This is a genomic window from Streptomyces telluris (assembly GCF_024519335.1).
Lineage (GTDB): Bacteria > Actinomycetota > Actinomycetes > Streptomycetales > Streptomycetaceae > Streptomyces > Streptomyces telluris.
Genome location: NZ_JANIID010000023.1, coordinates 1 through 57,387, shown reverse-complemented (window position 1 = coordinate 57,387; position 57,387 = coordinate 1). Strand labels below are relative to the sequence as shown.

Below are 57,387 nucleotides of genomic sequence, written 5' to 3'. Positions count from 1 at the left end.
GTGTTCGTGTGCACCAACGGCAAGCGGGACCGCTGCTGCGCCCTGCTGGGCCGCCCCCTGGCCGCCGAGCTGGCCGCCTCCGGCGCGGAGGCCTGGGAGGTCACACACATCGGCGGCCACCGCTTCTCGCCCACGCTCTTCGTCCTCCCGTACGGCTACGCCTACGGCCGCGTCACCGCCCACGGCGTCAAGGAGGTGCTGGAGGCGGTGCGCGACCGCCGGATCGTCACCGGCGACTGCCGGGGCCGCTCCATGTGGGAGCGCCCGGCCCAGGCCGCGGAGCTGGCGGTGCGCGAACTGACCGGCGAGGAGGGCGCGGACGCCCTCGACGTGACGCGCACCGAGGGCGCGGCGCCGCACTGGTCGGTGACCGTCGCCCACGCCGACGGCCGCTCCTGGCGGGTGGCCGTCGAGCAGGGCGCCGCGGAGCCCGCCCGCCCGGAGAGCTGCGGACGGGCGCCGGGCATGCCGGCGCGGATGGACGTCGGGTCCGTCGTCCCGCTCCCCTGAGGCGTCCCCGAGGCGCCCTCCCGAGGCGCCCTCCTGAGGCGCTCTGCCGGGGCTCCCGGCAGAGTCACCCGGCAGGGGTCACCCGGCCTTCTTCACGAACTCCGTGGTGTAGGTCTTCTCCAGGTCCACCTTGGCGTCCTTGAGCGCCGGGTTGAAGGACTTCAGGACCTGGTGGACGGTCTTCGGACCGTCCTCGGGCATCACCCCGTCCTTGGTGAACATCGGCAGCGTGTTCTTGATCGCCTCGACGTAGAGGTCCTTGCCGCCCTTGGCGTAGTCCTCCGGCATCTTGGCCGCGATCTCCTCCGGCGTGTGCTCGGACATCCACCCGAGGGTCTTCACGAAGGCGTTGGCGAGCTTCTGCACGACGTCCTTGTGGCCGTTGACCCAACTGGTGTTCATGTAGAGGCTGGAGGCCGGGTAGAGGCCGCCGAGCGCCGCCCGGGACCCCTCGGGCGTCCGCATGTCGACGAGGACCTTGCCCGCGTCCTTGGCGAGGATCTGCGCGACGGTCGGGTCGGTCGTCATCCCGCCGTCGATGGCGCCCTGCTGGAGCGCGGAGATGAAGGTCTGCCCGGCGCCGACGGCCACGGGCGTGAAGTCGCTGACCTTCACCCCGTTCTTGACGGCCAGGTACTTCGTCAGGAAGTCGGTGGAGGAGCCGAGCCCGGTCACGCCGAGCTTCTTGCCCTTGAAGTCCTTGGGCGAGGTCAGGCTGCCCACGGCCTTCTTGGAGACGATCTCCACCTCCCCCGGCGTCTGCGCGAGCTGCACCACGGACTCCACCTGCTTGCCCTTCACCTGCAGGTCGAGCGTGTGGTCGTAGAAGCCCACGACGCCCTGGACGTCACCGGCGACCAGGGACGTGGTGGCCTGCACGCCCGCGGGCTCGGAGAGCAGGTCGACGGTCAGCCCCTCCTCCTGGAAGTAGCCGAGCCGCTGGGTGAGGACCGCGGGCATGTAGATGACCTTGTCCAGGCCGCCCACCATGATCCTGACGATGTCGCCCTTCGCCGCCTCGATCGCCGAATTCCGCTTGTTCGTCGAGGAGTCGTCGGCACACCCGGCCAGGGTCAGGCACATCACCGCCGCGACGGCGCCCGCACGGGCTCCGGCGGTCTTGCTGAACGTACGCATCGCTGTTCCTTACGGTCGGAGGTTCGCAGGAGGCAAAAACAGGACGTGCAGGGGGGTGGGGATGTGCAGGTGGGGTGAGGGTGATGCAGGGGTGGGGTGGTGCGGGGGGCCGCCGTGCCGTCACTCCCCCGCGCCGGAGCCGCCCGGCTTCCAGCGGAAGAGCTTCCTCTCGGCGAAGGTCAGCAGGCCCTCCGTGAGCAGTGCGACGACGGCGAGGATGGCCATCGCGGCGTAGACGCCCGCCGTGTTGAAGGTGCCCTGCGAGGCGGAGATCAGCAGCCCGATCCCCTTCGCCGCACCGAGGTACTCGCCGACGATCGCGCCGATGAGCGCGAAGCCGAAGCTGACGTGCAGGCTGGTGAAGATCCAGGAGGTCGCGGAGGGGATGACGACCTGCAGCGTCACCCGGCGGTTGCTCGCGCCCAGGATGCGGGCGTTGGCCACCAGGTTGCGGTCGACCTCGCGGGCGCCCTGGAAGGCGTTGAAGAACACGGGGAAGAAGACCAGGACCACCGCCGACGCGACCTTGGACGCCGGGCCCAGCCCGAACAGGATCAGGAAGATCGGCACGAGGGCGATCCTCGGCAGCGCGTTGAGCACCTTGATGTACGGGCTGAACACGTCGGCCAGGAAGCGCACCCGGCCGAGCGAGATCCCGAGCACCACGCCGCCGGCCACGCCGAACACCCAGCCGAGCAGGGCCTCGTAGAGCGTGTACCAGATCTGCTCGCCCAGCGAGCCCTGCGGCGTACCGTGCAGCGTCCACTGGACGATCTGGTCCCAGATCCTCGACGGCATCGAGAAGTTGAACGGATCAATGATGCCGTTGCGGGCCGTCAACTCCCATGCACCCAGCACGAGGGCGAGCACCAGCAGCCGCGCCGCGTACACCGTCACCCTGCGCCGGCGGACGGCCTTGACGCGGGCGGCGGTCCGGTCGCCGGCCGGGTGAGGGCGAGCAGGGATCTTGAAGGACTCGTCCATTTCAAGCACCCCGCCCGAATCAACTGAATTGACCGAATCAACGGACTCAAGCGACACGGGAGGCACCCCTCTCACGGGTGATGCGGACCTCTTCACCGAGGGACGACCAGATCTCGCGGTAGATCTCCACGAACTCCGCCTCCAGGCGGACGGATTCGACCTTGCGCGGCCGGGGCAGCCGGATGGGGAAGACCTCCTTGACGGTCGCCGGCCCGGCGGTCATCACGACGACCTTGTCGGCGAGGGCGATCGCCTCTTCCAGGTCGTGGGTGACGAAGATGACGGAGGCGGCCCGCCCGCCGGGGCGCGAACCGCCCCACAGCTCCAGGAGCTCGTCCGACATCAGGGCCCGGGTCTGTACGTCGAGCGCCGAGAAGGGCTCGTCCATCAGCAGGATCTCCGGGTCGCCCACGAAGGTCTGGGCGAGCGCGACGCGCTTGCGCTGGCCGCCGGAGAGCTGGTGCGGATAGCGGTCGGTGAAGGCCGCGAGCCCCACGCGGCCGAGCCACTCGCGCGCCCGCTCCCGCGCCTCGGCCTTGGGCACCCCGCGGAAGCGCGGGCCCGCCATGACGTTGGACAGCACGGTGCGCCAGGGGAAGACGGCGTCCTGCTGGAAGACGAAGCCGACTTCCGGCCGGATCCCGGTCACGGGGTGGCCGCCGATCAGCACCTCGCCCTCGGTCGGCTCCTCCAGGCCGCTGACCAGCGTGAGCGTGGTGGACTTCCCACAGCCCGTGGGGCCGACGACGGCCACGAACTCGCCTTGTTCCACGGTCAGGTCGAGATCCCGTACGGCCGTGTGCGAGGCGCCCGAGGGCGTACGGAACGCCTTGCTCGCTCCGCGCAGCTCGATCGCCGGGGCGTGGCCCGGCGGGGTGCCGCTGATCATCGTTGCCGCCTCCTCTGTGCAGGTTTCCGGCCATGGGGGTGGCCGGTGGTGGAGGCTAGATGTGACGGGTGGCGCACAGACAGCCTTGTGAGCGCTGTGCGGCTTCAGCGCACGAACCCTGTTCTGCTCGTTTTGCTCGCGGTAGAACAACGAAAGCGCCACGGAACCGGCGGCGGGGGGCAGGACCGGCTACGTTCGGTCCACAGTGCGGAAACGGAACGCCGCTGAAACGGATCTGGGTATTCCGGTTCAGCGCCCGAACGGTCGCCCGGCCGGAGGACGACATCAGGACGAAAGAGAGGGGGACACGCATGCGCCCCCGCTGGCCCCGCCGCGTCTTCGCCCAGGTCCTGCTGGTCCAGCTGCTGATCATCACCGGGGTCGCCGGGCTCGCCGCCGGGCTCTTCCTCGCGCCCCTCGCGGCCCAGCTCGACGACCAGGCCGAGCACCGCGCGCTGGCCATCGCCCAGGCCACCGCCGCCCAACCCGGCATCGCCCACAGCCTGCTGGCCGGACCGCCCTCCCCCGACGGGCCGGTGCAGGCCGACGCCGAACGCATCCGGCTGGCCACCGGCGCGAGTTACGTCGTGGTCGTCGACACCCGCGGCATCCGCTACTCCCACACCGTCCCCGGGCGGATCGGCGAGCGCGTCAGCACCGACCCCGGCCGGGCCCTCGGCGGGCAGGAGTGGACGGGCATCGGGCGCGGCACCCTCGGCCGCTCCGCGCGCGGCAAGGTGCCCCTGCGCGACGGCGAGGGCGCCATCGTGGGCGCCGTCTCCGTCGGCATCGCCTACGACAACGTGCACGCACTGCTGTTGCGCGCCGTGCCGGGCATCCTCATGTACGCGGGTGCGGCCCTCGGCGTCGGGGCGCTCGCCGCGCTCGTCGTCTCCCGCCGGCTGCGCAAGCGCACCCACGGCATCGAACTCACCGAGATCTCCGCCCTCCTGGGCGAGCGCGAGGCCATGCTGCACGGCATCCGCGAGGGCGTGGTCGCCCTCGACCGGCACGGGCGCGTCCGCCTGCTCAACGACGCGGCCGCGCGCCTGCTGGGCATCGGCCGGGACGCCATCGGCCACCCCCTCGACCGCGTCCTGCCGCCGGGGCGCACCACGGACGTGCTGGCGGGCCGCGTGACCGGCACCGACCTGCTGACCGTACGGGACGGGCGGGTGCTGGTCGTCAACCGCAGGGACACCGCCGCGGGCGGCACCGTGGCGACGCTGCGCGACCGCACCGAGCTGGAACAGCTCCGCCGCGAACTCGACGGCACCCGCGGCCTGACCGACGCGCTGCGCGCCCAGGACCACGAGCACGCCAACCGCCTGCACACCATCGTCGGGCTGCTGGAACTGGGCCTGTACGAGGAGGCCGCCGACTTCGTCGCGGAGGTGACCGGGGCCCACCGGGCGACGGCCGAGCAGGTCACCGAGCGCGTCCGCGACCCGCTGGTGAGCGCCCTGCTCGTGGGCAAGAGCGCGGTCGCCGCGGAGCGCGGGGTGGCCCTGCGGGTGAGCCCGGCGACCCGGCTGCCCGACCGGGTCGTGGACCCGCGCGACCTCGTCACCGTGCTCGGCAACCTCGTGGACAACGCCTTGGACGCCACGGCGGGCGCCGCGGCGGCAGCGCCCGCAGCTGCGGAAGGTGCGGAAGGTGCGGAGGGGGACGTGCCGCACGACGCGCCGTTCGTGGAAGTGGAGCTGCGGGCCGTCGGGGAGACGCTCGTCGTCCGGGTGGCGGACAACGGGCCCGGGGTGCCGTCCGCGGCCCGCGAACTGGTCTTCACCGACGGCTGGTCCACCAAGGAGGCCGCCCCGCACCGCCGCCGGGGCCTCGGCCTCTCGCTCGTACGGCGGCTGGCCGAGCGGTACGGCGGCTCGGTGCGGGCCGGCGAACGCGACGGCGGCGGCGCCGTGTTCACCGTGGAACTTCCCGAAGCGCTGCGCTTACCCGCCCACTCGGCCCACCCGGCCCACTCAGCTCGCTCGAAGGGGTGAACGATGATCGAGGTCCTGGTCGTGGACGACGACTTCCGCGTCGCCGAGATCAACGCCGCGTACGTGGCGCGGGTTCCCGGCTTCCGCGTCGGCGCCAAGGCCCACAACGCGGCACAGGCCATGGCCGTGCTGGAGAAGGGCGGCATCGACCTGGTGCTGCTGGACCACTTCCTCCCGGACGAGACCGGCCTGGGGCTGGTCCGCCGGCTGCGGCAGCTCGGCGACCTCACCGACGTGATCATGGTCACGGCCTCGCGCGACGTCGCGACCGTGCAGGCCGCCATGCGCTACGGGGCCCTGCAGTACCTGGTCAAGCCGTTCACCTTCCCCGGCCTGCGGGTGAAGCTGGAGGCGTACGCACAGCTGCGCCGGACCCTCGACGACGCACAGGAGGCCGGACAGGACCAGGTCGACCGCATCTTCGGCACCCTGCGCACGGCGGCCACCAGCACGCCGCTGCCCAAGGGCCACTCGGCGCCCACGGCCGAGCTGATACGCCAGGTCCTCTCCGACGCCGCGTCCCCGCTGTCGGCGCACGAGGTCGCGGCACGCTCGGGGCTGAGCCGCTCGACGGCGCAGCGCTATCTGAAGCGGCTGGAGGAGTCCGGGCGGCTGAGCCTGACCCTCAAGTACGGCGAGACGGGGCGCCCGGAGCACCGTTACGCGTGGACGGGCCGCTGAGGCGGGCCCCTGCGCGCTGCGGTGAGGCCGGGCCGCTACGCCGCTCCGGCTCCCGTCAGCGAGCGCACTTCCGTCTCGGCGTGGCCGCCCGCGTCGGCCGGTTCGGTCGAGGTCACGGTGCCCAGCCAGCCGGCGAGGAAGCCCAGCGGCACGGAGACCAGGCCGGGGTTCTCCAGCGGGAAGAGCGCGAAGTCCGCGCCGGGGAAGATCGCGCCCGGCCCGCCGGAGACGACCGGCGAGAGGACGACGAGCACGACGGCCGGGACGAGACCGCCGTAGACGGACCAGACCGCCCCGCGGGTGGTGAACCGCCGCCAGAAGAGCGTGTACAGGAGCACCGGCAGGTTCGCGGAGGCGGCGACGGCGAAGGCGAGCCCGACCAGGAACGCGACGTTGAGGTCCTGGGCGAGCAGCCCCAGCCCGATGGCCACCGCTCCGGTGCCGGCGGCCGCGAGGCGCGCGACCGCCACTTCGCTGCGGGGCGTGCGGGCGCGGCGGCTCAGCGTCCGGTACAGGTCGTGGGCGACCGAGGCGGAGGAGGCCAGGGTGATCCCGGCGACGACGGCGAGGATCGTGGCGAAGGCGACGGCGGCGACCACGGCGAAGAGGACCGTGCCGCCGGTGGACCCGGCGCCGCCGCCCAGGTCGAGGGCGAGCAGCGGCACGGCGTTGTTCCCGGAGGGGCCGGCGGCCCGTACGGCGTCCGAGCCGAGGAGCGCGGCGGCGCCGAAGCCGAGCACGATGGTCATCAGGTAGAAGCCGCCGATGAGCCCGATGGCCCAGACGACCGAGCGGCGGGCGGCGCGGGCGGTGGGCACCGTGTAGAAGCGCGAGAGGATGTGCGGGAGCCCGGCGGTGCCGAGGACGAGCGCGAGGCCGAGGCTCACGAAGTCCAGCCGGTCCGTCCAGCCGCCGCCGTACTTCAGGCCGGGGGCGAGGAAGGCCTGCCCGTGGCCGCTGCGGCCGGCCGCCGTGGTGAGCAGGGCGGAGAGGTCGCCGTGGAAGCGCAGGAGGACCAGGACGGTGAGCGCGACCGTGCCGCCCAGCAGCAGGACGGCCTTGACGATCTGGATCCAGGTGGCGGCCCGCATGCCGCCCAGGGTGATGTAGACGACCATCAGCACGCCGACGCCGACGACGGTCCAGGCGCGGGCGCGCTCGCCGGTCCCGCCCAGCAGCAGCGTCATCAGACCGCCGGCGCCGACCATCTGGGCGACGAGGTAGAGGACGGAGACGGTGACGGAGGAGGCTCCGGTCGCGATCCGGACCGGGCGCTCGCGCAGCCGGGTGACCAGGACGTCCGCGAGGGTGAACCGGCCGCAGTTGCGGACGAGTTCGGCGACGAGGAACAGCACGACGAGCCAGGCGACCAGGAAGCCGACGGTGTAGAGGATGCCGTCGTAGCCGTAGAGGGCGATGAGGCCGGTGACGCCGAGGAAGGAGGCGGCGGACATGTAGTCGCCCGCGATGGCGAAACCGTTCTCCATGGGGCTGAAGAGCCGCCCGCCCGCGTAGAACTCCTCCGGCGAGCCGCGGCGCTCGCGGCCCACCCAGGTGGTGATGGCCAGCGTGACGAGGACGAAGACGCAGAACAGCGCGAGCGCGAGGGTGTGGTGATTGCCCGTCATGCGCCCTCGCCCCGGGCGCGGACCGGCCGGGCCCCGCAGCGCGGCCCCGGCTCCGGCCCCGGCTCCGGCCCCGGCTCCCTGGCGGCCGGGAGGAGGCGGGCCTGCTCCTGGCGGGTCTCCAGGGTGACCGCCCAGCGCAGCTCCAGCGCCGCGGGGTCGCGGTGCAGCCGTGCGTGGCGGGCGTAGGCCCAGGTCAGCAGGAACGTCGTGACGAACTGGGCGAGCCCGGCGAGCATGGCGACGTTCAGCGCGCCCGCCACCTGCCGGGCCATCAGGCCGGGGGCCGCGGTGGCCGTCACCACATACGCCAGATACCACAGCAGGAAGGCGGCGGCCGCCGGGAAGGCGAACCGGCGGTACCGGCTGCGTACTTCCCGGAACGCCGCACCGCGCTGGACCTCGCTGTAGACGTCCGGCGCGGAGAGGGCGCCGACCGGCTGAATCGTTCCGGCATCGGTGCTTCCGGTACTGCCTCTGTCGTGTTTCTCCACCGCACTCTCCTCGGATCCCGAGCCCGGTCGACGACTGCCGGGTTGACAGCCGTCACCCGCAGCCGGGGAACCCAAGGATGGACAGAACGCCGGGTTGCGGACCCGGCCGTCGCCCCGACGTTCACCCCATCAGGTGATGGATGCCTCCGGGGGCCGTGCGATGCCGTGCCGGAAGGCATAACGCATGGCCGGGGCCCGGCCGGGCCGGACCCCGCAGGAGGGGAAACGGGTTCAGGCGTCGATGCGGGAGCGGTCCAGGGTGGCCGCGGAGTTCGTGATGAACTCCTTGCGGGGTGCCACCTCGTTGCCCATCAGCAGGTCGAAGGCGCGCTCCGCCGCCTCCAGGTCGCTGATGTTGATCCGGCGCAGGGTGCGGTGGCGCGGGTCCATCGTGGTCTCCGCCAGCTGGTCGGCGTCCATCTCACCGAGACCCTTGTAGCGCTGGATGGAGTCCTTGTAGCGCACGTTCTTGCGCTCGAGCTCCAGCAGCGTCTGCCGCAGCTCGGCGTCCGAGTACGTGTAGATGTACTTGTCCTGCCCCTTCTTGGGGTGGGTGAGCTCCACGCGGTGCAGCGGGGGCACCGCGGAGAAGACCCGCCCCTCCTCGACCATCGGGCGCATGTAGCGCTGGAAGAGGGTGAGCAGCAGACAGCGGATGTGCGCGCCGTCGACATCGGCGTCGGCGAGGAAGATGACCTTGCCGTAGCGGGCCGCGTCGATGTCGAAGGTCCGGCCGGACCCCGCTCCTATGACCTGGATGATCGCGCCGCACTCGGCGTTCTTGAGCATGTCCGAGACCGACGACTTCTGGACGTTGAGGATCTTGCCGCGGATCGGCAGCAGCGCCTGGAACTCGGAGTTCCGCGCGAGCTTGGCCGTGCCGAGCGCCGAGTCGCCCTCAACGATGAACAGCTCGCTGCGCTCGACGTCGTCGCTGCGGCAGTCGGCGAGCTTGGCCGGCAGCGACGAGGACTCCAGGGCGGTCTTCCGCCGCTGGGCCTCCTTGTGCTGGCGCGCCGCGATACGGGTGCGGGCCGCGGCGACGACCTTCTCCAGGACGGCCCGCGCCTGCTGCTTGGCGTCGCGCTTGGTGGAGGTCAGGAACGCCTTGAGCTCCTTCGCGACCACGTTCGCCACGATCCGGGAGGCGGCGGAGGTGCCCAGGACCTCCTTGGTCTGCCCCTCGAACTGCGGCTCGGCCAGGCGTACGGTCACGACCGCCGTGAGCCCCTCCATGGCGTCGTCCTTGACGACGTCGTCCTCGGCGACGCGCAGCAGCTTCGACGAGCGCAGGACCTCGTTGACGGTCTTGGTGATCGAGCGCTCGAAGCCCGTCACATGGGTGCCGCCCTTGGGCGTGGCGATGATGTTGACGAACGACTTGACCGTGCTGTCGTAGCCCGTGCCCCAGCGCAGGGCGATGTCCACGCCCAGCTCGCGGGTGACCTCGGTGGGGGTCATGTGGCCGCGGTCGTCCAGGACCGGCACGGTCTCCTTGAAGGTGCCCTGCCCGCTCAGCCGCAGGATGTCGCAGACGGCCTTGTCCTGCGCCAGGTACTCGCAGAACTCGCTGATGCCGCCGTCGTAGTGGAAGACCTCCTCGGTGGCCTGCTCGCCGTCGATGCCGCGCTCGTCGCGGACGACGATCGTCAGGCCCGGCACCAGGAAGGCGGTCTGGCGGGCCCGCCCGTAGAGGGTCTCCAGCGAGAGCTTGGCGTCCTTGAGGAAGATCTGCCGGTCCGCCCAGTAGCGGACGCGGGTGCCGGTGCGGGCCTTGGGGATCTTCTTCCCCTTGAGCAGGCCGTTGGCCGGGTCGAACGGGGCGTCCGGGCCGGACTCGGTGAAGATGCCGGGGACGCCGCGGCGGAAGCTGATCGCGTGGGTCCTGCTGTTGCGGTCGACCTCGACGTCCAGGCGCGCGGAGAGCGCGTTGACCACCGAGGCGCCGACGCCGTGCAGACCGCCGGACGCCGCGTAGGAGCCGCCGCCGAACTTGCCGCCCGCGTGCAGCTTGGTCATGACGACCTCGACGCCCGACAGCCCGGTCTTGGGCTCGACGTCGACGGGGATGCCGCGGCCGTTGTCGCGCACCTCCACGGAGCCGTCCTCGTGGAGGATCACGTCGATGCGGTCGCAGTAGCCGCCCAGGGCCTCGTCGACGGAGTTGTCGATGATCTCCCAGAGGCAGTGCATGAGGCCGCGGCTGTCCGTCGAGCCGATGTACATGCCGGGCCGCTTGCGGACGGCTTCCAGGCCTTCGAGGACGAGCAGGTGCCGCGCGGTGTAGTTGGACCCGTCCCGGTCTGCCCCGGTCAGCAGCGCAGTGGACGGCACGGACGTTTCGGCGGTCACGCGGGTTCGCTCCTCGCTGAATTTCTTTTCGGCCCCGGTCGGGCGGGCCGGCGGCCCGGTTGCCGTTCAGAGGGTACCGATGCCTGGTAGAGCCTTTGTGCAGCCACCCGTGGGAACGCCCATGCTAGTCCAGCGATCGATCACACGTTCGATGACACGATGGAGTGACGTGCACATCACGTTCCCTTGGAGGCATGAACCATTTAGGCTCCGGGCACGTCCTCAAGAACACCGGCAAGCCGGCCGGGAGGACGAAAGCCCCCAGCGATGTGAAACCGTAGGCCCACGCAATACGGCTCATTCGCCGCCAACCGTCAAGATCTGGCCGACTCGGAAGCGACTCGGAAGGAACTTTCGAGGAAAAGCCGCGAGCGGGAACGTTTTCGGCCTGGTTGGATGTTGACCCTGGTACGACAGCTCGTCGAGCTAGAGAAGAGGCGACGTGACTACTGTTCTGACCCCCGCGAGCCCGCTGACGGCCGCTGACCGCTGCGACCGGTGCGGCGCTCAGGCCTACCTGCGCGTCGTTCTCATGAGCGGCGGTGAACTGCTCTTCTGCGCCCACCACGGGCGTAAGTTCGAGCCAGAACTCAAGAAGATCGCCGCGGAAATACAGGACGAGACGGAGCGGCTCACCGCCTCCCCGGCGTCTGCGCCCGAAGAGGACCGCTGAGTCCGTAGCGGAACGCTGACACATCGCATCCGACGACGAGCGAGGTCCGGTCCCTCATAGCCGGACAGCCGCGGGCGGCTGCCCCCACCACGGGGGAAGCCGCCCGCTCTCGTACGCTCCTGCGCACCTTCGCGGTGTGGTGCTGCTGCCGCCGGTGCTTCTGCGGCTGCGGTGCCGCTGCCGCCGCTGCCCCCTGCTGAGCGGCGGGAGCGGCCGGCTGGGCGACCGGAGGCCGGCCCTGACCCGCGGGCGTCTGCGCCGACGCGGCGCCCTCGCCGCTGTGCGCCGCCACCAGCGCCGTGTAGGCCGACATCCGCGTATAGACCCCCGGGTACTGCGGCTGCCCGCAGCCCGCCCCCCAGGAGACCAGGCCAACGAGCTTGCCCTGCGCCACGAGCGGCCCGCCGCTGTCCCCCTGGCAGGCGTCCCGCCCGCCGAGCGGCGCCCCGGCGCACAGCATGGAGGCCCGCCGGAAGACGCCGTCGGCACTCCCCGGGTACGCCCGCTCGCACGCCGCGTCCTGCAGGACCCGCACCCTCGCCCCGCGCAGGATCTCCGAGTACGTGCCGTTGCCGATCACGTCGCCCCAGCCGTAGACCGTGGCCTTGGCGCCCACCCGGTAGGCGGCGTCGCCCTGCTGCGCCACCGGGATCACATAGCTCTCCGGCACCGGATTGCGCAGGGTGAGCACGGCCAGGTCTCCCGCGTTGGTCGCCGGGTCGAACCCCGGGTTGACCCAGGTCTCCCGCGGCTCCACCTCGGCTCCGACCGCACCCCGCAGATCGTCGCGGCCCACGATGACCCGCAGGTCCCTCGCCTCGCTCACGTCGACGCCGAGCACCTCACGGCTCAGGCAGTGCGCCGCCGTGACGACCGTCCTGCGGCCCACCAGGACCCCGCCGCAGAACTGCCCGGCCCTGGCAGCCCCGAACCGCTGCCGGCTGCCCAGAGCCACCACCCAGGGCGCCTCCGAGGCCCTCACGGCCTGCCCTCCGACGACCGCACGGTCCGCCACCGCCGGGGCCGGGACCGCGAAGACCAGGGCGATCGATCCGGCCAGCAGACAGCTCAGCGAACGCATACGATCTCCTGACTCCACGGGGTTCCTTGCACACCCAGAGTCAACCCGCACGGCGATCGGCGCATCCGGAACCTGGACGGCATGCCTCCGGATCGGCCGCACTGTCACCCGTACAGCCCGCAGGGCCCGGCTCCTCGGGGAGAGGTGCCGGGCCCTGCGGGGTCGTCGTCCGTCCGGTCCTAGTCCAGGTAGTCGCGCAGGACCTGGGAACGGGACGGGTGGCGCAGCTTGGACATCGTCTTCGACTCGATCTGACGGATGCGCTCACGCGTCACCCCGTAGACCTTGCCGATCTCGTCGAGGGTCTTCGGCTGGCCGTCGGTCAGGCCGAAGCGCATGGAGACCACGCCCGCCTCGCGCTCGCTGAGCGTGTCCAGGACGGAGTGCAGCTGCTCCTGGAGCAGGGTGAAGCTAACGGCATCGGCCGGCACGACCGCCTCGGAGTCCTCGATGAGGTCACCGAACTCGCTGTCGCCGTCCTCACCCAGGGGGGTGTGGAGGGAGATCGGCTCACGGCCGTACTTCTGGACCTCGATGACCTTCTCGGGGGTCATGTCGAGCTCCTTGGCCAGCTCCTCCGGGGTGGGCTCGCGGCCCAGGTCCTGGAGCATCTGGCGCTGGACGCGCGCGAGCTTGTTGATGACCTCGACCATGTGCACCGGGATACGGATGGTGCGGGCCTGGTCGGCCATGGCGCGCGTGATGGCCTGGCGGATCCACCAGGTCGCATACGTGGAGAACTTGTAGCCCTTGGTGTAGTCGAACTTCTCGACCGCGCGGATCAGACCGAGGTTGCCCTCCTGGATCAGGTCCAGGAAGAGCATGCCGCGGCCGGTGTAGCGCTTGGCCAGGGAGACCACAAGGCGGAGGTTGGCTTCCAGGAGGTGGTTCTTGGCGCGGCGCCCGTCCTCGGCGATGATCTCCAGCTCGCGCTTGAGCTTGGGGGCGAGCTTGTCGGAGTTCGCCAGCTTGTCCTCGGCGAACAGGCCCGCCTCGATGCGCTTGGCGAGCTCGACCTCCTGCTCGGCGTTGAGGAGGGGAACCTTGCCGATCTGCTTCAGGTAGTCCTTGACCGGGTCGGCGGTGGCGCCGGCGACGGCGACCTGCTGCGCGGGAGCGTCGTCCTCGTCGTCGTCGGAGAGGACGAAGCCCTTGTTCTCGCCGGTCTCGTCCTCCTCCTCGCCCTTGCCCGGGGTCGGGGTCTCGTCGACGAGGTCCTCGTCGAGGAGCTCGTCGGCGTCCTTCTTCGCGGCGGTCTTCTTGGCCGCCGTCTTCTTGACGGCGGTCTTCTTCGCCGCCGTCTTCTTCGCCGCCGCCTTCTTGGTGGCGGCCTTCTTGGCGGGCGCCTCCGCGCTCTCGTCGTCGCCGTACGCCGCCGAGGCGGACGTGGCGGACGCCGAGGACGCGGTCTGCCTGGCCGTGACCGTCTTGGAGGCGACGGCCTTGGTGGCGGTGCGCTTCGCCGGGCTCTTCGCTGCGACGCTCTTGCGGGTGCGCTTGGGCGCCTCGGCGGCACTGACCATCAGCGTCACACCCTCCTCGTCGAGGACCTGGTTGAGGCTGCGCAGAACATTCTTCCACTGGGTTGGCGGAATCTGGTCAGCCTCGAAGGCCCGACGCACGTCGTCGCCGGCGATCTGCCCCTCGGCCTTTCCCTGCTCGATGAGCGCCATCAGAGACTCGGATTCGGCGATCTCCGGCGGGAGCGTACGGGATGTGCTGGCCGACACGAACAACCTCTCGGAACGATGGAAACGGCTTCCGGCCCCGGTCCGCCCTGGGCGGGGAACCGGTTCCGACGACCGCCGGCATGGATGAACCGACGGCGCGCGGGTGATGAGATGCAGACGGACACAGCGCCCCGGACGAGGCCTGTATTCCCTCCGCGTCCACCACCTCTTTAGTCATCGCACTGCCTCAAGGAGCGTTACGCCCAATCCTCGTGGCCCGAGTCACACCCCAAAACGGAGCGAATGCCCGCCCAACTGGACAGAACACTCCACTTCCTGGCGTCCCGGTCCGAGTTCCGGGAGGGGCGCCGGCGCCACCGGACGGCTCACGGGTGCGGTCGCGCATCCGGCCGCACGCGTGAGCCCTGTCCCGGCCCGGCGCGTGCGGCCCTTCCGTACGAACCCACCCGTACCGTCCCGCTCCTCTGCGCGGTCAGTGCTCGCGGGGCGCGGGCACCACGCGCTCGACGTCCGGGTGGGCGATGAGCAGCTGCCTCATCGCGGCCTCGGCCCCGGACCCGTCGCCCGCGCCGACGGCGTCGACGATGCGGAGGTGGTGCCCGACGCCGGCCTCGGTGGGGCGGTCGCAGCCGCCGGAGGGCGCGCCCGAGACGTGCAGGGCGGAGGAGACGATGCCCGCGAGGTGCTCGAGCATGCGGTTGCCGGCGACCTGCAGGAGCAGGGAGTGGAACTCGGCGTCGGCGCGCGTGAAGGTGAGGGAGTCGCCCTGGGCCAGCGCGTGGCCCATGATCTCGGCCATGTCGGCCAGGCGCTGCTGGACGTCCTCGCGGCCGTGGCCGGCGGCGAGGCGGGCGGCGAGGGGCTCGATGGTCCAGCGCAGCTCGCACAGCTCGCGGCGCTGGTCCTCCCGCTGGGGGCCGAAGGCCCGCCACTCGATGATGTCGGGGTCGAGGAGGTTCCAGTCGCTGACGGGGCGGACGCGGGTGCCCACGTTGGGGCGCGCGCTGACGAGGCCCTTGGCCTCGAGGACGCGCAGGGATTCGCGGACGACGGTCCTGGAGACCTCGAAGCGCTGCCCGATCTCCTCGGGGACGAGCGGGCGGTCGGCGCCCAGGTCCCCGGAGACGATCATCTGGCCGAGCTGCTGCACGAGCTGGCCGTGCAGGCCACGGCCCCGGCTGCCGGCGGCCCGGCGGCCGGCGCGGCTGAGCTCGGCCTCGCCGTCCCAGGCCGGCGGGGCCCCGCGGTCGTGCCCGGAGGCCTCCGCGTAGGAGTAACGGTCAAGCTCGCCCGGGCCTGCGAGGCCGGAGTCGGCGGGGCGAGCCGCGGTCATCATGGTGTGCGCAAGGGTACTCACGCCTCCTTTGTCGGCGACACCTCGAAGTCCCTTGAGGTCTTTGGTGAAAAGCACACGAAAGGGTGATCGCCCATTACCTCACAATTGACGGCCAAACGGACAGAATCGGGCACTCTCCGAGACGACTCATATGCGGAGCGTGATGATGGCGGCCTGCCAACTCCGCACGTGGGAAGGGGCGTCGGGGGTCCGCGGCCCCGCGGCGGCGGCCCTCATCGCGGCCTGCCGCGGAACACCGCGAGGACGTAGGCCCCGAGAAGTGCCGTGAGTGACAACGCGAGCGCCCAGCCGACCGGTTGCGACACCAGCCGCAGGGCGGTCGAGACGCCCCGGTCCATGCCCGAGGGCCACTGCACGACCGCGGCCGCGCGCAGCCGCTCCGGGAGCCCCACGAGCGAGCGGGCCGCGGGCTCGGCGAGCACACTGCCCAGGACCGGCACCACGAGCGTCGGCACGGCGAGCACCGCGACCAGCCCGAGCGCCGCCGACCGGAAGAGCCCCGCGGCCAGCAGCCCCGCCCACGCGCAGCCCAGGGTGAGCGCGGCCCAGCCGGCGAGCAGGACGGCCCAGTCCCGCGGGAGGGAGACGACCTCGTCGCCGAAGAGCAGCCCGAGGACACCGGCGTCGAGGAAGAGGGAGGCGAGGGCGAGGAGGACGGCCGCCACGGCGCTGACGGCGAGCTTGGCGGCGAGCAGGCCGAGCCGGCGCGGGACGGTGCCCTGGTCCGGAGCGAGGGCGGGATAGCGGAACTCCTGGCCGAAGGCCATCGCGCCGATGAGCCCCGCCCCGAAGACCGCCGGGGGCAACGGCAGCAGGGCGGGCCAGCCGGTGAGCACGCGGGGCGCCGGGGCGGACCCCGCCCGGGCGAGGAGGATGGACACGAGCAGGGAGGCCGCGAGCGCGGCGGCCGCCACCAACCAGCCGGTCCGCACGCCGGTGGCGCGGCGCAGCTCGTAGCGCAGCGGCCATGCGGGGTCGGGGGCCGGGAGACGCGGATGGACGCGGGGGAGCTCCACGGCGAGCTCGGGCGGAACGGCGGTGCCGGGCGTGCCCGCGTGTGCGGACCGCACGACGGGGCCGGGGCGGCCGGGGGACTCCGCTTCCCCGGTGGGCGAGGAGCCGCCCTGCGCGTCCGTACAGGGGTCTGCGGAGGTGTCTGCAGCAGCCTCCGGCGGCGCGGTGCCGGGCGGCGGCGCAGCGGCGTCGGCCCGGCGGCCGTCGGCACGCAACAGCGGGGGCACGGGGCCGCTGTCGCCGATCTCCTCGGTCAGCCGGTGGATGAGGATCCCGTGCCGGTAGGCCGTCTCTCCGACGGCTGCGCAGGTGCTGCCGTAGACCGACAGCCGGCTGCCGCCCTCCTGCACGACCTCCACGGCCTGCAGGCCCTCGGCGGCCTCCGCCAGGTCGGCCTCGGAGGTGAGGGCGTGGGCGAGGCGGGCGGCCAGGGGCGACTGGACGGCGACACGCGGCCGCAGCCGGGTCCGGGAGAACTCGGCCGCCTCCTGGTCGGCGACGAGGCGGCCGTCGTCGATGGTGACGACCCGGTCGGCGATGCGGGCCGCCTCCTTGGGGTCCTGCGAGGTGACGAGGACGGCGCCGCCGTGGTCCGCGTAGGCCCGCAGCATTCCGTGCAGCCAGGCGGTCTCGCGGGGCGAGAGATCGTGCGCGGGCTCGTCCAGGACGAGGGTGTGGGGATCGCCGAGGAGGGCGGCGGCGATGCCGAGGCGCCGGTCCATGCCCAGGGAGAAGTCGCCGAGGTGCTGGCCGGCGAGGCCCGTCAGGCCGACGACCTCGAGGACGTCGTCGGCGCGCTCGGCGGGGACGCCGGCCGCGGCGCTGAGCATGCGCAGGTGCCCGCGGGCGCTGCGGGCCGGGTGACCGGGGACGTCCCCGAGGACGACGCCGATCTCGCGGGTGGGGTGCGGGACCCGGTCGAGGGGGCGGCCGCGGAAGAGCGCGACACCGCGGCCGGGGTCGAGGCGGAGGAGGAGGCGCAGGGCACTGGTCTTGCCCGCTCCGTGGTCACCGAGCAGGACGGTGACCCGGCCGGGGCGGGCCTCGAAGGTGAGGTCGTCGACGGCGGGGAACCGGTTGCGCTGGGGGGCGCTGGTGAGTCCGATGGCCTGGATCATGGCTTCTCTCGCGGGGCGTGAGACGGCTCGGCGGCACCCCTCGGCCCGCTCGGTGACCGAGGCGGCCCGAGGGCGCGGAGGAACTGCGGGGAGGTACGGCAGCACCGTAACCCGCTATGTCCTATTTGCTACGCAATGTAGGCAGTTGCGAGGCGTGTCCCACCCCCGGGCATGCCGGACCGCGGAGTGCCCGGGGCGTGCGGGATCCGGGCGGGACTAGGCCTCGGGGCGCAGCATGGGCGGGTTGAGGAGCGTGGCCCCGCCGGCCCGGAAGAGCTGGGCGGGACGGCCGCCCTGGCGTGTCGTGGTACCGCCGGTGGGGACCAGGAAGCCGGGCGTGCCGGTCACCTTTCGGTGGAAGTTGCGCGGGTCCAGAGCCACGCCCCACACCGCCTCGTAGACCCGGCGCAGCTCGCCGACGGTGAACTCCTGGGGGCAGAAGGCCGTGGCCAGCGAGGAGTACTCGATCTTCGAGCGGGCGCGCTCGACGCCGTCGGCGAGGATCTGCGCGTGGTCGAAGGCGAGGGGGGTCACCTGCTCGCCGTCCCGGCCGTAGCCGACCTCCTGGTCCAGCAGGTCCTCCACCGGCGCCCAGCGCACGCTGTGCGCGTCGCCTCCGGGGCGCGGGGCGGGCAGATCGGGCGCGAGCGCCAGGTGCGCGACGCTCACCACCCGCATGCGCGGGTCCCGCTTCGGGTCGCCGTAGGTGGCGAGCTGTTCGAGGTGGGCCGCGTTGACCGGCGAGGGGCCCGCCGGGTCGTGGACGTTCAGCCCGGTCTCCTCGGCCAGCTCCCGTGCGGCTGCGGTCGTCAGGTCCTCGTCCCCGCGGACGAAACCGCCCGGCAGCGCCCAGCGGCCCTGGTACGGCGGCTCGCCACGGCGGACGGCCAGCGCGCACAGCGCGTGGCGGCGCACGGTGAGCACGACCAGGTCGACGGTGACAGCGAAGGGCGGAAAGGCCGACGGGTCGTAGGGCATGACGCGATCATAGTCGTCTTCCTGACGATAAACAGGGTCTTGTACAGGGCCGGCGAGCGCCCCCTCCGCGAGTTCGGGAATCAACCGGCTCACACCCCCAGCTGCAGGCCGTCGGCGGCTTCCTCGACCATGCCGAGACCGAGCCTGCTGATCCTCATCGCGAACGGCTGCTCCGCGATGCGCAGTCCGGTGAACCTCAGCGCGCCGAGCGGGGCCGTGTGCAGCGGCCGCACCGCCACGCACCCCGCCGGGGCGTCGGGGCGCAGCCCGGCGAGCGCGGTCAGCAAGTGCACCGCTCCCGCGGCGGCGACGGCCGCGGGCCGGCACGCGGCCGGGTGCGGCAGCGGCGCACTCCCGGCGGTGCGCTGCTCCCCGGCGTACATCTCCGGCAGCCGGTGGCCGAAGGCGGCCGCCGCGTCCAGGGTGCCGCGCAGCAGGGCTCCGGCCTCCTTCTCGTAGCCGGCGGAGGCCAGGCCCGCCACGGCCACGGCCGTCTCGTGGACCCGGACGGCACCGCTGCGGTGGCCGAAGGGATTGTGGCCCGGCTCCTTGGCCCCGAGGCTGCGCAGGCCCCAGCCGGAGTCGAGCGCCGGTCCGCCGAGCAGCCGGGCGAGCTGCTCGGTCTGCACCCTGTCGAGCAGGCCCGGTGCCTGCATCCCCCCGCCGAGCAGGCCGGTGTCGAGAAGGTGCGCGGCGGCGCTCCCCAGGTGCGGTATCCGGCGCCCGTCGGGCGTGCGGGCGGCTGCGGGGCGCCCGCCGCCCGGGTCCTCCACCCAGAAGTCCTCGCGGAAGCGCCTGCGCAGCCCGGCCGCCCAGCTGCGCCAGCTCTCGGCGCCGGGGCGGCCGTAGGTCTCCAGGAGGTCGGCCCCGAGCACGGCCGCACGGTGGGCGTGCGCCTGCGTCTCGCAGCGGTACGGCCCGCCGGGCCGGGGATCCGCGAGGTATCCCTCCTCCCCCGCCGCGGCCCGCAGCCACTCGAGGCAGCGCTCGGCCGCGGGCAGCAGCGCCTCCGCCTCCCGCTCGGGGAGCCCCCACCGCCGGGCCTCGGCCAGGACGGCGGGGAACAGCAGCGTGGCCTCGGTGCCGGTGCAGCCGGGAGGCAGGTGGGCCCCGGCGTGGCGCAGCGCCCCGGGGATCCGCCCCTTGTCGGGGCCGGGCCCCGCGATCTGCGTCCGGGCCAGGGTGCGCAGCGTCCCCGCGGCCAGCCGGACCCCGAGGGGGAGCGTCATCCGCGCCGCCCAGAGGGCCTCGGCAGGTGCGAGGCCGCACCGCCAGGGGACGCCGGCCGCCAGGTGGACGTCACCGGGGCCGGCGGGGTCGCGCACGAGCAGTGCCCGGAGGTCGTCGAGGGCGGCGGCGAGCAGTGCGCCCGCCCGGGGGTCGTCGCCCTCGGCCTGCGGATCGCCCCAGGGCGCCGTGGAGGCCCGGCCAGGCGGAACGGCCGCCTCGGGCTGCCGGACCCTGCCGGGCTGCTCGGGCAGGACGCGCAGCTCGATGCTGCGGGTGCCGCCGGGCGGGAGCTCGATCTCCCAGCAGAGCATCCCCGCCGAGGCCAGGGCGTCCCCCGGAGGAGGGTCGGTGGTGACCGCCGCCTGCGCCTCGCCGGTGGACCACCGCAGCCCGGAGGCGTGCACCCCGGCGGGGACCTCGGGCCCGGGCACGCCCGCCGCGACCGCGCCCAGCTCCGCGAGGTCGGTGCCGAGCGACACCTCGACGGGCAGCCGCAGGGGGCGGGCCGCGGTGCTGCGCAAGGCGATCCGCTCCACGCCCTCCGCCGTCCGCAGGCGCTCGACCGTGACGGCGGGGTCGGGGCCCGAGTCGGCAGCGGTCCGCACGGCGCCGACGAAACGGGCCCGGTCGGCGCCGAGCATGCGTCCCTGGACGGGCAGCGGCTCGGCACCGCCGACCTTCAGCCTGCAGCGGGCCAGGAGCCGGCGCCCGCTCCGGTAGAACCCGTCGAGGCCCTGCCCGGTCATCTGCCCGTGCTCCCCGGAGATCGCCAGGGCGGGCAGTGCGACGCAGATCATGGTTGTGTGCACGGGCTGCGGGGCCGGCGGACGCCCCGGAGCGGGGCGTTGCGGCGGGGCGGAACGGGGCCGGGGCGGCTGACCATGGGGGACGATGCCTTGCACTTGACTGCGCTCCCCTGTGGGTGTCCCTGACCGGGACGACGGACGACGTCTGCGGGTTACCCGGATGAACGGCGGTGGCCCTGCCGAGGTCACGGTGTGGACGGCCGCCTGTGTGGGCCAGGGCTTCACTGGGACCGGTCCTCGTGGCTGTGGTCCCTCTTGCGCGTGCTCCTGCGCCGTGCGCGGGGCCTGCCCGCCGGGCCGCCCGAACCGGCGGAGCCGGCAGGGCCGGTGCCGCCGCCGGGCCCGCCCGGCCTCGTCCGGCGCCGGACGGTCCGCGTGGCGCCGGTGCCTTCCGCTCCGGCGGCCGTCGCCGCGGCCTCGATGCGCTCCACCTCGGCCCGGACTGCGTCCTGGAGGGCGCGGTCGGCCTTCTCGTGGCGCAGGCACCGGCGCAGTGGTTCGGGGTCCAGCCCTTCGTTGCACGCGCGGTAGAGCAGCTGGGCGAAGACGTACTCGGGGTCGGCGCCGAGGGCCCGGCTCAGTGCGACGCGTGCCTCCGGCTGGTCGTCGGTGGCCCAGGCCACCCACCCGGCGAGTGCGACGGGCGCGGCCGCGTACTCCGCGTACGGGGGCACGCAGCGGCGGGCGAGGGCGCGCCACAGCCGCAGGACGGCCGGGGCCTGCGGTCCCTCCATCCACTCCGCGGCGTGGTCCCGGGCGACGCGGTCCTGGAGGCCGACGATGACCGTGGCGGCTTCCTCGTCCGTCAGGAGGGAGTCGTCGCATGCGTCGGATGCGGGGCGGCCGGAGAGGGGCGGCGCCGCCTGGAGCCGGTCGGCCAGGGCCCGCGCGAGGGCGAGGGTCTCCTGCCGCACGGGCTCGCAGCCCTCCTCGCCGAGGATCCGCGGGACCATCGCGAAGGCCGCGGCGTCCAGCGCCGTGCGCTGCCTCTCGGCACGGTCGCCCGTGAGGGGTGCGTACCGGTCCTCCATCTCCCGGAGGGTGCCGCGGACCTCGATGCCCGCATAGGTGGCCGCGGCCGCCATGACCGACGTGCCCGGCAGGGAGAGCGGGGTGCCGTCGGGCGGGCAGCAGCGGGGGTCGGGGCAGCAGTACGACCAGAAGCGGCCGTCGGAGATGCACAGGGCCTCGTGCACCGGCATGTCGAGCCGGCCACAGGCCCGGCGCAGGCTCTGGGCGAGCGGGCGCAGCCGCTCCATCACCTGTCGCGGACTCTGGCCCGCGGCGGTGTCGGGGTCCTGGCAGAGGAAGATGACCACGCCGTCGGGGCGGTTGCCGCGCTTGCTGCTGCCGGTCAGGAGGGTCTCGGCGAGCTGGTCGCAGACGTCCGGCCATTCCTCGCCGCTGCGCGGGATGCCGAGCCTCAGCCGGCCGCCGAAGCGGCCCCGGTCACCGTGGAGGGCGACGAGGACGATGCTGTCGGTGGGGTGGAAGCCGAGCAGGTACGGGAGGGCGTCGGCCAGCTCGGCCGGCGAACGGAGGGTGACCTGCTGCCCGGGGTCCCCTGCCGTGCCGGGCACGGCGGCGGACGGGGAGGAGGGAGTGGACGGGCGGGCGGATTCGTTGTGCTGCGTCATGGCCCGAGAGTCCCGCGGGTCCGCCGCGGCCCGCCAGGCCTGTGGATAACTCTGGAATATGGTCCTACTAATGCTGTGGACAGCGGTTTTCCACAGCCGGTCCGGTTCGTTCGCGCATTGTCAGTGCACTCGTGTTGCATGGGGGCATGACGAACGAAGACCTCCGCGCCTCCGCCGACGCCGTCCTGGCCCGCCTCGTCGGGGACGACACGGGCAAGGCCCGGCTGCGGGAGGACCAGTGGCTGGCGATCGAGGCGCTGGTCGCCCACCACCGCCGCGCGCTGGTCGTGCAGCGCACGGGGTGGGGCAAGTCGGCGGTGTACTTCGTCGCGACGGCGCTGCTGCGGGCCCGGGGCAGCGGGCCCACGGTGATCGTCTCGCCGCTGCTCGCGCTGATGCGCAACCAGGTGGACGCCGCGGCCCGGGCCGGGATCCACGCCCGCACGATCAACTCCGCCAACGTCGAGGAGTGGGACACCGTCCAGGCCGAGGTGGCCGCGGGCGAGGTCGACGTACTGCTGGTGAGCCCCGAGCGGCTCAACAACCCCGACTTCCGCGACCAGGTCCTGCCCAAGCTCGCCGCCGCCACCGGCCTGCTGGTCGTCGACGAGGCCCACTGCATCTCCGACTGGGGCCACGACTTCCGGCCCGACTACCGCCGCCTGCGCACGATGCTCGCCGACCTTCCCCCCGGCGTCCCCGTCCTCGCCACGACGGCCACGGCCAACGCCCGCGTCACCGCCGACGTCGCCGAGCAGCTGGGCACGGGCGAGGAGTCCACGCAGGCGCTGGTGCTGCGCGGCGCGCTGGACCGGGAGAGCCTGAGCCTCAGCGTCCTGCAGCTGCCCGACGCCGCGCACCGGCTGGCCTGGCTCGCCGACCACCTCGCCGAGCTCCCCGGCTCCGGCATCATCTACACGCTCACCGTCGCGGCCGCCGAGGAGGTCACCGCCTTCCTGCGCCGGTGCGGCCACACGGTGGCCTCCTACACCGGCAAGACGGAGAACGCGGACCGCCTGCAGGCCGAGGAGGACCTGCAGGCCAACCGCGTCAAGGCGCTCGTCGCCACGTCGGCGCTGGGCATGGGCTTCGACAAGCCGGACCTGGGCTTCGTGGTCCACCTGGGTTCCCCCTCCTCCCCCATCGCCTACTACCAGCAGGTCGGCCGTGCGGGCCGCGGCGTCGAGCACGCCGAGGTCCTGCTGCTCCCGGGCCGGGAGGACGAGGCGATCTGGAAGTACTTCGCCTCCCTCGCCTTCCCCTCGGAGGAGCAGGTGCGCCGCACCCTGGAGGTGCTCGCCGCGTCGGACCGCCCCGTCTCCCTGCCGGCCCTGGAGCCCCAGGTCGAGCTGCGGCGTTCGCGCCTGGAGACCATGCTCAAGGTCCTCGACGTCGACGGCGCCGTGCACCGGGTGCGCGGCGGCTGGACCGCGACGGGCCGCCCGTGGACGTACGACGCCGAGCGGTACGCCTGGGTGGAGCGGCAGCGCGGGGCCGAGCAGCAGGCGATGCGCGACTACGCCGCCACGACGCAGTGCCGGATGGAGTTCCTGCGCCGTCAGCTGGACGACGAGCAGGCGGCCCCGTGCGGGCGCTGCGACAACTGCACGGGGCCGCGCTTCGGCACGGAGGTCTCCGCCGGGGCGCTCGACGCGTCGCGGGGCGAGCTGGGGCGCCCGGGCGTGGAAGTCGAACCGCGCCGGATGTGGCCCACGGGAATGCCGGCCGTGGGCGTCGACCTCAAGGGCCGTATCCCGGCCGGCGAACAGGCCGCCTCCGGCCGGGCGCTCGGGCGGCTGTCCGACATCGGCTGGGGCAACCGGCTGCGCCCTCTCCTCGCCCCGCACACTCCGGACGGGCCTGTTCCGGACGACGTCGCGGCCGCGGTGGTGACCGTGCTGGCCGACTGGGCCCGCGGTCCCGGCGGTTGGGCCTCCGGGGCGGCGGACGCCCCCGGCCGCCCCGTGGGCGTCGTCACGCTCGCCTCGCGCACCCGGCCGCAGCTGATCCGCTCGCTCGGCGAGCACATCGCCACGGTCGGCCGGATGCCCCTGCTGGGCACGGTCGAGTACGGAGGCGCGGACACCGACACCCGGGTTCCCCGCACCAACAGCGCGCAGCGGCTGCGTGCACTGGACGGCGCGCTGACGGTGCCGCCGGCCCTCGCCGAGGCCCTGGCCTCGGCCGGCGGGCCGGTCCTGCTCGTGGACGACCTCACCGACACCGGATGGACGCTGGCCGTGGCCGCACGGCTGCTGCGGCGCTCCGGTGCACCGCAGGTGTTCCCCCTGGTTCTGGCGGTACAGGGCTAGCCGCGCACGGCACGCGGTGCGGCGGGGGCGGGCGAGGGCGGCGAGCCGCGCGCCGTCGGCCAATGGCGCCAATTGATCGTTGCCGCCCGCCCCCGGCACCGCGAGAATTGGACGCGATCCCGCTCTCGTCCGTCCACGGCCCGCCGGGGACGGCCGTCGTGGCGTGCACTCCTGCCCGGCGCCGCCCGGCCCGTGGCCACGCAGCCGAAGGAGGGTCATGGCCTTCGACTTCGTACCGCCGCCTCCCGCCGAAGCCGGGCACCGGCTGAGCCGGATGCTGGAGCCCGCCGAATGGGCCGCGGCCGGAATCCCCCTGCTGCGCAATCCGCGCGAGGTGATCACCGGCCTGCACGCCCGTCACCTGCCGGCACCGTCGACAGCCGTCGTCGCCGTTCTCGATCATGACGAACGGCTCACGGCCAGCGCCTCGTTCGTCCGCCGTCCCGTCCCGCCCGACGGCTGGGAGCTGCGCAACGCACTCCTGGCACAACTGCGCCGGGTGATCCCGCACGACCTGCGGCGGCGTACGCCGGTACGCACCGCCGTGCTGCTCTACTGCCGACCGGGCGAGGCCCATTGGACGGAGGAGGACGGGGCGTGGATGTGGGGCCTGCGTGACGCCTGCACGCTGCACGGGCTGCGCTGCGGCGCGTACATCACCCTGACCGAGAGCGGCTGGCAGATCCTCGGCGAGGGCCGCAGCGGACGCAGGCCGCGGTCACCGGCGCACGCCCGGGCGCCCCGGACGTCCGGCGGCGGCGCGCACGAGGCACACCGCCGCACGGTCGCCCGCTGACGGGCACGCGGGGACAGCACGTCCCCGGAACTGGCTCGGACCCCGCGGCCGGCACCTCTCGGAGGCGCACGACCGCCGGGTCCGGCCTCAGACGCCCGCGGAGATCAGGGCGTTGACGCGCTGCGGGTCGCCGCAGACGATCAGCAGCCCGCCTGCGCGGCCCATCGCAGCGGGCAGCGCGCGGGTCACCGCGTCGTCCGCGCCGCCGTTGACGGCCACGACCACGACCGGTCGCGCTCCCGCGCGCTCCGCGTCGGCAGCCGCGTAGAAGACGTCGTCGCGGGCGTCGTGCTGCGCCCAGTACGACGCCTCGCCGAAGGACAGCTCGTGCGCCGCCCACGGGTGCGGGTCGCCGGTCGTCAGCACCAGGATCTCGCCGGGCGCGCGGCCGGTGTCGAGCAGCAGGTCGACGGCCTCGTCCGCGGCGTCCAGGGCACCCTGCACGGAGGCGGGGATCAGCTGGACCTGCGGGCCGGCGGCCGGGGCGGCCGGCTGAGCCGCGGCGGGCCGGGGCGGCGCCGGGACCGGACGGTGGGCGCCGGGACCGGGCCGTGCCGGGGCCGGAGCCGGGCGGGGGCCAGGGACAGGGCGGGGGGTCGGCGCCGTACGGCCGGGGGCCGGCACGGCACGGGGACCCGGGACACTCTCGTGAATCTGAGGCTCCTCGGGGATGAGAGGCATGAGTTGATGTTTATCAAACGCCGGTGCGAGTCGCGTCGGCGGGTGGCGGCCAGGGCCGCTCAGAATTCGAAACCGAGCTGGCCACCGGCCTCCAGTGAAGCTGCTTCGGGGACGCTGCGAACCCGCTTGAGGTGCTGCCACCTGGGCAGCGCGTCCAGATACGACCAGGACAGCCGGTGGTGCGGGGTGGGGCCCAGCGCCTCGAGAGCGGCGCGGTGCACCGGCGAGGGATATCCGGCGTTGTCACAGAAGCCGAAGTCCTCGTAGCCGACGCCGAGTTCCGCCATCATCGCGTCGCGCCGGACCTTGGCGAGCACGGACGCCGCCGCGACGACCACGCAGGACTGGTCGCCCTTGATGACCGTACGGACCCGCCAGGGATCGCCGAGGTAGTCGTGCTTGCCGTCGAGGATCACCGCCTCGGGCCGGACGGGCAGCGCCTCCAGCGCGCGGGAGGCGGCCAGCCGCAGCGCCGCCGTCATGCCCAGTTCGTCGATCTCCTGTGGGGAGGAGTGGCCGAGTGCGTGGGCGGTGACCCAGCTCTCCAGCTGCACGGCGAGGGCGGCTCGCCGCTTGGGCGTCAGCAGCTTGGAGTCGGTCAGCCCCTCGGGAGGGCGGCGCAGTCCGGTGACGGCCGCGCACACGGTGACCGGACCGGCCCAGGCGCCCCGGCCGACCTCGTCGAGCCCGGCGACGACCTTGACTCCGGTCGTTGCGCGCAGGGAGCGCTCGACGGTGTGGGTAGGCGGTTCGTACGGCATGGCGCCAGCAAGCGTACGCCCCTACGGGTGGCCCGAGTAGCCCCGCCCCCTCCCCTTTCTTACGGTCGCTTCCATTCCGGTTCCTGCGGCCGGTTCGCCTACCGCCGGCCCGCGCCGGACGGGAGCCAGTCCGGCAGGTCCTCGGTGCGCCGGAGCCAGTCGGCGGGGGGCGCCCCGCGCTCGCCCGCGGCGACCACTCCGCCGACGATGGCGCAGTTGGTGTCCACGTCGCCGCCCACCTGTGCGGTGGTCCAGAAGGCGGCCTCGTAGGAGGTGAGGTTGCGCGCCGCGGACCACAGGGCGAACGGCACGGTGTCGTGCGCGCTGGTGCGGCGGCCGCAGCCGAGGACGGCGGCGACCGTGGTCGGGTCGCCGTAGTCGAGCATGTCCCGCGCGCGCCGGAGACCGGCCTGCACGGCGCTGCGCGGCACCAGGGCGATGACGCCCTCCAGGAGCGCGTCGGGCGCCACGGGGCCGGCCGGAGCGGCGGCGATGGCCGCGGCGGCGGCCACGGCCATGGTCCCGGCCACCGCCTCGCGGTGCTGGTGGGTGGTGTACGCGGAGATCTCGGCCTGGTGCGTGGCCTGTTCCGGGTCGTCCGCGTACCAGGCGCCGAGCGGGGCGATGCGCATCGCCGCGCCGTTGCCCCAGGAGCCCTGTCCGTTGAAGAGGGCCGCTGCCAGCTCGCGCCAGTCGCCGCCCTCGCGTACCAGGCGCAGCATGCGGCCCACGGCCGGGCCGTATCCCCGGTCGAAGTCGTGGTGCTCCGCGAAGGAGCGGGCGAGCGCGTCCTGGTCGACGCGCCCGTGGCCGGCGAGGACGGCCAGCACGGAGCAGGCCATCTCGGTGTCGTCGGTCCACTGCCAGGGGGACGGGGGCAGCTCGCGCCGCTTGAGTGACGGGTAGTTGCCCGGAACGAAGAACTGGGAGCCGAGGGCGTCGCCGAGGGCCAGCCCGCGCAGGCTCGCCAGTGCGCGGTGGAATCGGTCAGCGGTCATCGGTGCGAACTCTAACCGGTGAAGCCGTACGGTTCAGGTGTGCACCAGCGCTCGAAGGGCCGATCGAGGTGGTATCGGCCGTCCGGCCCGAGGAGCAGGGCGCGGGTCTCCGCGTTGCCCGGGTTCGACAGGCACTCGAACTCCGCGACCGTCCAGTGGAACCACCGCATGCAGAAGAGCCGCATGGTCAGGCCGTGGGTGACCAGCAGGACGTTGGGCGGGTGGTCGGGGTCCTCGAAGCTGCGCCACAGGCTCTCCAGGAAGGCTCCCACGCGGTCGTAGACGTCCGCGCCGGACTCGCCCTGGGCGAAGCGGTAGAAGAAGTGGCCGTAGGCGTCCCTGTAGGCCTTCTGCCTGCGCACGTCGACGAGGTCCTGCCAGTTCCCCCAGTCCTGCTCGCGCAGCCGGGGTTCCTCGCGGACGCGGACGCGGGCCGGGTCGAGCCCGAGGGCCTGGAAGGTCTGGTGGGTGCGGCGGTAGGGCGAGACGTAGGCCGAGACCCGCTCGTCGCCGAAGAGCTCGCGGAGGGGAGCCCCTGCGTCCCTGGCCTGCTGACGACCCTTCTCCGTCAGGCTCAGGGCGTGGTCGGGCTCGCGTTCGTAGACGGTGTCGTCGACGTTGCCCACCGACTCGCCGTGCCGGATGAGAACGATGCGTCGGGGCCGTGGCATGCCGCCACCCTAGATCGAGCGCCGTCCGGCCGCCTCGCTAGCCCGTGACCAGGGCCCGGCCCGCCCGTATCTCGCACTGGCGGCCCTCGAAGCGCTGCCGCATGTGCCGGTCGTGGGTGACGACGACCAGGGCGCCGGTCCACGCGGCCAGGGCCTCTTCCAGCTGCTCGACCAGGCCGAGGGCCAGGTGGTTCGTCGGCTCGTCCAGCAGGAGGAGGTCGGCGGGCCGGGCCAGGAGGCGGGCGAGCCCGAGGCGGCGGCGCTGCCCGGCCGAGAGGGCGCCGACGGGCACGTGGAGGTCGCGCTCCCGGAAGAGCCCGTAGGACAGCAGTAGGGCCCTGTGCTCCTCCTCGGTGCCCGTCAGGCCGCGGGCGAAGGCGGCGAGCAGCCGCTCCGCGGGGCGGGTCACGGGGATCTCCTGGGCGAGGTAGCCGATGCTCCCCCGCCGGGTCACGGTGCCGGCGTCCGGCTCGGTGACGCCCGCGAGCAGGCGGAGCAAGGTGCTCTTCCCCGCGCCGTTGGCCCCGTGCACCAGCAGCCGCTCGCCCGCGCGGACCTCCATCCGGCGGACCGCGAGCCGCTCTCCGACCCGCACGTCCTCCAGCGCCACGAGGACACCTGAGGCGGTGCCCGCCGCCGGGCGGGCGTCGAAGCGCAGGGGCTCCGGCGGACGGGGCACCGGGTTCTCCCGGAGCCGGCGCAGCCGCTCCTGGGCGTTGCGCACCCGGCTGGAGACCGAGGCCTGGACGCGGCCCTTGTCCCGGTCGTAGGCCATCTTGTTGCCGTCCTTGGCGGCCCGGCCCGGGGCCACGCGCCGGGCGACGGTCGCAGCGGTGCCTTCGAGCGCCGCGGTCTCGGCCGTCCACTCCTCGTACGCCTGCTCCCAGCGCCGGCGGGCCGCGGCCTGCTCCTCGACGAACCCGGCGTATCCCCCGCCGTAGCGGACGAGGGACCTGCGGTCGGCGTCGAGCTCCACCACGGTGGTGGCGACGCGTTCGAGGAAGACGCGGTCGTGGGAGACGGCGAGGACGGTGCCGGGGTGCGCCCGCAGGGTGTCCTCGAGCCAGACCAGGGCCGCGCCGTCCAGGTGGTTGGTCGGCTCGTCCAGGAGCATGACCTCGGGGGCGGCCGCGATGAGGCAGGCGAGCCCGAGGCGCGCCTGTTCGCCTCCGGAGAGGCTGCCCAGCAGCCGCTCCCGCCCGATGCGGGCGAGGCCCAGGGCGTGCAGCGCCTTGTCCACCCTGGCGTCGGCCTCGTAGCCGCCGCGCGCCTCGAAGGCGCTCAGCAGCTCGCCGTACTCCTCCAGGGCTTCGGGCCCGGCCTCCCCCAGGGCGGTCTCCAGCTCCCGGAGCCTGCGCTCCATGGCGCGGAGGTCGGCCAGTGCCAGGTCGACTGCGTCGCCCACCGTGCGGTCCGGGGGGAGTTCGGGCGTCTGCCCCAGGCGGGCCACGCCGCCCTCCGCCCCGGCGACGACAGTGCCGTCGTCGGGTGCCTCGAGGCCCGCGAGGAGCCTGAGCAGCGTGGACTTCCCGGCGCCGTTCTCTCCGACGATGCCGATCCGCTCGCCCGGGCGCACCGAGAACGTGACGTCGTCCAGGAGCGGGCGGTCGCCCCGGGACATGGACACACCACGCAAAGAAAGCTGAGTGGGCACGCGCAAACCTCCGTCGGCATCGGCGCAGGGCTCCGGGAGGACCCTGCGGGGACGCATCCCCGGCCGCGCCACACCAAATGCGACCCGAGTTGCGTTACGCTCAGCATGACACGCCCTGGCCAGCTAACGCAACAGGAGTTGCAGTTGTCTTCGACGCCTTCCCCCCAAGTGCCCCCGTCCTCCTCCGCGCCGGGCACGGTGCGGCCCGGCGGCCGCACCGCCCGCACCCGCGCGGCCGTGCGCGACGCCGTCCTCGCGGGGCTGGTCGAGTACGGCTATCCGGGGCTCACCGTGGAGTACGTCGCCGAGCAGTCCGGCGTCCACAAGACGACGCTCTACCGCCGCTGGGGCGGCGTCGAAGGGCTCGTCGCCGACGCACTGGACCTCGCCGGAGAGGACACGTGGACACCTCCCGACACGGGCACCCTCAGGGGCGACCTGCGCGCCCTGGCACAGCAGGTGGTCGACACCTTCGGCGACCCGGCCGCGGGAGCGGCTCCGGCGGCCTTCATCGCCGCCGCGTTCCAGTCGGAGCGGGCGGCGGAGGCTCTGCGCGCCTTCTACGCCGAGCGCTTCGCGCGCTGCGCCCCCCTGGTCGAACGAGCCGCCGCCCGCGGCGAGGTGCCGGCCGGCACCGACCCCGGCTCCCTCGCGAGGGCCGTGTCGGCTCCGCTGTTCTTCCGGCTGTTCATCACCAGGGAGCCCCTCGACGACACCGTCGCCGGCCAGGCCGCGGACGCCGCTCTCGCCGCGGCGCGCGCGGGCGTCTTCGCGTCACCGGCCTGACTCCACGGCCGACCCGGCCGTCACACCGTCCAGGAAGGCTCCAACGCGACGATGTCGCCGCCGACCGACGCGACGTCGGCCTCGGTCTGCGCACGCAGGGCGAGCCGTTCGACCCGCTCCGTGCGGTACTTCCCGTGCTCGGCCTCGGAGTTCCACACGGACAGCACCAGGAACTCGCGGCCCGGCGCCTCCCCGAAGACGCCGCGCAGCATCCCCGGGGACCCGGCCATGGCCGGGTTCCACACCTTCTCCTGCATCAGCGTGAAGTGCTCCACCCGGTCCTCCCGGACCCGGCAGTGGGCGATACGCACCACGTCCGCATCCGCGAACTGCGGCTGGAAGCCGACCTTCACGTCAAACCGGTGCTCGAACAGCCGCACTTGGGCGTTCTTGAAGGTTCCCGCCTGGGACGCCGCGAGCCGGTCGTGGGAGCGCGCCATGAAGGAGTCGTAGAACGCCCGGCTCTCCCAGAAGCCGAACAGGTGCACCACATGGGGGCGCCCCCTGCTCCAGCCTCCGCCCTGCCCCCGGAAACCGGGCTCGCCGAGCAGGCCCGCCCATTTGCGTTGTCCGCGTTCGAAGCCGCGGCGATCGACCACGGTGCAGCGAGTCCACTTGACCAGCACCGCGCCATCGTACGGCCCGGGCGGCGGCCCGCAGTCATGTACCGGAGGACTGCACCCGTGCGAGGGTCACGCCGTCGGCCTCGCCGAGCCCGATCCGGAACTCACGCGCCAGCACCTCCACCAACTCCGCCACGCGCACCTCCCGTTGCTCCTCGGAACCGTCGGGGCGGGCGGTTACGAGCATGGAGCCCACCAGACTCCGCCGTATGCCGGGCTCCGTCTGCTGTACCACCACGCGCGAGACGAAGGGCGAGTGCGGGTGCGTGGAGATGTAGTGGTTCATCACGGTGTAGTCGACCGGGAAACGTTCCTCCGGACCGAAGGCGTACAGGTCGAACCAGCCCTCCGGGTGGAGGGAACGCAGCACCCGCACGTCCTGCGACTCCCGCTCGATGCCGAACGTCCAGCCGCCCTGCCCGGCCTGGATCCCGTCCCGGAAGGGCAGGGGCTCCAGCAGCCCTTCCCCGCCGAATCCGACGTCGCACAGCCACTGCTCGCCGTCGGCCTCGACCTTGAGTGCCATGTGAGTGACCGGGCGCAGCTTGTCGCTGCCCATCCTGATCCGCGCGCCGATGCCCGTGAACGAGAATCCGATGCGCTCCAGGACCGCGGCGAACAGCAGATTCTGCTCGTAGCAGTAGCCGCCGCGGCGCTGCGCCACCATCTTGTCCTGCAGCGCCTTGACGTCCAGCAGAACCGGCCGCCCGAGCAGGATTTCCAGGTTCTCGAAGGGGAAGGCGGCCACATGGCCGCGGTGCACCGCCCTCAGCGTCGCGAGGTCCGGCCGGACCGTTCCCCCGACTCCAATGCGCGCCAGATAGGCGTCGAAGTCCAGATCCCCGCCGCCCCACACGAACTCACCCGTCATTACCGCCCTCTCCCCTCGGCCGTTCACCCGACAGTATTCACCCTCGGCCCGGACCGCTTTCGGCCGCCGTCACGCGGCGGCAGCCTCCAGCAATACCGCGGCGGCCTCCCGGGCCCTGCGCGCGGCGCCGGGCGCTCCGGTGACCGCCGCCGTGGTGATGGCGCCGTCGGCCAGGACGGCCAGCTGCTCGGCCACCGGTCCGGGCTCCGGAACGCCGGCGGCGCGCACGAGCCCGGTCAGGTACCGCAGCACCTCCGCCTTGTGGTCCCGTACGGCTTCGGCCACGGCCGGGGAGCCCGTACCCAGTTCGCCGTACGCGTTGATGAACGCACAGCCGCGGAAATCCGGCTCGCCGAACCATTCCTCCAGCCAGTCGAAGACCGCGAGGGGGCGCGCCGCGACCGAGGGGCACGCGGCGACGTAGGCGGCCAGGGCCCCGCGCCAGCGCTCGTCACGGCGTCGCAGATAGGCCTCGACCAGGACCTCCTTCGACGGGAAGCGCTGGTAGAGGCGCTTGAGCGAGACCCCGGACGCCGCGCGGATCCGGTCCATCCCGACGGCCTGCACACCGTGCTCGTAGAACAGGGATTCCGCTGCGTCGAGCAGTCGGCCGTCGGCTTCGGCGATGTCCATTGCCCCTCCCGGGCTGGCGCGGAGAACGATCGTTCTCTAGGCTACAACGAAAGCGGAGAACGATCGTTCTCCATTCTTCCCGTGCGTCCGGAAGGCATGCCATGACCCAGCGTCCACCCCTACCCCCCTTCGATGAATCCTCCGCTCGGGCCAAGATCCAGGCCGCCGAGGACGCCTGGAACAGCCGCGACCCCGAGCGGGTCTCCCTCGCATACACCGAGGACTGCGTCTGGCGGAACCGGCACGAATTCATCACCGGCCGCGACGAGATCCGGGCCTTCCTCCGCCGCAAATGGGAGAAGGAACTGGACTACCGGCTGCGCAAGGAGCTCTGGTCGTGGTCCGGCAACCGGATATCGGTCTGCTTCCGCTACGAGTGGCACGACGCCGGCGGCCAGTGGTGGCGCAGCTACGGGAACGAGCAGTGGGAATTCGCCCCGGACGGTCTGATGCGGCGCCGCGAAGCCAGCATCAACGACGTGCCGATCACCGCGGACCAGAGGGAATTCGCAGCGGAGGCCTGACCGGGCGGACACGACGAAGGCGGTGGCCGGAGGAATTCCTCCGGCCACCGCCTTCAGGTGCTATTCAGTGCCGGGCGGCACCCGCGTCAGCTGCAGCCGCTGGTCGAGCCGCAGCCCTCGCAGAGGTAGCAGCTGCCCGCGCGGCGCATCTTCGTGCCGCAGGAGAAGCACAGCGGCGCGTCCGCGTTCAGACCCAGCTGCATCTCCACCAGCTCGGTGGAGTTGTGGGCCTGCTTCGGCGCGGGGACCGCCGCGGCCGGCTGGGCCGGCTTCGGGGCCTCGGTCTGGCGCGGCGCGGACTGGGCGAGGCCCTCCACGTCGACGTCCTCGTCGGTCGGCTCGTAGGAACCGGTGTCGAGGTGGCGCTGACGCTCCTCGGCGGAGTGGATGCCGAGCGCCGAGCGGGTCTCGAAGGGCAGGAAGTCCAGCGCCAGGCGGCGGAAGATGTAGTCGACGATCGACTGCGCCATCCGCACGTCCGGGTCGTCGGTCATGCCGGCCGGCTCGAAGCGCATGTTGGTGAACTTCGAGACGTAGGTCTCCAGCGGCACGCCGTACTGCAGACCGACCGAGACGGCGATCGAGAAGGCGTCCATCATGCCCGCGAGGGTCGAGCCCTGCTTGGACATCTTCAGGAAGACCTCGCCGAGACCGTCGTCCGGGTAGGAGTTGGCGGTCATGTAGCCCTCGGCGCCGCCCACCGTGAAGGAGGTGGTGATGCCCGGGCGGCCCTTGGGGAGGCGCTTGCGGACGGGGCGGTACTCGACGACCTTCTCCGCGGCGGCGGGGGCGGCGGCCTCGGGAGCCTTCGCCTCCTCCTTCTTCTTGGCGGAGAGCGGCTGGCCGACCTTGCAGTTGTCGCGGTAGATCGCGAGGGCCTTCAGGCCGAGCTTCCAGCCCTCGAAGTAGACCTCCTCGACCTCCTCGACGGTGGCCGACTCCGGCAGGTTCACCGTCTTGGAGATCGCGCCCGACAGGAACGGCTGCGCGGCGGCCATCATGCGCACGTGGCCCATGGCGGAGATCGCGCGCTCACCCATGGCGCAGTCGAAGACCTCGTAGTGCTCGGCCTTCAGGCCCGGGGCGTCGATCACGTTGCCGTGCTCGGCGATGTGGGCGACGATCGCCTCGATCTGCTCCGGCTGGTAGCCCAGGCGCTTGAGCGCCTTCGGCACCGTGTTGTTCACGATCTGCATCGAGCCGCCGCCGACGAGCTTCTTGAACTTCACCAGGGCCAGGTCCGGCTCGACGCCCGTGGTGTCGCAGTCCATCATCAGGCCGATGGTGCCGGTGGGCGCCAGGACGGACGCCTGGGCGTTGCGGAAGCCGTTCTTCTCGCCGAGGCGGATGACGTCCTGCCAGGCCTCGGTCGCCGCGGCCCACACCGGGGTGTCCAGGTCGTCCATGCGCCGGGCGACGCCGTTGGCGTCGGCGTGCTGCTGCATGACGCGCTTGTGGGCGTCGGCGTTGCGGGCGTAGCCGTCGTACGGGCCGACGACCGCGGCCAGCTCGGCGGAGCGCTTGTAGGAGGTGCCGGTCATCAGGGAGGTGATGGCACCGGCGAGGGCGCGGCCGCCGTCGCTGTCGTAGGCGTGGCCGGTGGCCATCAGCAGGGCGCCGAGGTTGGCGTAGCCGATGCCCAGCTGGCGGAAGGCGCGGGTGGTCTCGCCGATCTTCTCGGTCGGGAAGTCGGCGAAGCAGATGGAGATGTCCATCGCCGTGATGACGAGCTCGACGACCTTGGCGAAGCGCTCGGCGTCGAACGACTGGTTGCCCTTGTCGTCGTCGCGCAGGAACTTCATGAGGTTGAGGGAGGCGAGGTTGCACGAGGAGTTGTCCAGGTGCATGTACTCGCTGCACGGGTTGGACGCGGTGATCCGGCCCGACTCGGGCGAGGTGTGCCAGTGGTTGATCGTGTCGTCGTACTGGATGCCCGGGTCGGCGCAGGCCCACGCGGCCTCGGCCATCTTGCGGAAGAGGCCCTTGGCGTCGATCTCCTCGATGACCTCACCGGTCATCCGGGCGCGCAGCCCGAACTTCGAGCCGGTCTCGACGGCCTTCATGAACTCGTCGTTGACGCGGACGGAGTTGTTGGCGTTCTGGTACTGGACGGAGGTGATGTCGTCGCCGCCCAGGTCCATGTCGAAGCCGGCGTCGCGCAGGGCGCGGACCTTCTCCTCCTCCTTCACCTTGGTCTCGATGAAGGCCTCGACGTCGGGGTGGTCGACGTCGAGGACGACCATCTTGGCCGCGCGGCGCGTGGCGCCGCCCGACTTGATCGTTCCTGCGGAGGCGTCGGCGCCGCGCATGAAGGAGACCGGGCCGGAGGCGTTGCCGCCGGAGGAGAGCAGCTCCTTGGAGGAGCGGATGCGGGAGAGGTTCAGGCCGGCGCCGGAGCCGCCCTTGAAGATCATCCCCTCTTCCTTGTACCAGTCGAGGATCGACTCCATGGAGTCGTCGACGGAGAGGATGAAGCAGGCGGAGACCTGCTGCGGCTGCTTGGTGCCGACGTTGAACCAGACCGGGGAGTTGAAGCTGAAGACCTGGTGCAGCAGGGCGTAGGTCAGCTCGTGCTCGAAGATCTCGGCGTCCGCCGGGGAGGCGAAGTAGCCGTGCTCCTCGCCCGCCTTGCGGTAGGTCAGCACGACCCGGTCGATGAGCTGACGGAGGCTGGACTCGCGCTCGGGCGAACCCGTGGCACCGCGGAAGTACTTGCTCGTGACGATGTTGACCGCGTTCACCGACCAGAAGTCGGGGAACTCCACGCCGCGCTGCTCGAAGTTGATCGAACCGTCGCGCCAGTTGGTCATGACGACGTCACGGCGCTCCCACACGACCTCGTCGTACGGGTGCACACCGGGGGTGGTGTGGATGCGCTCGATACGCAGACCCTTGCCGCCCTTGTTCCCCTTGGCGCGGGAACCTCGTGCCGGGCCGCTCGTCGTCTCGGTCATGCCGCCTCCCTCTACGGGCAAAACGCCCTAATGCGCGCAATTCTTCCGTGGCGCGCTATGTCTGTCTTCGCCCGGGCGCGCGGCGCGCCGGGCAGGTCTGTGGTGGCCGCTGCTACTCGGCGGCCGCGGTGGGCGCGGGAACCTGCAGGTCCCCGTCGCAGCCGCCGGCGGTCGCGGCGGACCGGTGCTCGCGCAGCTCCGCGACGGCGGCCTCGAAGTCCTCGAGCGAGTCGAACGCCTGGTACACGGACGCGAAACGCAGGTACGCGACCAGGTCGAGGTCCCGGAGGGGGCCGAGTATGGCGAGACCCACGTCATGGGTGGAGAGCTCGGCGCTGCCCGTGGCGCGCACCGCCTCCTCCACCCGCTGACCGAGCTGGGCCAGGGCGTCCTCGGTGACCGGGCGGCCCTGGCAGGCCTTGCGCACTCCGGAGATGACCTTCGTACGGCTGAAGGGCTCGGTGACCCCGCTCCGCTTGATCACCATCAGTGACGCGGTCTCCACGGTCGTGAAACGACGGGAGCAGTCGGGGCACTGGCGCCGCCGCCGGATCGAGCAGCCGTCATCGGTGGTCCGGCTGTCGACGACGCGGCTGTCGGGGTGCCTGCAGAAGGGGCAGTGCATGGCTCTCCACCCTCCTCACCCTCGTAGGACTGTGCACGATCTTCAGCCTCGGCCGACCCCCGAACGGGGGCCTTGCGAAGCAGCCCCCAGCATAGGCGATGACGGCGGCCGCAAATGACCGGCGACGCCCCTCGACCACAACCTGTGGGCGGCTTCCGCCAATCAAACCACTAGATCTGGTGCCGTGTGGTGAGCCGCGCCGGACGTGTTTCACAGTCGCGAGGACCGGTCCCGACCCTACGCGAGCCGCCCCTGCAGCAGGGGCACGGGGGCTTTGATGACACACTGGGACCACCGCGGAGCCGCCGTACGGAAGGGGTCCGGGGTGGACCGGGCGGGCCTGTACGAGGCCCGCACGAGGCCCGTGCGGACGGGCGGACCGCTCGGTGCGCTTCGCACCGAAGGGTACCGTAATGGTCGAATTGATCTTCAGCCGTACACCCTCAGCCTTGATCACGTCAGGCAAACTTCGATATTTCACTCGAACGTGTGTTTGGCGCAACCTTTCGAAAGCAACTACCGTTGTCCAGCTAGGGAGAACATTTCGAGAGGGGCCGACGTGACCACCACCGCAGACAGCGCCACAATCACCGCCCAGGACCGCTCCCAGAACCGACTCGACCAGGCACACCCGATGAATGACGCAGCCATGAGCACCGAGGGGCAGAAGCCCGCTCGGGCCCTCCCGGGGCGACCTCCAGGCATCCGGGCCGACAGCTCGGGTCTCACCGACCGCCAACGGCGGGTCATCGAAGTGATCAGGGATTCCGTCCAGCGCCGGGGCTACCCACCCTCCATGCGGGAGATCGGCCAGGCGGTGGGGCTGTCGAGCACCTCGTCCGTGGCCCACCAGCTCATGGCCCTGGAGCGCAAGGGCTTCCTGCGCCGGGATCCGCACCGCCCCCGGGCCTACGAGGTGCGCGGCTCCGACCAGCCCAGCTCGCAGCCCACGGACACCACCGGCAAGCCCGCCGCCTCCTACGTGCCGCTCGTCGGCCGGATCGCCGCGGGTGGCCCCATCCTCGCCGAGGAGTCCGTCGAGGACGTCTTCCCGCTCCCCCGCCAACTGGTCGGCGACGGCGAGCTGTTCGTCCTGAAGGTCGTCGGCGACTCCATGATCGAGGCGGCCATCTGCGACGGCGACTGGGTGACGGTCCGCCGCCAGCCCGTCGCGGAGAACGGCGACATCGTGGCCGCCATGCTCGACGGGGAGGCCACGGTCAAGCGCTTCAAGCGCGAGGACGGCCATGTGTGGCTGCTGCCGCACAACGCCGCCTACCAGCCGATCCCCGGCGACGAGGCCACCATCCTCGGCAAGGTCGTGGCGGTGCTGCGCCGCGTGTGAGGCACAGGGCCGCAAGGCCGGGCCCCGGAACCACCTGCGCCGGTTCCGGGGCTCTTTTCTTTGCCGGCGGCAGGCCCTCCCTAGCGGCCGTCCGCCTTCGCCGCCTCGTCGATCGCCGCCAGGGAGCGGCGCACCTGATTACGGTCCGTGGTGTACCAGAAATCCGGCAGGGACGACTTCAGGAAGCCGCCGTAGCGGGCCGTGGCCAGCCGGGGGTCGAGGACGGCGACGACGCCGCGGTCCCCCGAGGCCCGGACGAGCCGACCGGCGCCCTGGGCCATCAGCAGCGCCGCATGCGTCGCCGCCACGGCCATGAAGCCATTGCCGCCCGCTTCCTCCACCGCCTTCTGCCGGGCGCTCATCAGGGGGTCGTCCGGCCGCGGGAAGGGCACCCGGTCCATCACCACCAGCTGGCAGCTCGGCCCCGGCACATCGACCCCCTGCCACAGGGACAGCGTGCCGAACAGGCACGTACGGGCGTCGGCGGCGAAGTTACGGATCAGCTCGCCGAGCGTCTCCTCGCCCTGCAGCAGGATCGGCACGTCGAGCCGGCCGCGCAGCTCCTCGGCCGCGGCCTGGGCGGCGCGCATCGAGGAGAACAGCCCGAGCGTCCGCCCTCCGGCGGCCTCGATCAGCTCGGCCAGCTCGTCGAGCATGTCCTTGCGGCCGCCCTCGCGGCCGGGCTGGGACAGGTGCCGGGCGACGTAGAGGATGCCCTGCTTGGGATAGTCGAACGGCGAGCCGACGTCGACGCCCTTCCACTCGGGGCTCTCCGCGCCGCCGGTGCCCTCGGGGGCCAGCCCCAGGGACGCGGCCACGCCGTTGAAGTCGCCCCCGAGCTTGAGCGTGGCCGAGGTGAGCACCACGGACCGCTCGTTGAAGAGCTTCTCGCGCAGCAGCCCGGAGACGGAGAGCGGGGCGACGCGCAGGGACGCCCCGAAGCGGTCGTGACGCTCGTACCAGACGACGTCGTACTCGGAGCCCTCCACGATGCGCTCGGCCACCGCGTGGATGTTCTCCACGGAGGCCAGGGCCTGCTTGCGGACCGCGTCCTCGTCCTGGACGGACTTGTCGCGGGTGTTGCCGAGGGCCGAGATGACCGTCCGGGCGGCGTCGCGCAGCGCCATCAGGGCGTACTCGAGATCGTCGGGGATCTCTTCCAGGCGGCCCGGGAGGGCCAGCTCCATCAGGCGCTCGAAGCTCTCGGCCCCGGTCTGCAGGGCGTCGGCGGCCTTCTCGTCGACGAGCTTGGCCGCGCGGCGCACCGCGCGGTTGACCTGGCCGGGAGTGAGCTCGCCGGTGGCGACGCCGGTGACCCGGGAGACCAGCTCATGGGCCTCGTCGACGATCAGGACCTCGTGGCCGGGGAGCACCGGGGCTCCCTCGATGGCGTCGATGGCCAGCAGGGCGTGGTTGGTGACCACCACGTCGGCGAGCTTGGCCCGCTCCCGGGCGGCCTCGGCGAAGCACTCGGCGCCGTACGCGCACTTCGATGCGCCCAGGCACTCCCGGGACGTGACCGACACCTGGGACCACGCCCGGTCGGAGACGCCCGGGGTGAGATCGTCGCGGTCGCCCGTCTCGGTCTCGTCGGCCCAGTCGCGCATGCGCAGCAGGTCCTTGCCGAGCTTGCTGGAGGGCGCCGCCGCCTCGAAGGGGTCGAAGAGCCCCTCCTCCTCGTCCTGCGGGACCCCCTCGTGCAGCCGGTGCAGGCACAGGTAATTGGACCGGCCCTTGAGCATGGCGAACTGCGGGCGGCGGCGCAGCAGCGGCTGCAGGGCGTCCACCGTCCGCGGGAGGTCGCGCTCCACGAGCTGGCGCTGGAGCGCCAGCGTCGCGGTGGCCACCACCACGCGCTCGCCGTGGGCCAGGGCCGGCACCAGATAGCCGAGGGACTTACCGGTGCCGGTGCCCGCCTGCACGAGCAGGTGGGAGTCGCCGTCGACGGCTTCGGCGACGGCTTCGGCCATGGTGACCTGACCGGGCCGCTCCGTGCCGCCGACGGCGGTGACGGCGGCGTGCAGCAGGTCGGTGAGGGAGGGCGAGGAGGAGGCAGTCATAGCTCTTCCACCCTAAGGGGCGGCACTGACATCGACGGCGCCGTCACGGAATGTGCAGCGGATTGGGCACGGTGCCGTGGACCGCCGCGTGCGGGCGTTCCGGGCGGTCGCGGTAGCCGTCGAGGTGCAGCCGGTTGCGGTTGAGGCAGAGCCGCTCGATCCGCGGGGTGAGCAGGTCGAAGGTCTCGTAGCGGTCCTTCATCCGTGGGAAGCGCTCGTGGTGCCCCACGATCTCCGCGCGCACGAGCGACCAGAAGGCGGCCTCCGGCACCCCGAGCTGCTCCTCGCACAGCGGCGCGAGATAGCGGAAGACCCCGACGAAGAGGCCGGAGTGGATGAACTGGGTGAGGAATCCCGGTGGTTCGGTGAGCAGCACGGCCCTCACGTCCTCGGGCATGGAGTCGTGCTCGGGGAGGGGAAGGGCACTGATGTTGATGTCGTCGACGAAGTCCTTCACGGCGAGGCGCGTGGGCACGTCGTTCTCGTCGAAGACGACGATGGCGTTCTCGCCGTGCGGGGAGAAGACGGTGCCGTAGCGGTAGAGGAAGCGCAGGAGAGGCGGGAGCAGCGCGGCGAAGAGGTGGCGGAGCCAGTCGGCCGGGGCCAGGCCCGAGCGGCTGACGAGCTCGGCGGTGAAGGAGCGGCCGGCGGGGTCGGTGTGCAGCAGGGCCGCGAGGGTGCGGGCGCGCTCCCCGGGAGCGAGGGCGGGGCCGAGGGGCTCGCGCCAGATGCAGCCCAGCAGCTCCTTGTACTGGTAGGGGACGCCGGGCACGCGGTCGTAGAGGGGGTGCTCGACGGTTACGGAGGCGGTCTCCCCGAGGAGGATCACCCGGGTCTCGTCCCGCAGGAAGTCGTCGGAGTCGCGCAGGGACTGGACCCAGGCGGTGACCGCGGGGGCGGCGAGGGTGCGCTCGGTCGGCAGGCCGCGCCAGACGAGGGTGTTGAGGATCGAGAGCGGGAGCTTCACGGTCCGGGCGTGCGGCCGGCTGGTGTTGAGGAAGGTGCGGACGGACTGCTGGGGCAGCCGGAGGTCGTTGTCAGTGGGCAGGGGGATGATGGATCCGTCGGCGAGACAGGGCGCGAAGAGGGGGGCCACGGTCTCGTCCCACTGCCAGGGGTGGACGGGGAGCCAGAGGTAGTCGGCGGGGTCGCGTCCGTGGTCGGCGACGGTGCGGGCGAAGGCGGCGCGGGTGCCGGGGGCGAGCTCCTCGGCGTAGAGCAGGTCGGGGGTGGCCAGTGCGGGGACGGCCCGGTAGTGCGCGAGGTCGCGGTGGGCGGCGATCCAGGGCAGGCGGCGCGGGGTGCGGGCCTCGGGGGCCCAGCGGTCGGCGTCGGAGGCCGAGAAGCCGAGCCGGCCCTTGTTGGCGATCAGCCAGGGGTGGCCGGTCTGGTGGCCTTCCAGCGCGGCGTAGTCGAGGTCGGCCAGGTCCGCGGCGCTGAGGGCGCTCGTCCGGAGGCGGATGTCGGCGGAGAGGGTGGCGAGGAGTTCCCTGGCCAGGTGGCCGGTGGTGTCGCCGGAGAGGCCCAGGACGGTGTCGTGGGCGTGGGCGAGGAAGCGGAGGGGGTCCTGGGAGGGGGTCACGGAGTCCGGGTCGACCCGCCAGTGGCCGTACGCGCTCCGGCGTGCGCGGAAGCGGTAGGTCACCTCCTCCGTTAAGGACAGCCGGTAGGCGGTGGCGGGTGCCTCGGCGCCGTCGTCGGGCTCGGGGGTCAGCACCCCCTCGTAGCTGAGTTCGCCGAGCATCTTGGCGAGCAGATGGGCACCGGCAAGGGACCAGTCGGAGCCGGTGAGGCGTGCGGACCGGGGCGAAGGAGGCAAGGGGGCTCCTTGAGTAGGCCGATGGGAGAGAAGGCCGATCGGTGGGTCGGCCGGAGGCCGGTGGCCGGGGCCGGTGGGGCGGTCCTAGAGGAGGGTGCGCAGGGCGCGGTCGCGGGCCACCAGGGCCGCGCGCTTGTCCGGAAGGTCGATCTCCGCGGTCAGCCGGAAGCCTGCGCTCAGGAACGCGGAGACGCACGGGGTGTTGCGCAGGTCGGGTTCGGCGACGACGCGCCCGCAGGACGGCCGGTGGTCCAGGACGAGGTCGGCGACGGTCCGCAGCAGGCGGGTGCCGACGCCGCGGCCCCGGTCGGCGACCTTGCCGATCAGCAGGTGGATCCCGGTGTCGTGCGGGCGGGCCGGGTAGTGGCGTGCGATGGGGTCGAGGTCGGCGCGGTAGACCTCCCAGTAGCTCATCGGCACGCCGTCGAGCACCCCGAGGCAGGGGATGCTGCGGCCGTCACCGCCGGTCTGGGCGCGCAGGTGGGCCTCGGTCACGCTCTCGGGCCCGCCCAGCTTCCAGAAGGCCGCGACGGCCGGGTCGTTCATCCAGCGGGTGATGAGCCGGAGATCGCGCTCGACCCGCACCGGCACGAGCTGGAAGGTGCCCGCGCCGGTGTCGGCGGGCCCCCAGTCGGCGAGGGAGTCGAGGAGGTCGGATCCCGGGCCGATGGCCCCGGCGGGCCCGCGGCCCGCGGTGAGCGCGGCGGGCTCCGGGGGGCCGTGGTCGATAAGTTCGACGAAGTCTTCGGACAGCTTCAGTTCGAGCGTGGTCTCGTTGTCGGTCGGCGGGCCGGCACCGGCGCCCGCGGGGGCGCTGTCATCGACGCTCGGCCCCGCGATTGCGGCGATCGGAGAGCCGGCGCGGAGGGGGTCGGTGCCCGGGCCGGGGGCCGGGCCTTCGCTGGGGTCGGTGGGCGACACGGAGACGCTCTCCTCTCGGAGGATCCCCTCGGTGTCCGGGATCCCGTGGGCCCGCGGGGGCCCGTGTCCTCAAGGGCCCCGTTCGCCCGGGGCCGGGGCTCGCGCCGGTCATCGGGCCGACGTGACCAGGGGGTTGGCGATGGTGACGTAGACGGACTGGGTGTCGACCGGGCCGACGAGCTCGTCGAGCCCCTGCAGCCTGGTCAGCATGTTGGCCTTGCAGCGCAGGGTGGGCGCTTCGAGAAGGCGGGTGGGCAGGGTGGAGCGGCCGGCGGCCGGGCCGGCCGCGGCGTCCTTGAGGAAGCGGCGCAGCGCGGCCAGCAGGATCTGTTCGTCGGCGAGGCGCTGCGCGCCGAACGCCCCGATCAGGCCGAGGACGTTGTTGATGCCGAGGTAGTAGGTGAACCTCTCGTCGGTGACCTCGTCGGACACGAAGGTGCCGCTCTCCGCGCCGATTCCGGGCAGCCGCCGGTCGAGGGCGTCCCGGTGGGAGGCGCGGAAGTAGTAGCCCTGGTTGTCGCGGTAGCGGCCGCCTGCGGGCCAGCCCTCCCGGTCCAGGAGGACGAGCGTGTTCTGCTGGTGGGCCTCCAGGGCGATGCCCGCCTCGCCGTCCAGCCAGAGCACCGGGCGCACGACCGCTTCCAGATAGCGCAGGAACCACTCCGCGGAGACGGCCCCCGCGGGGCGGCCGGTGCGGTGCGCGAGGCGGGCCACGATGTGCGCGAGGCGCGAGCGCATGACCGGCTGCCCGCCGGGCACGCCGGGGTGCCCTTGGCGCTCCTGGCCCTGCTGGTTCTGCTGCCACTCCTGGTTCTGCCACTCCTGGTTCTGCTGGTGCCCTTGGTTGTGCTGGTGCCCCTGGTGCGCCGGGGCGGGCCAGGGTCTCGGCGACACGAGCCCGGCGAGGCAGACGGCGTCGTCACCGGGGCCGAAGGGGTTGTGCCGGATGACGGCGTCGATGCCGGTCAGTGGCGTGCCCTCCGGGGTGTCCACGGCGAGCCAGGCGGGGTCGCGGACGACGTCGAAGCCGAGCCCGCCCGGGCAGGCCGCGCGCCACTGCTCGGCCAGGCCGCTGCGCAGCAGGCGGTGCACTTCGACGCCGCGGTGCAGCTCCTTGCGGAGGTTCTCGCGGCGGGAGTTGGTGATGCGCAGGCCCAGGGAGAGCTTCAACATCGCGGGGGCGCCGGGCCGGTGGACGGTCCGGACGGACGAGGTGGCGTACCAGGGCGCGCCGAGGGGGCCGAGGTCGTGCAGCAGGCCGGCGTCCAGGAGCCGGCTGACGTCCGGGCGGCTGCGTACGTCGTGGGCCTGCCAGGGGTGCAGCGGCAGCGCCGCGGTGTCCTCGGGCAGGCGCAGCTCCGGGCCGGCGAGGCGGGAGGCGAGGGTGACGGCGTCGACGGGCCGGCCCCGCTCGGTCCACGCCGAGTCCATGGCGAGCAGGGAGCGGTGGACGGCCATCCAGTGCAGCGGGAAGGCCCCGCGCAGCTCCGGGGAGTAGACGTGCGCCTCGGTGTCGGAGAGGCCTTCGCGGCTCTTGGGCGTGGGGTGGAGGGGGTGGCCGAGGAGCAGGGACTGCTCGGCGTAGAGGAAGAGCTCGCCCGCCTCCGGGTCGGCGGGGCGGGCCCGCCGGTCGGCGAGGAAGACCGCCGTGCGCCGCGTGGAGTCCGCCACTCTGCCGACGAGCTCCGCCGTCCCGTCCACCCGTCCGCATCCGGCGCGGGCGGCAGGGTGAGCGGTTTCGCGGCCGAGGAGCGCCGCCAGGGTGACGGCGTCGACGGCGGGGGCGTCTTCGGGCGCGTCCGCCAGGACCGGCGGGCCGAAGCGGTGCCAGCCGACGGCGGACCAATAGGTGACGGGGACGCGCAAGGCCGTCCCGCTCGCGGGAAGGAGCAGGCGCAGTTCGGATCCGCCGGGCCGCGGGACGCCGGTCTCGCGGACCCAGCAGCGCAGGAGGTTCTCCACGGCGGCGGCGTCGGCTGCGAGGCCGGGGTCGGGGTGCTCCAGCGGGTCGGGGGCGCACGGGCCCGTACCCGCGCTCCCGTCGCGCGGGCCGCCGCCCTGGCGGGGGACGGCGGATACCACGGTCTGCCGCTCGGGTGCCGGCTCGTGGTCGTGTCCTGCTCTGGAAGCACCGGTCCCGGTGGATGCGTTCATGCGGTGTACGGCGTGCACGTCGCGGCGTCAGGCCGGGGATGCGGCGCCTGCCTCCTTCGGTGTGCTCGGTGCGGGGATGCGGCCGCCTGGCCGGCAGACCGCGGCGACGGCGTCGGCGAGCCGCTCGAGGACCGCCTCGGTCTGCTCGTCGGTGATGGTCAGGGGCGGCAGGAGGCGGACGACGCAGGAGTGACGGCCGCCCAGCTCGACGATCAGGCCCCGGCGCAGGCACTCGCGCTGGACGGCCGCGGCCCGCTCGGGCGAGGCCGGCAGCGGCCCGGCGGCGGAGCCGTCACCGGGGGACCGGAGCTCAGCGCTCTCCCCCGCGCGGGCGGCCGGACGGCGGCCGGCCTCCGGGCGCTCCCGCTCCGGGAGCTCCCCCTCCGGGGCGACGAATTCGATGCCGATCATGAGGCCGGCCCCGCGGACCTCGCCGATGCAGTCGTACTCCCCCGCCAGCCGCCGCAGCCGGTCCAGCATGCGCGCGCCCAGCGAGGCGGCGCGCTCGGCCAGGCCGTTCTCCCTGACGTGGCGCAGCGTGGCCGCGCCCGCGGCCATCGCGAGCTGGTTGCCCCGGAACGTGCCGGCGTGGTCGCCGGGCTGCCAGGTGTCGAGATCGCCGCGGTAGACGATGACGGCGAGCGGGAGGCTCCCGCCGATGGCCTTGGACAGGACCATCACGTCGGGCACGATCCCGCTGTGCTCGACCGCCCAGAAGGCACCGGTGCGGCCCACGCCCGTCTGTACCTCGTCGGCGATGAGGGGGATGGAGCGCTCGGCGGTGAGCGCGCGCATCCGGCGCAGCCAGCCGTCGGGCGCGGGCAGGACGCCGCCTTCGCCCTGCACGGGTTCGACGATCATCGCGGCGGGGCGGCGCACCCCGCTCTTGGGGTCGTCCAGGAGGCTCTCGGTCCAGCGGGCGGCGAGGCGCGCCCCGTTCTCCCCGCCGACGCCGAACGGGCAGCGGTAGTCCTGCGGGTAGGGCAGCCGGGTCACCCGCACGCTCGGGGCCGCGCCCGAGGCGGCGAGCGCCCCTTCCGTCATGCCGTGGTAGGCCCCCGTGAAGGCGAGCAGGCCCTCGCGGCCGGTGGCGGTGCGGACGAGCTTGAAGGCGGCTTCCACGGCGTCGGTGCCGGCCGGGCCGCAGAACTGGACGCGGCCCGACTCCGCCAGCTCCCGGGGCAGCGTGGCGAACAGCTCGTCCGTGAAGGCGTCCTTGACGGGGGTGGCCAGGTCGAGCACGTGCAGGGGCGCGCCGGAGTCAAGGACCGAGCGGATGGCCTCCAGCACGACCGGGTGATTGTGCCCCAGGGCGAGCGAGCCGGCCCCCGAGAGGCAGTCGAGATACCGGCGGCCGTCCGCGCCTTCGATCGTCAGCCCCCGGGCGCGCACCGGCACGATGGGCAGCGACCGGGCATACGTACGGGCTGCCGATTCGCGGGACGACTGCCGCCGGAGGATGCCTTCGTGCGCCGCGGCCGACGGCTCCGTGGGCGGTAGCTGGGTCAAGGCCACGGCTCTGGCTCCTCCTGCTGAACGCTGGTCGGCACTCCCCCGTACGTACTAACGACGCCGCACGCGGCGGATCACGGCCCGCCGTCAAGATCCTTCACGGCGGAACCGAGGACCCGCCCGTTCCCGTCTCCTCACGCACCGGCATAGTGGGGCCCGGCCTCGCCCGCTGGGGCGGTGCATGACAACTCCACAGCGTGGCCGCGACATTGCGGACACGTCCGAACAGAACGATCAGGGGGAACCCACTCCATGCCATCCATCCGCAGGCCCGCGCTGGCCGCGGCCGCTCTGACGGCCGCGCTGGCGCTGACCGCCACCGCGTGCGGCCCGACCGAGGACGAGGCCGCGGGGAGCGACAAGCCCAGCGCCACCGCCTCGCAGAAGGGCGACGAGGGCCTCGAGCTGCCCAAGAACCTTCCCAGTTCCCTGAAGGACCTGGAGAAGTGGAAGAACGGCGCCTGGAAGAACTGGGACAAGGAGCAGTGGCTCCGCGAGGCCCGCGACTTCATCAACCCGATCATCAAGGGCCACTGGAAGCCCGACACGATGAAGGACGCCCGCCCCGGCGACAAGACGCTCGCCACCCAGGGCGCGCCGGGCACGGCGCCGGGCGCCTCCGGTGACCAGGGCGTGACCGACCCCGAGCCGCGTCCGGTCCAGGCCAAGTCCGTCAACGTGCCGTACCACAACAACGCGGCCCCGGTCGGCAAGGTCTTCTTCGACAGCCCGCAGGGCCACATGGTCTGCTCGGCCACGGTCGTCAAGGACCCGGCGCACCCCGGCAAGTCCAACATGGTGTGGACCGCGGGCCACTGCGTGCACGCCGGAACGAAGGGCGGCTGGTACCGCAACATCGCCTTCGTGCCGTCGTACAACGACAAGGGCCTGCCGGGCGCCCAGGTCAACAGCGCACCGGTGCAGGACGTCGCTCCGTACGGCGTGTGGTGGGCGGACTGGGCACAGACGTCCGCGCAGTGGATCAAGCAGGGTGCCGAGACCGGCGGCGCGGGTGCCCCGTACGACTTCGCCGTGCTGCACGTGAAGCCCGAGGGCGGCTCCGGCAAGTCCCTGGAGGAGACCGTCGGCAACGCCCTCACGGTCGACTTCAGCACCCCCCAGGTGAAGTCCATCCAGTCCATGGGCGCTTGGGGCTACCCGGCGGCGGCCCCCTTCGACGGCCAGAAGATGTACGACTGCATCGACAGGCCGGGCCGGCTGACGCTCGACCCGAACGAGCCGACGATGTACCGCATCGGCTGCACGATGACCGGCGGTTCGTCCGGCGGCGGCTGGTTCGCCAAGGGGCCCGACGGCAAGGTCAGGCTGGTCTCGAACACCTCGATCGGCCCGGCCAACAGCACCTGGCTGGCCGGCCCGCGCCTGGGCCCGGAGGCCCAGGGCGTCTACAACGCCATCAGCGGGAAGTTCGCCAACCGGTGACGTCGCGGTCGCCGCGGGCGCAGTAGCCCCGGGACAGCACAGCTCACAGACATGCGGAAGGCCCGCTCCCCCGGTTCGGGGGAGCGGGCCTTCCGCATGTGACGCTGATGCCGTGGCGCGTGCGCCGCGGGAACGTCAGCCGCGGGCCGCGGGCTCGTACCGCTGGAGCTCGGCGGCGAGCTCCTCGTGCACCCGTGCCTTGAGCAGCGTGCCCTCCGGGGTGTGCTCCTCGGAGATGACCTCGCCGTCGGCGTGCGCCCGCGCGATCAGCGAACCGTGCGTGTACGGCACGAGCGCCTCGATCTCCACAGCCGGGCGCGGCAGCTCGGCGTCGATCAGGGCGAGGAGCTCCTCGATGCCCTCGCCGCTGCGCGCCGACACCGCGATCGAGTGCTTCTCGATCCGCAGCAGCCGCTGCAGGACCAGCGGGTCGGCCGCATCCGCCTTGTTGATCACGACGATCTCGGGCACGTTGACCGCGCCGACGTCGCGGATGACCTCGCGCACGGCGGCCAGCTGCTCCTCCGGCACCGGGTGCGAGCCGTCGACCACGTGCAGGATCAGGTCGGAGTCGCCGACCTCCTCCATGGTGGAGCGGAACGCCTCGACGAGGTGGTGCGGCAGGTGCCGGACGAAGCCGACGGTGTCGGCGAGGGTGTAGACCCGCCCGCTGGGCGTCTCCGCCCGGCGCACGGTCGGGTCCAGGGTGGCGAACAGGGCGTTCTCCACCAGGACGCCGGCTCCGGTGAGCCGGTTGAGCAGGGAGGACTTTCCGGCGTTGGTGTAGCCGGCGATGGCGACCGAGGGGACCTTGTTCCGCCGGCGCTCCTGGCGCTTGACGTCGCGGCCGGTCTTCATCTCCGCGATCTCCCGGCGCATCTTCGCCATCTTCTCGCGGATCCGGCGCCGGTCCGTCTCGATCTTGGTCTCACCGGGGCCACGGGTGGCCATGCCGCCGCCGGACGAGCCGGAGCCGCCACCACCCATCTGCCGGGACAGCGACTGGCCCCAGCCGCGCAGGCGCGGCAGCATGTACTGCATCTGTGCGAGGGAGACCTGCGCCTTGCCCTCGCGGGACTTGGCGTGCTGGGCGAAGATGTCGAGGATCAGGGCGGTGCGGTCGACCACCTTGACCTTGACGACGTCCTCCAGCTGGATGAGCTGGCCGGGGCTGAGCTCACCGTCGCAGACGACGGTGTCGGCGCCGGACTCCAGGACGATGTCCCGCAGCTCCTGGGCCTTGCCGGAGCCGATGTACGTGGCCGGGTCCGGCTTGTCGCGGCGCTGGATCACGCCGTCGAGCACCAGGGCACCCGCGGTCTCGGCGAGCGCGGCGAGCTCCGCGAGGGAGTTCTCCGCGTCCCTGACCGTGCCGGACGTCCAGACGCCCACCAGCACCACGCGCTCCAGGCGCAGCTGCCGGTACTCGACCTCGGTGACGTCCTCCAGCTCGGTGGAGAGACCGGCCACGCGCCGCAGGGCCGCCCGCTCGGAGCGGTCGTACTGCTCGCCGTCGCGCTCCCCGTCGATCTCGTGGCTCCAGGCGACGTCCTCTTCCATCAGGGCGTCGGCCCGAAGGCTCTCCGGAAGGCTCTGCCGGTCCTGGGGAAGGGAAGAAGAGGAGGTCATTTGATCCTTTGCATCGTTGGGAGGTGGCGGCCGCGATTGCAGTGGCCGCACCGTCGACAACGCGCGGGCGGCCCCGGAGATTCCCGGGGCCGGCGGCCTCGCCGACCCGTCGATGGTCCCACGTGCCCGGCGGAGCGTCACGCGGGTTTCCGGGGCGCCTTGCGGGGCGCCTTCCGGGCCGCTTTCCAGTCGTCGTGGCCCGGCATGGGCGGGGTCTTCGGGCTGTAGAGCCAGTCCTGCAGGAACCCCTTCAGGTCCTGGCCGGAGACCTGGGAGGCGACGGCCGTGAAGTCCTCCGTGGTGGCGCTGGCGTCGCGGTAGGCACTGATCCACTCGCGCTCCAGCCGGTCGAACGCCGCCGCGCCGATCTTCTGGCGCAGCGCGTAGAGCACCAGCGCGCCGCCGTCGTAGACGACGGGCCTGAAGATGCTGGCCCGCTTGCCGGGGTCGGGCGGCTTGGGCAGGGCGGGCGGACCGCCGTCGGCGCGCCAGGCGTCGGAGTGCTCGTACGCGGCACGCATCCGGACATCGAGGGTCCGGCCGCCCTTGTGCTCGGCGTACAGCGACTCGTACCAGGTGGCGTGCCCCTCGTTGAGCCAGAGATCGGACCAGCTGTGGGGGCTGACGCTGTCGCCGAACCACTGGTGTGCGAGCTCGTGGACCATGATGGACTCGAGGTACCAGGAGGGGATGTCGTCCCGGGTGAACAGGCTGCGCTCGAAGAGCGAGAGGGTCTGCGTCTCCAGCTCGAAGCCGGTCGACGCGTCGGCGATCAGCATGCCGTAGTTCTCGAACGGGTACGGCCCGACCTTGCCCTCCAGCCACGCGATCTGCTCGGGCGTCTTCGACGTCCACTTCTCCACGCGCTGCCGGTCGGCGGCGGGGACCACGTCCCGCACGGGCAGGCCGTGCGGCCCCTTGCGGTGCACCACGGCGGAGCGGCCGACGGAGACCTGGGCCAGCTCCGTGGCCATGGGGTGTTCGCTGCGGTACGCCCACGTGGCGTTCGCCCCGCGGACCGTACGGCCGGCCGGCAGCCCGTTGGCGACGACGGTCAGGGCCTTGGGCGCGGTGACGCGGAAGGTGAAGCGGGCCTTGTCGGAGGGGTGGTCGTTGCAGGGGAAGACGCGGTGCGCGGCATCGGCCTGATTGGCCATGACCAGCCCGTCCTTCGTACGGATCCAGCCGCCGTCCTTGCTGTTGCGCGGGTCGCTGGTGTGCCGGACGACGACGGTGAACAGGCCCTCCGCCGGCAGGGCGGCGGACGGCGTGACGACCAGGTCCTCCTTGGCGGGGGCGAACTTGGCGGGCACGCCGTTGACCGTCACGGAGCGGACCGTGCCGTTGCTGAAGTCGAGGTTGAGCCGGTCCAGGCGTGTGGTGGTCCGTGCGGCGATGGTGGTGACGGCGTCGAGCGGCCGGTCGTTGCCGTGGTAGTCGAAGACGATGTCGTAAGCGGCAACGTCGTAGCCGGGGTTGCCGAGATCCGGGAAGAGGCGGTCACCGACGCCCTGGGGGCTCGGGGCGGGCGGGGCCGCGGCGCCGACGAGGAGGGCCGAGACGGCGGCGGCGAGGACGGCGCGGCGGCGGCGCACGGACCTCCGGCGGACCGAGGCGGGTTTCCCGGGTGAGTGCGGCATGCGTCCATCGCTACCAGCGAGAAGCCCTCGCGCGGTGGCGGCACGGCGCCGCCCCACCCGTACGAGCGTGCCGGAAAGCTGTACGACGGGTGCTCGTCCGGGGGACCGCGCCCCCCTGCTCGCTGCGAGGCGGGCACACCGCTCAGCGGCTCTCCCCCGCCCTCCCCTGCTAGAGCGGCGCGGTGGCGACCGGCCGTCCGGCCCGCTCGACGTCGTAGACCCCCGGCACCCGCCGCATGGCGCGCATCAGCTCCGGCAACTGGGCGGCGTCCGGCAGTTGCAGGGTGTAGGTGTGGCGCACGCGCTGCTCGTGGGGCGGCTCGACGGCCGCCGAGATGACCGCCGCCCCCTCGGCCGCGATGGCCTCCGTCAGATCGGCCAGGAGGTGCGGCCTGCTGAACGACTCGGCGCGCAGGGTGACCCGGTAATCGCGGGCGCCGCCGCCCTCCGGACTGCTCCACCGCACCCCTACGGGCTCCCGCCCGGAGGCGACCATGCGGTGCACCGCGGGGCACTGCGCCCGGTGCACCGTCACCGCGCCCCCGCGCACGGCGAAACCGGTCACCTCGTCGGGCGGGACGGGGGTACAGCAGCCCGCCAGCCGTACGCTCGCGGCCGCCAGGTCCGCCCCGTCGGCCGTGACGGCGACGGGCCACCGCGCGGCAGGAGCGGTGGCCCGGGGCGGCGGGCAGGGGCGGCCCGGGGAGAGCGGGACGGGCGGGGCGGGCTCCCCCGCGGGATGGCTGGCCAGCCACCGCTCGATGGCGATCCGCGCGGCGGGCGTACGGGCGTGCTCCAGCCAGTCCGGGGAGGGCCCGGAGGCGCTGTCGCGGGACATCAGCAGCTGGAGGGTGTCGCCGTCGCGCAGGACCGTGCTGAGCGTGGCGAGGCGGCCGTTGACGCGGGCGCCGATGCAGCTGTGGCCGCCGTCTCCGTGCTGCGCGTAGGCCGCGTCGACGCAGCTCGCCCCGGCGGGCAGGCCGATCGTGCCGCCGTCGGCGCGGAAGACGGTGATCTCGCGGTCCAGGGCGAGCTCGTCGCGGAGGGAGGTCCAGAAGGTGTCGGGGTCGGGCGTGGCCCGCTGCCACTCCAGCAGGCGGGAGAGCCACCCCGGCCGGGTGGGGTCGACGCGCTCCCCGTCCGTGGCGTCGGGCGTCTCGGGCGTGGCGTACGGATTCCCCAGGGCGACGACGCCGGCCTCGGCGACCTTGTGCATCTGGTGGGTGCGGATGAGGACCTGGGCGGGCTCCCCTCCGGGGCCCGCGACGGCCGTGTGCAGCGACTGGTAGAGGTTGAACTTCGGGGTGGCGATGAAGTCCTTGAACTCCGAGATGAACGGCGTGAAGCAGGTGTGCAGCTCGCCGAGGACCGCGTAGCAGTCGGCGTCCTCCGCGACGAGGACGAGCAGTCTGCCGAGGTCCGAGCCGGTCACCTCGCCGCGCTTGAGTCGCACCCGGTGCACGGAGACGAAGTGGCGCTGCTTGACGAGGACGTCGGCGGCGATGCCCGCCTCGCGCAGGACGGCCTGCACCCGCTCCGCGGTCGTCCCCAGGGTCGCGAGGCCGGCGGCGTGCCCGGTGACGAGCTCGCGGGTGCGGGCGTACTCGTCGGGGTGGAGGATCGCGAAGACGAGGTCCTCCAGCTCGGTCTTGAGCGCCTGGACGCCCAGCCTCTCGGCGAGCGGAATCAGTACGTCCCGCGTGACCTTGGCGATGCGGACCTGCTTCTCGGGCCGCATCACGCCCAGCGTGCGCATGTTGTGCAGCCGGTCGGCGAGCTTGATGGACATCACCCGGACGTCGTTGCCGGTGGCCACGAGCATCTTGCGGAAGGTCTCCGGCTCGGCCGCGGCGCCGTAGTCGACCTTCTCCAGCTTGGTGACGCCGTCGACCAGGAAGCGGACCTCCTCGCCGAACTGCCCGCGGACCTGTTCCAGGGTCACCTCGGTGTCCTCGACCGTGTCGTGGAGGAGGGAGGCGGTCAAGGTGGTCGTCTCGGCGCCCAGTTCGGCCAGGATCAGGGTCACGGCGAGCGGATGGGTGATGTACGGCTCGCCGCTCTTGCGGGTCTGGCCGCGGTGGGAGGACTCCGCCAGGAGATAGGCCCGCCGCAGGATGTCGAGGTCCGCGCCCGGATGGTGGCCGCGGTGCACCTTGGCGACGTGGTCGATGGCGTCCGGCAGCCTGCCGCGCGCGCCCGAGCCGCCGAGCGCCGCGCGGCCCAGCCGTCTCAGGTCGAGGCGGGCGCGGCCGCGCCTGCGGCCGGGAGCACCTTCGTGCGTGGCGTCTGTGCTCATGGGGGCACCTCCGGCAGCGTCGACCGGCGGTCGGCTGCGCGCCTCCGTACCGGTGCTTGATGCTACCGAGCCCATCACGCGCTGCTCACCCGCTCTCGCCCAGAGTGAAACGGATCACCCATTCGAGCGAGCCACGCCGCCTGGAGCCGGGCGCACGGACCGGAAAAGAGGTAGTGCGCCCGGGGAGCCTGCCGGGGAGCGCCTCAGGCGAGCGCGGCGGCCAGCCAGGAGGGCTCGAAGGTGCCGCCCGCGACGATCACGGCGGGGCCGGTCATCTCGACCGTGCCGTCCGGCGCCTCGCTGATCACCAGGCGCCCGCCGGGGACGTCCACGGTGTACGTGGCGGGCAGGCCGGTCACGGCCGGGTCCAGGCCGTCCCGGCGGGCGGTCGCGACCATCACCGCGCACGCGCCCGTGCCGCAGGAGCGGGTCTCGCCGGAGCCGCGCTCGTGGACGCGCATGGCCACGTGCTGCGGTCCGCGGTCGACGACGAACTCGACGTTGGCGCCGTCGGGGTACGCGCCCGCGGGGGCGACGCCGGGGGCGGTGAACAGGTTCCCCGCGTCGTCGAGGTCGTCGACGAAGGTGACGGCGTGCGGGTTGCCCATGTTCACGTTGCGCGCGGGGCGGCTGCGGCCGTCGACGGTGACGGTCACCTCGCCCTCCGGGAGCACGGCCCGCCCCATGCCGACGGTGACGTCGCCGGCCGCGCCCTCGGGGCCGTCCTTGGCGATGTGGGCGTGCCGCAGGCCCGCACGGGTCGCGACGGTGAGGTCGCCCGCCTCGACGAGACCGGCGTGGTGGAGGTAGCGGGCGAAGACCCGGACGCCGTTGCCGCACATCTCGGCGATGCTGCCGTCGCTGTTGCGGTAGTCCATAAACCACTCGGCCTCGCCGGCCATCGCACGCGCCTCGGGGTGGGCCGCGGACCGTACGACGCGGAGCACTCCGTCGGCGCCGATGCCCGCTCGGCGGTCGCACAGCCGGGCGACGGCGGCGGGGGACAGCTCGATGCGGCCGTCGTGGTCCGGGATGATCACGAAGTCGTTCTCGGTGCCGTGACCCTTGAGGAAGGCGATCTGTGCGGTGCTCACGGTTCGATGGTACGGGGGCCGCGCGCGCTCCCCCCGGCGAGGCCCCGGGCCCGCCCGCGGCCCCGGGCCGGGCTCAGCGCAGCCGCGCCACGCGCCAGACGGCAAGGACGACGACCAGGGCGACGAGGGCGGCGTAGGAGGCGACGTAGCGCCAGTCCGGGCGGCGCCCGGAGCCGGGGGCCGGCATGCCGGGCCAGGTGTAGCCGACCCGGCGGGCGGCCATCACCCCCCAGCCCGCGGCGCAGCAGCTGATGAGCAGGCCGAGCATGGCGACGACCGGCCCGCCGTCGCCGAACTCGAAGGCGAGGGGGAAGGCGAACATGAGCGAGCCGACGGCGGCGAGCACGACGATCGGGGCCAGCTGCCAGATGCGCAGCCTGCGCTGCGGGCGCAGCTCGCGGAAGGACGCGGGCGCGGCGGTGCCGGCCTCGGCGGTTCCCTCGGTGTCCTCGGGGCCGTCCGGAGTCAGCACCTCCGGTTCTTCCCCGGCCACCGCCGGGAGCTGGCCCCTCCGCGGCGGCTGTTGCGGTCTGTCACGAGGGCCGGCCTCCATCGCCACGCGCCCTCCCAACCCGGACTTCACGGCTCGATCGAAGCTCGATGATGGCACGCCCGCGCAGACCGGAATGGCGCGCGTAGCGTCCCGATGCCATCACGTGATCAGGCTGTGACCGCCCGTTCGAGCAACGCCAGCGCGAGTCCGGGGAGTTCCGCCCTGCGGTCGGCAGCCCCGCTGAGCCAATGCACGCGGGTGTCCTTGCGGAACCACGAGTCCTGGCGCCGGGCGAACCGCTTGGTGGCCCGCACGGTCTCGGCGCGCGCCTCGTCCTCGGTGCACTCCCCCGCCAGGAAGGCGAGCACCTGCTGGTAGCCGAGGGCGCGCGAGGCGGTACGGCCCTCGCGCAGCCCCTGCCGCTCCAGGGCGCGCACCTCGTCCACGAGCCCCGCCTCCCACATGCGGTCCACGCGCACGGTGATCCGCTCGTCCAGCTCGGGGCGCTCGACGTCGACGCCGATCTGCAGGGCGTCGTAGACGGGCTCCTCGCCCGGCAGGTTGGCGGTGAAGGGGCGGCCGGTGAGCTCGATGACCTCCAGGGCGCGCACGATGCGGCGGCCGTTCCCGGGCAGGATGGCGCGGGCGGCGGCCGGGTCGGCCGCGGCGAGGCGGGCGTGCAGGGCGCCGGGGCCCTGCTCGGCGAGCTCCTCCTCCAGGCGGGCGCGGACGGCCGGGTCGGTGCCGGGGAAGTCCAGGGCGTCGATGGTGCCCTTGATGTAGAGCCCGGAGCCGCCGACGAGCACGGGGGTGCGGCCCTCGGCGAGGAGCCGGTCGATCTCCGCGCGGGCCAGCCGCTGGTACTCGGCGACGCTCGCGGCCTCGGTCACGTCCCAGATGTCGAGGAGGCGGTGCGGCACGCCCTGCCGCTCCTCCAGGGTCAGCTTGGCCGTGCCGATGTCCATGCCCCGGTACAGCTGCATGGAGTCGGCGTTGACGACCTCGCCGCCCAGGTGCCGGGCGAGGGCGACGCCGAGATCGGACTTGCCGGCCGCCGTGGGGCCCACGACGGCGATGACCCGCGGGGCGGGAACTGCGTTTTTCACCGGGTTTTTCACCGGATCAGTCTCGCAAACCCCACCCGCGCCCCACGAACGAGCGACGTGACGCGGCGCTGCCGGGTTCGTTGCCTGTTGCGAGGTTCCGAGAGCCGGTTCACGGGCCGGTGCCCGGCTGCGGTGCAACGGCACACCCCGGGCGGCGCGGGACTTCGCACACACCAGTAAGGTAATGGAGTAGATATGGGCGTGTTTTCAAGGTTTCGCCGCAAGGCGTCCGAGGCGTCAACCGAAGAGGCGGCAGCGACCACTCTGACGGCGGAATCGGCGGACGCCGCCGAGACGGGGGCCGAGGCGGCCGAGGCGGAGGAGTCCGGCGAGGCCGAGGCCGAGGCTCAGGCTGCCGAGGGGGTCGAGATCCCCAAGCAGCAGTCGGCGGAGAAGGCCGTCGACAGCGAGGCCGGTGAGGGCGCCCGTAAGTAGCTCTTGAACCAGGAAGACGAGGGAAGGCGCCATGGGCCTGTTGGACACGATCAAGGCCAAGCTCGCCCCTGCGAAGGACAAGATCGGCGATCTCGCGCAGCAGCACGGGGACAAGATCGAACAGGGGCTGGAGAAGGCCGCCAAGGTGGTCGACGAGAAGACCAAGGGCAAGTACAGCAGCCAGATCCACACAGGTGCCGACAAGGCCAAGCACGCCATCGACCGGCTCGCCGAGAAGGAAGGCGGCAAGGGCGGCGGCACCACGGCCCCCTGAGCGGCTGCCGGGAGGCCCCG

46 protein-coding genes (1 of these 46 only partly in view) are annotated in these 57,387 nt (G+C 73.0%); 12 read left to right on the top strand and 34 right to left on the bottom strand.

The features are described 5' to 3' along the window. Nucleotides 1-510, top strand: the 3' portion of a protein-coding gene (locus NQU55_RS23270) for a ferredoxin family protein (protein ID WP_256791062.1). It extends 393 nt beyond the left edge of the window; only the last 510 of its 903 coding nucleotides appear in the window; its start codon lies off the left edge, out of view; its stop codon occupies nucleotides 508-510. Between the two features lie 78 nt (nucleotides 511-588). Here NQU55_RS23270 and NQU55_RS23265 read toward each other — a convergent pair whose 3' ends face one another. The 3 genes from NQU55_RS23265 to NQU55_RS23255 form a co-directional block, all read right to left on the bottom strand. After that, nucleotides 589-1,647: an ABC transporter substrate-binding protein gene (locus NQU55_RS23265; protein WP_168094809.1), complete on the bottom strand. Its 1,059-nt coding sequence runs from the start codon at nucleotides 1,645-1,647 to the stop codon at nucleotides 589-591. A gap of 120 nt (nucleotides 1,648-1,767) precedes the next feature. Beyond that, nucleotides 1,768-2,631 carry an ABC transporter permease gene (locus NQU55_RS23260; protein WP_168094810.1) on the bottom strand — a complete coding sequence of 288 codons (864 nt, stop codon included), beginning with the start codon at nucleotides 2,629-2,631 and terminating at the stop codon, nucleotides 1,768-1,770. A gap of 46 nt (nucleotides 2,632-2,677) precedes the next feature. Then, on the bottom strand, nucleotides 2,678-3,520 hold the full coding sequence (locus tag NQU55_RS23255; protein ID WP_168094811.1) for an ABC transporter ATP-binding protein: 843 nt from the start codon (nucleotides 3,518-3,520) through the stop codon (nucleotides 2,678-2,680). Between the two features lie 311 nt (nucleotides 3,521-3,831). On the opposite strand from NQU55_RS23255, the gene NQU55_RS23250 reads away from it, so the two are divergent. Both NQU55_RS23250 and NQU55_RS23245 read left to right on the top strand, forming a co-directional pair. Beyond that, a complete protein-coding gene (locus tag NQU55_RS23250; protein ID WP_168094812.1) occupies nucleotides 3,832-5,520 on the top strand; it encodes a sensor histidine kinase in 1,689 nt (562 codons plus the stop codon). 3 nt (nucleotides 5,521-5,523) lie between these two features. Further along, nucleotides 5,524-6,201 (top strand): response regulator, encoded by a 678-nt coding sequence (locus NQU55_RS23245; RefSeq protein WP_168094813.1) that lies wholly within the window; start codon nucleotides 5,524-5,526, stop codon nucleotides 6,199-6,201. Nucleotides 6,202-6,236: 35 nt separating this feature from the next. Here NQU55_RS23245 and NQU55_RS23240 read toward each other — a convergent pair whose 3' ends face one another. From NQU55_RS23240 to NQU55_RS23230, 3 genes are all read right to left on the bottom strand, one after another. Then, nucleotides 6,237-7,829: a monocarboxylic acid transporter gene (locus NQU55_RS23240; protein ID WP_168094814.1), complete on the bottom strand. Its 1,593-nt coding sequence runs from the start codon at nucleotides 7,827-7,829 to the stop codon at nucleotides 6,237-6,239. After that, nucleotides 7,826-8,320, bottom strand: coding sequence for a DUF485 domain-containing protein (locus tag NQU55_RS23235; RefSeq protein ID WP_256791060.1), 495 nt, complete (start codon nucleotides 8,318-8,320; stop codon nucleotides 7,826-7,828). Before NQU55_RS23235 ends, NQU55_RS23240 begins: the two co-directional genes overlap by 4 nt. A gap of 231 nt (nucleotides 8,321-8,551) precedes the next feature. Continuing rightward, nucleotides 8,552-10,672, bottom strand: a complete 2,121-nt coding sequence (locus NQU55_RS23230; RefSeq protein ID WP_168094770.1) for a DNA gyrase/topoisomerase IV subunit B — start codon at nucleotides 10,670-10,672, stop codon at nucleotides 8,552-8,554. A 442-nt stretch (nucleotides 10,673-11,114) separates the two neighbouring features. On the opposite strand from NQU55_RS23230, the gene NQU55_RS23225 reads away from it, so the two are divergent. Continuing rightward, a complete protein-coding gene (locus NQU55_RS23225; RefSeq protein WP_168094769.1) occupies nucleotides 11,115-11,345 on the top strand; it encodes a DUF7455 domain-containing protein in 231 nt (76 codons plus the stop codon). Here NQU55_RS23225 and NQU55_RS23220 read toward each other — a convergent pair. The 7 genes from NQU55_RS23220 to NQU55_RS23190 form a co-directional block, all read right to left on the bottom strand. Continuing rightward, complete coding sequence (locus NQU55_RS23220) at nucleotides 11,305-12,426, bottom strand: S1 family peptidase (RefSeq protein ID WP_168094768.1); 1,122 nt, start codon at nucleotides 12,424-12,426, stop codon at nucleotides 11,305-11,307. The genes NQU55_RS23225 and NQU55_RS23220 overlap by 41 nt on opposite strands. 179 nt (nucleotides 12,427-12,605) lie before the next feature. Then, nucleotides 12,606-14,156, bottom strand: a complete 1,551-nt coding sequence (locus NQU55_RS23215; RefSeq protein ID WP_256791058.1) for an RNA polymerase sigma factor — start codon at nucleotides 14,154-14,156, stop codon at nucleotides 12,606-12,608. A gap of 433 nt (nucleotides 14,157-14,589) precedes the next feature. Continuing rightward, nucleotides 14,590-15,528, bottom strand: a complete 939-nt coding sequence (locus NQU55_RS23210; protein ID WP_168094766.1) for a FadR/GntR family transcriptional regulator — start codon at nucleotides 15,526-15,528, stop codon at nucleotides 14,590-14,592. Nucleotides 15,529-15,686: 158 nt separating this feature from the next. Continuing rightward, nucleotides 15,687-17,606: an ABC transporter ATP-binding protein gene (locus NQU55_RS23205; protein WP_256791056.1), complete on the bottom strand. Its 1,920-nt coding sequence runs from the start codon at nucleotides 17,604-17,606 to the stop codon at nucleotides 15,687-15,689. 216 nt (nucleotides 17,607-17,822) lie between these two features. After that, nucleotides 17,823-18,584 (bottom strand): NUDIX hydrolase, encoded by a 762-nt coding sequence (locus tag NQU55_RS23200; protein ID WP_168093375.1) that lies wholly within the window; start codon nucleotides 18,582-18,584, stop codon nucleotides 17,823-17,825. 89 nt (nucleotides 18,585-18,673) lie between these two features. Then, nucleotides 18,674-20,611 carry a glycogen debranching N-terminal domain-containing protein gene (locus tag NQU55_RS23195; protein WP_168093374.1) on the bottom strand — a complete coding sequence of 646 codons (1,938 nt, stop codon included), beginning with the start codon at nucleotides 20,609-20,611 and terminating at the stop codon, nucleotides 18,674-18,676. Nucleotides 20,612-20,841: 230 nt separating this feature from the next. Beyond that, nucleotides 20,842-22,257 carry a DUF4192 domain-containing protein gene (locus NQU55_RS23190; RefSeq protein WP_168093373.1) on the bottom strand — a complete coding sequence of 472 codons (1,416 nt, stop codon included), beginning with the start codon at nucleotides 22,255-22,257 and terminating at the stop codon, nucleotides 20,842-20,844. Between the two features lie 146 nt (nucleotides 22,258-22,403). Here NQU55_RS23190 and NQU55_RS23185 point away from each other — a divergent pair, with 146 nt between their 5' ends. After that, a complete protein-coding gene (locus tag NQU55_RS23185) occupies nucleotides 22,404-24,569 on the top strand; it encodes a RecQ family ATP-dependent DNA helicase (protein ID WP_168093372.1) in 2,166 nt (721 codons plus the stop codon). A gap of 217 nt (nucleotides 24,570-24,786) precedes the next feature. Beyond that, a complete protein-coding gene (locus tag NQU55_RS23180) occupies nucleotides 24,787-25,365 on the top strand; it encodes a hypothetical protein (protein WP_168093371.1) in 579 nt (192 codons plus the stop codon). An 87-nt stretch (nucleotides 25,366-25,452) separates the two neighbouring features. On the opposite strand, the gene NQU55_RS23175 is transcribed toward NQU55_RS23180, so the two are convergent. The 5 genes from NQU55_RS23175 to abc-f form a co-directional block, all read right to left on the bottom strand. Further along, the gene (locus tag NQU55_RS23175) at nucleotides 25,453-26,046 is read right to left on the bottom strand and encodes a hypothetical protein (RefSeq protein ID WP_168093370.1); all 594 of its coding nucleotides are present in this window, start codon (nucleotides 26,044-26,046) and stop codon (nucleotides 25,453-25,455) included. A 59-nt stretch (nucleotides 26,047-26,105) separates the two neighbouring features. Next, complete coding sequence (gene rnhB / locus NQU55_RS23170; RefSeq protein ID WP_168093369.1) at nucleotides 26,106-26,807, bottom strand: ribonuclease HII; 702 nt, start codon at nucleotides 26,805-26,807, stop codon at nucleotides 26,106-26,108. A 98-nt stretch (nucleotides 26,808-26,905) separates the two neighbouring features. Further along, a complete protein-coding gene (locus tag NQU55_RS23165; protein ID WP_168093368.1) occupies nucleotides 26,906-27,805 on the bottom strand; it encodes an ADP-ribosylglycohydrolase family protein in 900 nt (299 codons plus the stop codon). A gap of 11 nt (nucleotides 27,806-27,816) precedes the next feature. Continuing rightward, entirely contained in the window at nucleotides 27,817-28,476 is a 660-nt protein-coding gene (locus tag NQU55_RS23160) for a histidine phosphatase family protein (RefSeq protein ID WP_168093367.1), read from the bottom strand. Nucleotides 28,477-28,513: 37 nt separating this feature from the next. Further along, nucleotides 28,514-30,130 carry a ribosomal protection-like ABC-F family protein gene (abc-f, locus tag NQU55_RS23155; RefSeq protein WP_372504788.1) on the bottom strand — a complete coding sequence of 539 codons (1,617 nt, stop codon included), beginning with the start codon at nucleotides 30,128-30,130 and terminating at the stop codon, nucleotides 28,514-28,516. 138 nt (nucleotides 30,131-30,268) lie between these two features. Between abc-f and NQU55_RS23150 the strand changes: the two genes are divergently transcribed. Next, nucleotides 30,269-30,916, top strand: coding sequence for a TetR/AcrR family transcriptional regulator (locus NQU55_RS23150; RefSeq protein WP_372504787.1), 648 nt, complete (start codon nucleotides 30,269-30,271; stop codon nucleotides 30,914-30,916). A gap of 20 nt (nucleotides 30,917-30,936) precedes the next feature. On the opposite strand, the gene NQU55_RS23145 is transcribed toward NQU55_RS23150, so the two are convergent. From NQU55_RS23145 to NQU55_RS23135, 3 genes are all read right to left on the bottom strand, one after another. Next, nucleotides 30,937-31,542: a YdbC family protein gene (locus tag NQU55_RS23145; protein WP_168093364.1), complete on the bottom strand. Its 606-nt coding sequence runs from the start codon at nucleotides 31,540-31,542 to the stop codon at nucleotides 30,937-30,939. Between the two features lie 34 nt (nucleotides 31,543-31,576). Further along, on the bottom strand, nucleotides 31,577-32,410 hold the full coding sequence (locus NQU55_RS23140) for an arylamine N-acetyltransferase family protein (RefSeq protein WP_256791055.1): 834 nt from the start codon (nucleotides 32,408-32,410) through the stop codon (nucleotides 31,577-31,579). A 69-nt stretch (nucleotides 32,411-32,479) separates the two neighbouring features. Further along, nucleotides 32,480-33,043, bottom strand: coding sequence for a TetR/AcrR family transcriptional regulator (locus NQU55_RS23135; RefSeq protein WP_168092938.1), 564 nt, complete (start codon nucleotides 33,041-33,043; stop codon nucleotides 32,480-32,482). A 101-nt stretch (nucleotides 33,044-33,144) separates the two neighbouring features. On the opposite strand from NQU55_RS23135, the gene NQU55_RS23130 reads away from it, so the two are divergent. Further along, nucleotides 33,145-33,567: a nuclear transport factor 2 family protein gene (locus NQU55_RS23130; protein WP_168092939.1), complete on the top strand. Its 423-nt coding sequence runs from the start codon at nucleotides 33,145-33,147 to the stop codon at nucleotides 33,565-33,567. Between the two features lie 86 nt (nucleotides 33,568-33,653). On the opposite strand, the gene NQU55_RS23125 is transcribed toward NQU55_RS23130, so the two are convergent. Together NQU55_RS23125 and nrdR are read right to left on the bottom strand one after the other, a co-directional pair. Continuing rightward, nucleotides 33,654-36,521: a vitamin B12-dependent ribonucleotide reductase gene (locus NQU55_RS23125; RefSeq protein WP_168092940.1), complete on the bottom strand. Its 2,868-nt coding sequence runs from the start codon at nucleotides 36,519-36,521 to the stop codon at nucleotides 33,654-33,656. Between the two features lie 112 nt (nucleotides 36,522-36,633). Further along, nucleotides 36,634-37,146 carry a transcriptional regulator NrdR gene (nrdR, locus tag NQU55_RS23120; protein ID WP_168092941.1) on the bottom strand — a complete coding sequence of 171 codons (513 nt, stop codon included), beginning with the start codon at nucleotides 37,144-37,146 and terminating at the stop codon, nucleotides 36,634-36,636. Nucleotides 37,147-37,705: 559 nt separating this feature from the next. Here nrdR and lexA point away from each other — a divergent pair. After that, nucleotides 37,706-38,491, top strand: a complete 786-nt coding sequence (gene lexA / locus NQU55_RS23115; RefSeq protein WP_058047270.1) for a transcriptional repressor LexA — start codon at nucleotides 37,706-37,708, stop codon at nucleotides 38,489-38,491. A gap of 80 nt (nucleotides 38,492-38,571) precedes the next feature. Here the strand turns inward: lexA and NQU55_RS23110 are convergent, their stop codons facing one another. The 5 genes from NQU55_RS23110 to NQU55_RS23090 all read right to left on the bottom strand — a co-directional run bounded on the left by NQU55_RS23110 (nucleotide 38,572) and on the right by NQU55_RS23090 (nucleotide 46,960). Continuing rightward, on the bottom strand, nucleotides 38,572-40,551 hold the full coding sequence (locus tag NQU55_RS23110) for an ATP-dependent DNA helicase (protein WP_168092942.1): 1,980 nt from the start codon (nucleotides 40,549-40,551) through the stop codon (nucleotides 38,572-38,574). A gap of 43 nt (nucleotides 40,552-40,594) precedes the next feature. Beyond that, complete coding sequence (locus NQU55_RS23105; protein ID WP_372504786.1) at nucleotides 40,595-42,370, bottom strand: IucA/IucC family protein; 1,776 nt, start codon at nucleotides 42,368-42,370, stop codon at nucleotides 40,595-40,597. Nucleotides 42,371-42,454: 84 nt separating this feature from the next. Beyond that, nucleotides 42,455-43,291 carry a GNAT family N-acetyltransferase gene (locus NQU55_RS23100; RefSeq protein WP_168092943.1) on the bottom strand — a complete coding sequence of 279 codons (837 nt, stop codon included), beginning with the start codon at nucleotides 43,289-43,291 and terminating at the stop codon, nucleotides 42,455-42,457. A gap of 108 nt (nucleotides 43,292-43,399) precedes the next feature. Then, a complete protein-coding gene (locus NQU55_RS23095; protein ID WP_168092944.1) occupies nucleotides 43,400-45,445 on the bottom strand; it encodes an IucA/IucC family protein in 2,046 nt (681 codons plus the stop codon). Nucleotides 45,446-45,472: 27 nt separating this feature from the next. Further along, nucleotides 45,473-46,960 (bottom strand): diaminobutyrate--2-oxoglutarate transaminase family protein, encoded by a 1,488-nt coding sequence (locus NQU55_RS23090; protein WP_168092945.1) that lies wholly within the window; start codon nucleotides 46,958-46,960, stop codon nucleotides 45,473-45,475. Nucleotides 46,961-47,209: 249 nt separating this feature from the next. Between NQU55_RS23090 and NQU55_RS23085 the strand changes: the two genes are divergently transcribed. After that, nucleotides 47,210-48,400 carry a trypsin-like serine peptidase gene (locus tag NQU55_RS23085; RefSeq protein ID WP_168092946.1) on the top strand — a complete coding sequence of 397 codons (1,191 nt, stop codon included), beginning with the start codon at nucleotides 47,210-47,212 and terminating at the stop codon, nucleotides 48,398-48,400. Between the two features lie 135 nt (nucleotides 48,401-48,535). On the opposite strand, the gene hflX is transcribed toward NQU55_RS23085, so the two are convergent. From hflX to miaA, 6 genes are all read right to left on the bottom strand, one after another. Next, nucleotides 48,536-50,029 (bottom strand): GTPase HflX, encoded by a 1,494-nt coding sequence (hflX, locus tag NQU55_RS23080; RefSeq protein ID WP_256791054.1) that lies wholly within the window; start codon nucleotides 50,027-50,029, stop codon nucleotides 48,536-48,538. Nucleotides 50,030-50,166: 137 nt separating this feature from the next. Continuing rightward, nucleotides 50,167-51,669 carry a M1 family metallopeptidase gene (locus NQU55_RS23075; protein WP_168095140.1) on the bottom strand — a complete coding sequence of 501 codons (1,503 nt, stop codon included), beginning with the start codon at nucleotides 51,667-51,669 and terminating at the stop codon, nucleotides 50,167-50,169. Nucleotides 51,670-51,838: 169 nt separating this feature from the next. Continuing rightward, nucleotides 51,839-53,965 carry a RelA/SpoT family protein gene (locus NQU55_RS23070; protein ID WP_168095141.1) on the bottom strand — a complete coding sequence of 709 codons (2,127 nt, stop codon included), beginning with the start codon at nucleotides 53,963-53,965 and terminating at the stop codon, nucleotides 51,839-51,841. Nucleotides 53,966-54,168: 203 nt separating this feature from the next. Continuing rightward, entirely contained in the window at nucleotides 54,169-55,059 is an 891-nt protein-coding gene (gene dapF, locus NQU55_RS23065; protein ID WP_168095142.1) for a diaminopimelate epimerase, read from the bottom strand. Between the two features lie 73 nt (nucleotides 55,060-55,132). Beyond that, complete coding sequence (locus tag NQU55_RS23060; RefSeq protein WP_168095556.1) at nucleotides 55,133-55,612, bottom strand: hypothetical protein; 480 nt, start codon at nucleotides 55,610-55,612, stop codon at nucleotides 55,133-55,135. A 107-nt stretch (nucleotides 55,613-55,719) separates the two neighbouring features. After that, the gene (miaA, locus tag NQU55_RS23055) at nucleotides 55,720-56,658 is read right to left on the bottom strand and encodes a tRNA (adenosine(37)-N6)-dimethylallyltransferase MiaA (RefSeq protein ID WP_058047261.1); all 939 of its coding nucleotides are present in this window, start codon (nucleotides 56,656-56,658) and stop codon (nucleotides 55,720-55,722) included. A gap of 195 nt (nucleotides 56,659-56,853) precedes the next feature. Between miaA and NQU55_RS23050 the strand changes: the two genes are divergently transcribed. Next, entirely contained in the window at nucleotides 56,854-57,093 is a 240-nt protein-coding gene (locus tag NQU55_RS23050; RefSeq protein WP_058047260.1) for a hypothetical protein, read from the top strand. A 31-nt stretch (nucleotides 57,094-57,124) separates the two neighbouring features. After that, nucleotides 57,125-57,367: an antitoxin gene (locus NQU55_RS23045; protein WP_168095555.1), complete on the top strand. Its 243-nt coding sequence runs from the start codon at nucleotides 57,125-57,127 to the stop codon at nucleotides 57,365-57,367. The last annotated feature ends 20 nt before the right edge of the window (nucleotides 57,368-57,387 follow it).

Coding starts and splice junctions, on each gene's coding strand:
- NQU55_RS23265 (WP_168094809.1), bottom strand. CDS start 1,647: ATGCGTACGTTCAGCAAGACCGCCGGAGCCCGTGCGGGCGCCGTCGCG.
- NQU55_RS23260 (WP_168094810.1), bottom strand. CDS start 2,631: ATGGACGAGTCCTTCAAGATCCCTGCTCGCCCTCACCCGGCCGGCGAC.
- NQU55_RS23255 (WP_168094811.1), bottom strand. CDS start 3,520: ATGATCAGCGGCACCCCGCCGGGCCACGCCCCGGCGATCGAGCTGCGC.
- NQU55_RS23250 (WP_168094812.1), top strand. CDS start 3,832: ATGCGCCCCCGCTGGCCCCGCCGCGTCTTCGCCCAGGTCCTGCTGGTC.
- NQU55_RS23245 (WP_168094813.1), top strand. CDS start 5,524: ATGATCGAGGTCCTGGTCGTGGACGACGACTTCCGCGTCGCCGAGATC.
- NQU55_RS23240 (WP_168094814.1), bottom strand. CDS start 7,829: ATGACGGGCAATCACCACACCCTCGCGCTCGCGCTGTTCTGCGTCTTC.
- NQU55_RS23220 (WP_168094768.1), bottom strand. CDS start 12,426: ATGCGTTCGCTGAGCTGTCTGCTGGCCGGATCGATCGCCCTGGTCTTC.
- NQU55_RS23205 (WP_256791056.1), bottom strand. CDS start 17,606: ATGATCCAGGCCATCGGACTCACCAGCGCCCCCCAGCGCAACCGGTTC.
- NQU55_RS23200 (WP_168093375.1), bottom strand. CDS start 18,584: ATGCCCTACGACCCGTCGGCCTTTCCGCCCTTCGCTGTCACCGTCGAC.
- NQU55_RS23195 (WP_168093374.1), bottom strand. CDS start 20,611: ATGATCTGCGTCGCACTGCCCGCCCTGGCGATCTCCGGGGAGCACGGG.
- NQU55_RS23190 (WP_168093373.1), bottom strand. CDS start 22,257: ATGACGCAGCACAACGAATCCGCCCGCCCGTCCACTCCCTCCTCCCCG.
- NQU55_RS23185 (WP_168093372.1), top strand. CDS start 22,404: ATGACGAACGAAGACCTCCGCGCCTCCGCCGACGCCGTCCTGGCCCGC.
- NQU55_RS23180 (WP_168093371.1), top strand. CDS start 24,787: ATGGCCTTCGACTTCGTACCGCCGCCTCCCGCCGAAGCCGGGCACCGG.
- NQU55_RS23175 (WP_168093370.1), bottom strand. CDS start 26,046: ATGCCTCTCATCCCCGAGGAGCCTCAGATTCACGAGAGTGTCCCGGGT.
- rnhB (WP_168093369.1), bottom strand. CDS start 26,807: ATGCCGTACGAACCGCCTACCCACACCGTCGAGCGCTCCCTGCGCGCA.
- NQU55_RS23165 (WP_168093368.1), bottom strand. CDS start 27,805: ATGACCGCTGACCGATTCCACCGCGCACTGGCGAGCCTGCGCGGGCTG.
- NQU55_RS23160 (WP_168093367.1), bottom strand. CDS start 28,476: ATGCCACGGCCCCGACGCATCGTTCTCATCCGGCACGGCGAGTCGGTG.
- NQU55_RS23140 (WP_256791055.1), bottom strand. CDS start 32,410: ATGACGGGTGAGTTCGTGTGGGGCGGCGGGGATCTGGACTTCGACGCC.
- NQU55_RS23135 (WP_168092938.1), bottom strand. CDS start 33,043: ATGGACATCGCCGAAGCCGACGGCCGACTGCTCGACGCAGCGGAATCC.
- NQU55_RS23130 (WP_168092939.1), top strand. CDS start 33,145: ATGACCCAGCGTCCACCCCTACCCCCCTTCGATGAATCCTCCGCTCGG.
- NQU55_RS23125 (WP_168092940.1), bottom strand. CDS start 36,521: ATGACCGAGACGACGAGCGGCCCGGCACGAGGTTCCCGCGCCAAGGGG.
- nrdR (WP_168092941.1), bottom strand. CDS start 37,146: ATGCACTGCCCCTTCTGCAGGCACCCCGACAGCCGCGTCGTCGACAGC.
- NQU55_RS23110 (WP_168092942.1), bottom strand. CDS start 40,551: ATGACTGCCTCCTCCTCGCCCTCCCTCACCGACCTGCTGCACGCCGCC.
- NQU55_RS23095 (WP_168092944.1), bottom strand. CDS start 45,445: ATGAACGCATCCACCGGGACCGGTGCTTCCAGAGCAGGACACGACCAC.
- NQU55_RS23085 (WP_168092946.1), top strand. CDS start 47,210: ATGCCATCCATCCGCAGGCCCGCGCTGGCCGCGGCCGCTCTGACGGCC.
- hflX (WP_256791054.1), bottom strand. CDS start 50,029: ATGACCTCCTCTTCTTCCCTTCCCCAGGACCGGCAGAGCCTTCCGGAG.
- NQU55_RS23075 (WP_168095140.1), bottom strand. CDS start 51,669: ATGCCGCACTCACCCGGGAAACCCGCCTCGGTCCGCCGGAGGTCCGTG.
- NQU55_RS23070 (WP_168095141.1), bottom strand. CDS start 53,965: ATGAGCACAGACGCCACGCACGAAGGTGCTCCCGGCCGCAGGCGCGGC.
- NQU55_RS23060 (WP_168095556.1), bottom strand. CDS start 55,612: ATGGAGGCCGGCCCTCGTGACAGACCGCAACAGCCGCCGCGGAGGGGC.
- NQU55_RS23050 (WP_058047260.1), top strand. CDS start 56,854: ATGGGCGTGTTTTCAAGGTTTCGCCGCAAGGCGTCCGAGGCGTCAACC.
- NQU55_RS23045 (WP_168095555.1), top strand. CDS start 57,125: ATGGGCCTGTTGGACACGATCAAGGCCAAGCTCGCCCCTGCGAAGGAC.